34 protein-coding genes and 1 pseudogene (1 of these 35 cut by a window edge) are annotated in these 57671 nt (G+C 72.1%); 23 read left to right on the top strand and 12 right to left on the bottom strand.

The window, feature by feature from the left end; translation table 11 throughout:
• Both WMF12_RS39605 and WMF12_RS39600 read left to right on the top strand, forming a co-directional pair.
• Window positions 1-791 carry the 3' portion of a trypsin-like peptidase domain-containing protein gene (locus tag WMF12_RS39605; RefSeq protein WP_437853571.1) on the top strand. The gene continues 379 nt to the left of window position 1, outside the view, so only the last 791 of its 1170 coding nucleotides appear in the window; its start codon lies off the left edge, out of view; its stop codon occupies window positions 789-791.
• Between the two features lie 66 nt (window positions 792-857).
• The gene (locus tag WMF12_RS39600; protein ID WP_437853569.1) at window positions 858-1130 is read left to right on the top strand and encodes a hypothetical protein; all 273 of its coding nucleotides are present in this window, start codon (window positions 858-860) and stop codon (window positions 1128-1130) included.
• Here WMF12_RS39600 and WMF12_RS39595 read toward each other — a convergent pair.
• Window positions 1103-1918 carry a hypothetical protein gene (locus tag WMF12_RS39595; RefSeq protein WP_437853568.1) on the bottom strand — a complete coding sequence of 272 codons (816 nt, stop codon included), beginning with the start codon at window positions 1916-1918 and terminating at the stop codon, window positions 1103-1105. The two genes, WMF12_RS39600 and WMF12_RS39595, sit on opposite strands and share 28 nt — an antisense overlap.
• A gap of 570 nt (window positions 1919-2488) precedes the next feature.
• Window positions 2489-3291: pseudogene (locus WMF12_RS39590) on the bottom strand (IS5 family transposase).
• Window positions 3292-3468: 177 nt separating this feature from the next.
• Between WMF12_RS39590 and WMF12_RS39585 the strand changes: the two are divergent.
• The 5 genes from WMF12_RS39585 (at window position 3469) to WMF12_RS39565 (ending at window position 9223) form a co-directional block, all read left to right on the top strand.
• Window positions 3469-3783 (top strand): hypothetical protein, encoded by a 315-nt coding sequence (locus WMF12_RS39585; protein WP_437853566.1) that lies wholly within the window; start codon window positions 3469-3471, stop codon window positions 3781-3783.
• 653 nt (window positions 3784-4436) lie between these two features.
• Window positions 4437-4712, top strand: coding sequence for a hypothetical protein (locus tag WMF12_RS39580; protein WP_437325399.1), 276 nt, complete (start codon window positions 4437-4439; stop codon window positions 4710-4712).
• A gap of 556 nt (window positions 4713-5268) precedes the next feature.
• The gene (locus tag WMF12_RS39575) at window positions 5269-7650 is read left to right on the top strand and encodes a 3-hydroxyacyl-CoA dehydrogenase/enoyl-CoA hydratase family protein (RefSeq protein ID WP_437853562.1); all 2382 of its coding nucleotides are present in this window, start codon (window positions 5269-5271) and stop codon (window positions 7648-7650) included.
• Between the two features lie 9 nt (window positions 7651-7659).
• A complete protein-coding gene (locus WMF12_RS39570; RefSeq protein ID WP_437853560.1) occupies window positions 7660-8841 on the top strand; it encodes a thiolase family protein in 1182 nt (393 codons plus the stop codon).
• A gap of 124 nt (window positions 8842-8965) precedes the next feature.
• Window positions 8966-9223 carry a BolA/IbaG family iron-sulfur metabolism protein gene (locus WMF12_RS39565; RefSeq protein ID WP_437277255.1) on the top strand — a complete coding sequence of 86 codons (258 nt, stop codon included), beginning with the start codon at window positions 8966-8968 and terminating at the stop codon, window positions 9221-9223.
• A gap of 28 nt (window positions 9224-9251) precedes the next feature.
• On the opposite strand, the gene WMF12_RS39560 is transcribed toward WMF12_RS39565, so the two are convergent.
• On the bottom strand, window positions 9252-9929 hold the full coding sequence (locus WMF12_RS39560) for a DUF4215 domain-containing protein (RefSeq protein WP_437853559.1): 678 nt from the start codon (window positions 9927-9929) through the stop codon (window positions 9252-9254).
• Window positions 9930-10264: 335 nt separating this feature from the next.
• Between WMF12_RS39560 and WMF12_RS39555 the strand changes: the two genes are divergently transcribed.
• The 5 genes from WMF12_RS39555 (at window position 10265) to WMF12_RS39535 (ending at window position 17592) form a co-directional block, all read left to right on the top strand.
• A complete protein-coding gene (locus WMF12_RS39555; RefSeq protein WP_437853557.1) occupies window positions 10265-12331 on the top strand; it encodes an OmpA family protein in 2067 nt (688 codons plus the stop codon).
• A gap of 59 nt (window positions 12332-12390) precedes the next feature.
• Window positions 12391-12897 carry a hypothetical protein gene (locus WMF12_RS39550; RefSeq protein WP_437853555.1) on the top strand — a complete coding sequence of 169 codons (507 nt, stop codon included), beginning with the start codon at window positions 12391-12393 and terminating at the stop codon, window positions 12895-12897.
• An 81-nt stretch (window positions 12898-12978) separates the two neighbouring features.
• Window positions 12979-14769, top strand: coding sequence for an acyl-CoA mutase large subunit family protein (locus WMF12_RS39545; protein WP_437853553.1), 1791 nt, complete (start codon window positions 12979-12981; stop codon window positions 14767-14769).
• 305 nt (window positions 14770-15074) lie between these two features.
• Window positions 15075-16811, top strand: a complete 1737-nt coding sequence (locus tag WMF12_RS39540) for an ABC transporter substrate-binding protein (RefSeq protein ID WP_437741915.1) — start codon at window positions 15075-15077, stop codon at window positions 16809-16811.
• Between the two features lie 133 nt (window positions 16812-16944).
• A complete protein-coding gene (locus WMF12_RS39535; RefSeq protein WP_437853551.1) occupies window positions 16945-17592 on the top strand; it encodes a hypothetical protein in 648 nt (215 codons plus the stop codon).
• A 43-nt stretch (window positions 17593-17635) separates the two neighbouring features.
• Here WMF12_RS39535 and WMF12_RS39530 read toward each other — a convergent pair whose 3' ends face one another.
• The 3 genes from WMF12_RS39530 to WMF12_RS39520 form a co-directional block, all read right to left on the bottom strand.
• Entirely contained in the window at window positions 17636-18307 is a 672-nt protein-coding gene (locus WMF12_RS39530) for a c-type cytochrome domain-containing protein (protein ID WP_437853549.1), read from the bottom strand.
• A 181-nt stretch (window positions 18308-18488) separates the two neighbouring features.
• Window positions 18489-19718, bottom strand: a complete 1230-nt coding sequence (locus tag WMF12_RS39525) for an AAA family ATPase (RefSeq protein ID WP_437853547.1) — start codon at window positions 19716-19718, stop codon at window positions 18489-18491.
• 65 nt (window positions 19719-19783) lie between these two features.
• The gene (locus tag WMF12_RS39520; RefSeq protein ID WP_437741911.1) at window positions 19784-20722 is read right to left on the bottom strand and encodes an FKBP-type peptidyl-prolyl cis-trans isomerase; all 939 of its coding nucleotides are present in this window, start codon (window positions 20720-20722) and stop codon (window positions 19784-19786) included.
• A 190-nt stretch (window positions 20723-20912) separates the two neighbouring features.
• Here WMF12_RS39520 and ppdK point away from each other — a divergent pair, with 190 nt between their 5' ends.
• From ppdK to WMF12_RS39500, 4 genes are all read left to right on the top strand, one after another.
• Entirely contained in the window at window positions 20913-23687 is a 2775-nt protein-coding gene (gene ppdK, locus WMF12_RS39515; RefSeq protein ID WP_437853545.1) for a pyruvate, phosphate dikinase, read from the top strand.
• 202 nt (window positions 23688-23889) lie between these two features.
• A complete protein-coding gene (locus tag WMF12_RS39510; protein WP_437853543.1) occupies window positions 23890-25437 on the top strand; it encodes a hypothetical protein in 1548 nt (515 codons plus the stop codon).
• An 87-nt stretch (window positions 25438-25524) separates the two neighbouring features.
• Window positions 25525-26256: a PspA/IM30 family protein gene (locus tag WMF12_RS39505; RefSeq protein ID WP_437526597.1), complete on the top strand. Its 732-nt coding sequence runs from the start codon at window positions 25525-25527 to the stop codon at window positions 26254-26256.
• A gap of 281 nt (window positions 26257-26537) precedes the next feature.
• Window positions 26538-27239: a hypothetical protein gene (locus WMF12_RS39500; RefSeq protein ID WP_437853541.1), complete on the top strand. Its 702-nt coding sequence runs from the start codon at window positions 26538-26540 to the stop codon at window positions 27237-27239.
• 45 nt (window positions 27240-27284) lie between these two features.
• Here the strand turns inward: WMF12_RS39500 and WMF12_RS39495 are convergent, their stop codons facing one another.
• The 3 genes from WMF12_RS39495 to WMF12_RS39485 all read right to left on the bottom strand — a co-directional run bounded on the left by WMF12_RS39495 (window position 27285) and on the right by WMF12_RS39485 (window position 38488).
• Window positions 27285-29306: an ATP-binding protein gene (locus WMF12_RS39495; RefSeq protein ID WP_437853539.1), complete on the bottom strand. Its 2022-nt coding sequence runs from the start codon at window positions 29304-29306 to the stop codon at window positions 27285-27287.
• The gene (locus tag WMF12_RS39490; protein ID WP_437853537.1) at window positions 29303-35578 is read right to left on the bottom strand and encodes an AAA family ATPase; all 6276 of its coding nucleotides are present in this window, start codon (window positions 35576-35578) and stop codon (window positions 29303-29305) included. The genes WMF12_RS39495 and WMF12_RS39490 overlap by 4 nt, the downstream gene beginning before the upstream one ends.
• A gap of 462 nt (window positions 35579-36040) precedes the next feature.
• A complete protein-coding gene (locus tag WMF12_RS39485) occupies window positions 36041-38488 on the bottom strand; it encodes a hypothetical protein (protein WP_437853535.1) in 2448 nt (815 codons plus the stop codon).
• 558 nt (window positions 38489-39046) lie between these two features.
• Between WMF12_RS39485 and WMF12_RS39480 the strand changes: the two genes are divergently transcribed.
• From WMF12_RS39480 to WMF12_RS39470, 3 genes are all read left to right on the top strand, one after another.
• Window positions 39047-40822: a S53 family peptidase gene (locus WMF12_RS39480; protein WP_437853533.1), complete on the top strand. Its 1776-nt coding sequence runs from the start codon at window positions 39047-39049 to the stop codon at window positions 40820-40822.
• A 67-nt stretch (window positions 40823-40889) separates the two neighbouring features.
• A complete protein-coding gene (locus WMF12_RS39475) occupies window positions 40890-44342 on the top strand; it encodes a poly-gamma-glutamate biosynthesis protein PgsC/CapC (RefSeq protein ID WP_437853531.1) in 3453 nt (1150 codons plus the stop codon).
• On the top strand, window positions 44339-47080 hold the full coding sequence (locus WMF12_RS39470) for a hypothetical protein (RefSeq protein WP_437853529.1): 2742 nt from the start codon (window positions 44339-44341) through the stop codon (window positions 47078-47080). Before WMF12_RS39475 ends, WMF12_RS39470 begins: the two co-directional genes overlap by 4 nt.
• Before the next feature lie 149 nt (window positions 47081-47229).
• On the opposite strand, the gene WMF12_RS39465 is transcribed toward WMF12_RS39470, so the two are convergent.
• The 3 genes from WMF12_RS39465 to WMF12_RS39455 are packed head-to-tail and all read right to left on the bottom strand — an operon-like array spanning window position 47230 to window position 49219.
• Window positions 47230-47970, bottom strand: a complete 741-nt coding sequence (locus WMF12_RS39465; protein ID WP_437853528.1) for a hypothetical protein — start codon at window positions 47968-47970, stop codon at window positions 47230-47232.
• Window positions 47967-48758 (bottom strand): hypothetical protein, encoded by a 792-nt coding sequence (locus tag WMF12_RS39460; RefSeq protein WP_437853526.1) that lies wholly within the window; start codon window positions 48756-48758, stop codon window positions 47967-47969. The genes WMF12_RS39465 and WMF12_RS39460 overlap by 4 nt, the downstream gene beginning before the upstream one ends.
• Window positions 48755-49219 (bottom strand): hypothetical protein, encoded by a 465-nt coding sequence (locus tag WMF12_RS39455; protein ID WP_437853524.1) that lies wholly within the window; start codon window positions 49217-49219, stop codon window positions 48755-48757. Before WMF12_RS39455 ends, WMF12_RS39460 begins: the two co-directional genes overlap by 4 nt.
• A 192-nt stretch (window positions 49220-49411) precedes the next feature.
• Between WMF12_RS39455 and WMF12_RS39450 the strand changes: the two genes are divergently transcribed.
• From WMF12_RS39450 to WMF12_RS39435, 4 genes are all read left to right on the top strand, one after another.
• Window positions 49412-49558 carry a hypothetical protein gene (locus WMF12_RS39450; RefSeq protein WP_437853522.1) on the top strand — a complete coding sequence of 49 codons (147 nt, stop codon included), beginning with the start codon at window positions 49412-49414 and terminating at the stop codon, window positions 49556-49558.
• 350 nt (window positions 49559-49908) lie between these two features.
• Entirely contained in the window at window positions 49909-50997 is a 1089-nt protein-coding gene (locus WMF12_RS39445) for a PEGA domain-containing protein (RefSeq protein WP_437853520.1), read from the top strand.
• A gap of 50 nt (window positions 50998-51047) precedes the next feature.
• Window positions 51048-51872: a formylglycine-generating enzyme family protein gene (locus WMF12_RS39440; protein WP_437853518.1), complete on the top strand. Its 825-nt coding sequence runs from the start codon at window positions 51048-51050 to the stop codon at window positions 51870-51872.
• Between the two features lie 253 nt (window positions 51873-52125).
• The gene (locus tag WMF12_RS39435) at window positions 52126-57519 is read left to right on the top strand and encodes a hypothetical protein (RefSeq protein WP_437853516.1); all 5394 of its coding nucleotides are present in this window, start codon (window positions 52126-52128) and stop codon (window positions 57517-57519) included.
• Window positions 57520-57671: the final 152 nt, after the last annotated feature.

Below are 57671 nucleotides of genomic sequence, written 5' to 3'. Positions count from 1 at the left end.
TCGCGCGGGTCTGCCACGTGGCGCGCAAGGTCGACGGGCAGCTCCCGGCGTTCGAGCTCGACGTGGCGGCGCCCCTCGGCGCGCCGGTGCTCGATCCCGAGGGGCGGGTGATCGGCGTGGTCGCGGCGCTGTCCGGCGCGGCCGGGGAGCTCGCGGGTCACTGCGTGGTGGTCCCGGCGGGCGCGTTCCAGCCGCTGCTCGCCCTGGGGGATCGGCCGCTCTCGGAGCTCAGGGATCGGGCGCCTGTGTACCGCTGCCCGGCGTGCGAGGAGCCGTTCGACGTCGAGTGCGACCGGTGCTTGGGCTGCGGCCGCCTGCTGCCGCACGCGTACCCGCCGTGCCCGGCGCGCGCGGGCGTCGAGCGTTTGATCCGGCAGGGCCTGTCGACGCTCGGGCTCATCGCCAACCGGGTGCGTGTCGGTCCGAGGGCGTGGCGCATCGCGCAGCGGCCGTACCCCACGGCGGAGGCGGCGACGCAGGTGGACATCGAGATCGACGAGGCGGGCCGCCTGCTGACGCTGCGCGCGCCGGTCGTGGGGCTGCCTGCGGCGAACCACGAACCGTTCTACCGGTTCCTGCTCACGATGAACGACCAGACGACGGGGGAGTTCCGCGTGTCGCTCACGGGCGACGAGGTGTCGGCGTCGTGCGTGGCGTCGCTGGAGGGCTGCGCGGACCACGACGTGGCGCTGCTCATCGATGGGCTCGTGCAGATGGCCGACGAGTACCGGAGGACGCTGGCGGAGACGTTCGACGCGGCGCCGAGGTTCGAGTCGGCGGCGGGGCGCTGAGGGGAGAGCCCTCGGCCTTAACCAAGCGCGTTCAGGGCTCCCGCCCGCCTTCCAGCAGTCACCGTCGTGAACGTGGTCGTGGTCGTGAACGTGGTCGTGGTCGTGGTCGTGGTCGTCCACGGCTCGGTCGTGAACGTGAACGTCCCGCTCCGGCGTTCCGCTGCCCTCCGCGATGGGCGGAACGTTCACGTCTACGAACGTGTCGTCGACGACCACGACCACGACCACGACCACGACCACGTTCACGTTGGTGACCGCTGGGGGATGGAGGGGGCAGGCTTGGAGCCCTCAGTGCGACCGACCGCGCTTGGTCAACACCGATGGGGGAGGCCTCGGTGAGCTGACCGGTCCGCGACGCGGTACCAGGGTGCGCGGGCGTTGGTTTGTGAGCCAGGTTGCTCGATGTCGGTCTCGTGGGTCTCTTCGCCCGGCGAGATCGGCTGGGATGGCGTGGCCGTGGGCTTGCCCGGCTTGGGCGGCGCGGCGGTGGGCTTGCGTTGGCGCACCTTGCGGCTCGCGAGGCCGAGGCGGATTAGGTTACGGCGCTTCTTGATGACGGCGCGAGCCGTGGTCGACCACTCGTCGAACCAGGCGCGCAGCTTCACGAGCGCTTCGCGCCGGCGCGCGGTCTCCGGGAGCTCGGCCTGCTCGGGCAGAGGGGATGTCGGGCCGAGCGCGACGTCGACGAGCCCCTGGAGGCGCTTGCGCTCAGCCTTGTCGAGGCTGCGAGTCGCGAGGAAAGCGACTGCCTTCTTGTCGCTCTGCTTCGTTCCGGCGCGGCCCGGGTCGGTGCCATTCTCGAGGGCATCGAGCCTCGCGAGGAAGGTGGCCACTCCCTGGACGGCGGCGGTGCCGGTGGAGGGCGCGAGGTCCTTGAAGACATAAGCGTTCACATCGGGGAAACGCCGGCGGAGCGCGGCGCCATGACGGGTGAAGTTGGGCTCGTCCCACTGATCGAGCTCCCCCGTCGCGGCGCGCTGCGCCCTGGCATCGTCGGTATCGGGCGGTGCGCCGATCTTGCAGGGAGCGGCGAGGACATCGAGGAGCAGAGTGCGGCCCTCCACGATACCGTCATCGGTCATCCCCGCCCCGGCCATCGACGTGCGAATCGCGGCGACAGCGCCCAACCCCGTCAAGAACTTGGTGACGCGCTCCGGCGTGGTCTCGAGGACTTCGTCCGAATAATCCATGCTGAGTTCCTCCCTGCCGACCGGGGGATCCGGAAGGCGGCAATGAGAGCAGAAGCTACAATGGTTGTTTCGACGGTTGGAAGAGGATTGTTGCGCGGGCGGGCGTGAGAGACCGTTTTTTTTTGCTCTATCGGTCCGGTGCGATCGGCGCTCCGTGTGCCTGGCGGCCTTGGGGGCAATCGCGGACTCCGTCGGACGCGCGGGCGGACGCCCGGGAAAACCCTCACGGCGCGAAGCACGCGCGGCGTTCTGCCATGGGGGAGCTCGGCGATGGTTAGTGCGTTGAGGACGGATGAATGGCGTTCGGGGGTGCCCTACACGGCCGAACGATGCCCCACCGCTTTGGTGTGGACGCTTGCAGCAGGCGGACGTGCGGGCGCGCGAACCGGAGCCCGGCCGATACGCGCAGCAGCGGGTTGCCCGGAGCGACAGGACGGCGACCGCGCTGCTCGGCGGCGTCGCTCTGCGGAGGCAGGCGCTCCTGGCGATGCAGGGCGATAAGAGCACCTAACGAAAGCCAGTTTGGACGTAACTGAGACAGATCAGGCAGACGGAGAGCTTGAGGAACCCACGGTGAATGTCGGCTCGCCGCTCGTAGCGTACGGTCAGGCGCCGGAAGCGACGCAGCCATGCGATCGTCCGTTCGACGACCCATCGATAACGGCCGAGCTTCTCCGAGAACTCGATACCCTTGCGAGCAATGCGGGGTACGATGTGGCGCAGATGGCAAGCCAAGCGCAGGGCCGGGTCGTCGTATGCCTTGTCAGCGTGCAGCTTCTTGGGGCGGCGCCACGGTCGGCCGCAAGGACGCGCGAGCGGCGGCACCGCGTCCACCATGGGGGTGAACATCTTCGATGTCATGGACGTTGACCGGCGTCATCTCGACGGCGAGCGGGATGCCACTCTGATCGACCAAGAGGTGATATTTCGAGCCCGCCCGGGCACGATCTGTGGGGTTCGTGCCGGTCTCTTGGCCCCCTTTTTGCCGGAACCAAGGAGGCATCCAGCGTAGCACGATTCCAGTTGATTTTGTCGGCCCCGCCGAGTTCATCAAGCAATGCCTCGTGGAGCCGACCCCACACCCCAGCCTGCTGCCAATCGCGCAATCTGCGCCAGCACGTCATTCCGCTGCAGCCGAGCTCTTGCGGTAGATGTTCCCAAGGGATCCCTGTCTTGAGCACAAATACGATCCCCGTCAGGGCGGTACGATCAGGCGTACGCGGCCGGCCTCCCTGCGGCTTCGGCTCCGTTTTCGGCAATAGAGGTTCGACTCGCTCCCAGAGCTCGTCCGGCACCAACAGCCTGCCCACCCTGTATTCTGCAGCACGTCCCTCATCGCTCAAGCGAGCGGACAAACGAGCGGCGTCAGCGGGGTAATGTCAGGCGCTGTTGGCCCTGGGGATGCAGGCCCCCCTACGTGCTGCCGCGTAAATACGCCGGCCCGAACTTCGACGAAGAGCTGAACACCAAGATTGAGTGAGAGCAAGATGGCCAAGGTCAAATTCGTGGAGCTCCACCTCGTCAGGGCGCACCAGGTGGTCGTCCCGCTGGCTCGCTTCGTCCTCGGGTCGGAGGGCCCCCCCGTGCAGATCGTGAAGCTCCACCCGAATTGCATGAACGCGGTGGGCGACATCCTCGAGCAAGGGCTGCCTAGCTACGAGCGCGTCTACAACCTCGAGGATGGGCTCGATTTCCTGAAGGCCTTGCGGCGAACCTATCACTCCCTTCGGTACTACGCGACCGAGGTCGCCGAGATGGACGAAGAGGAGGCGCTCCGTGGCTGCGAGGACGGCGAGGGGTAACGCGCGCGGGCCCACCGCGTCCGCCTCAACGCATGATCGACGCCTGAGCCCGGCGGCTGCGGGCGCTCGTCCCTGTGGGATGCTTGTCGTGAGGAGGGGACGATGGCGACGGACATGGCGACGACACAGGTGAGCGAGGCGCCGCGGCAGGCGTGGGTCCGCTGGCAGCGCGAGCATGCGGACATGGGCCTGACGGCAGCGCAAGTGGGCGCGGCGGTGGGCCGCACCGACCGGGCCATGTTGTTACTGAGCACCGTCGTTGATGCCGATGTAACGACCTGTCTCTCTCGCTGGCGAACCTCATCGGAGCTCACTCGCCGTCGTTCTTCACGGAGTCGGTGCGCGCGGCGCCTCGCATGCGCCGGCCCAGCGCCCACGCCGCGCCCACTTTCCGCGCCGCTATCGCAACGCCGTCCGAGCGCAGCGCGGACCCGGGGAGGCACGGTAGCCTCGCCCGCTACGCACACCACCTGAAGGAAGTCAACCCACATGCCCACACGCCGCCGCCGTCCGCAGGCGGCGTCGCGCAGGTCCGTCCCGCGCCGCCGCGCCGCCGTCCTCCGCGCCGCCGTCCGGAACCCTCGCCGAGCGGCGCGTGATAGCTTCACCCGCGCCCGCACGAGGCCGTGCGGGCACCCGTCATCGAGGAGACCATGAAGCGAGAGAAGCGACTGACCAAGCGCGAGCGGAAGGCGCTCGCGCCCGCGCGCCCGGCGCAGCCCCACGAGCACAAGCACATCCACTGCGTCGCCTGCGGCAAGCACCTCGATCCGGAGGAGTTCCTGGCGCAAGGGTCGGCGACCTGGATCCAGTGCCTGCACAAGTCGCGCTTCGCCACCTGCATCGAGTGCGTCGAGATCTCGAAGCGCCTCCTCGCCGAGCACGACCGCACCGGACAGCCAGTTCAGTCCGCTCAGGCATGGCACTGAGCGACCGACACCAGCCGACGCGCCTGCGCGGCCTCACCTGAGCACGCCTGCGCGGCCCACGGACGGCCTCGCCTGAGCACGCCCGCATCGCAGGCGGGCGCCCTGGACAGGTCGTCTCAGAAACCAACTCCCCGTCTCCCCCGCTCTCCCGGAAACGGAAACGCACCGAGGACGGCCAATCGCTGGAACGCACGGGTCGTCGGTAGTCCAGAGGACGCTGCCGCGTCCGCTCCGGATGCGCCGTCCCTCATCCGGATGCGCCACCCCTCATTCCGGTGCGCCGCCCCTCATCGCAGCTGCCGCTCGCACCACACACACGCGCTGGCCCGTGCGGTGTCCCACGTGCGCCGCCTCTCATTGCAGCTGTCGCTCGGTGTCGCACACCCGCGCTGGTCCGCCCGGCGTCCCGCGGCGCCTCGCCGATCAGCGCGCGCCCTCGACGGCGACGCGTAACCTTGCTCGCTCTCCCGCGCGGCCGTCCACCCCGGATACGCTTGCGCTCGGGGCCCTTTCCGTCAATGGTTTGCGCCCCATTCATCTCTCTCGGAGGATCTGCATGACGAAACCAATCCGCCGCGCGGGCGTCATCGGCGCGGGCGTCATGGGCAGCGGCATCGCCGCCCACTTCGCGAACGCCGGCATCGAGGTCCTGCTCCTCGATATCGTGCCCCCGAACCTCACCGACGCCGAAAAGAAGGACCCGGCCGCCCGCAGCAGGTTCGCCGCAGGCGGGCTCGAGAAGGCCCTCAAGGCCAGGCCCGCCGCGTTCTTCCACCCGTCGAACGCCCGCCTCGTGCGCACCGGCAACACCGAAGACCACTTCGCCGAGCTCGCCCAATGCGATCTCGTTATCGAGGCGATCATCGAGAAGATCGAGCCGAAGCGCGCCCTCTTCGCGCGGCTCGAAGAGGTCTTGCGGCCTGACGCGATCGTGGCGTCGAATACGTCCGGGCTGCGCATCGAGGAGATGATGCAAGGGCGCTCCGCGGACTTCCGCAAGCGATTCCTCGTCATGCACTTCTTCAACCCGGTCCGGTACATGAAGCTCCTCGAGCTCGTCCTCGGGCCCGACACCGATCCCGCCGTCGTCGCCCGCGTGCGGAAGCTCGGCGAGGACGTGCTCGGAAAGGGCCTCGTCTTCGGCAAGGACACCCCGAACTTCGTCGGCAATCGCATCGGCACCCACGCGATGCTGACCGCCATCCACCTCATGGTCGAGGAAGGCCTCGCGCCGGAGGACGTCGACGCCATCACCGGCGTCGCCATGGCCCACCCGAAGAGCGCGAGCTTCAGGACAGGCGATATCGTCGGGCTCGACACCTTCGCCCACGTCGCCGACAACTGTTACTCGGCGCTCGAGCGCGACGAGGACCGCGAGGTCTTCAAGATGCCCGCCTACGTCAGGAAGATGATCGAGGCGAAGCTGCTCGGAGACAAGACCAAGGGCGGCTCCTACCGCAAGGGCAAGGAAGGCCTGGAGACGTTCGACCCGGTGAAGCTCGAGTACCGCCCGCACGGCGGCGACGAGGCCATCAAGAAGGCCACGAGGTCGTGCGAGAAGATCGAGGATCCCGCCGCGCGCGTGAAGAAGCTCGCCAGCGACCCCGGCAAGGCGGGGCAGTTCGCCTGGAAGGTGCTCTCCCGCTCGCTCGCGTACACGGCGCGGCGCGTCGGCGAGATCGCCGACAGCATCGTGGCGATCGATGACGCCATGCGCTGGGGGTACAACTGGGAGCTCGGGCCGTTCCAGACCTGGGACGCGCTCGGCTTCGCCGAGACCGTCGAGCGCATGCAGAAGGACGGCATCAAGCTGCCCGAGTCGATCCTCCGCATGAAGCAGAGCGGCGCGACGTCGTTCTACCGCGCCGACGGGGCGGTGTTCGATCTGCTCAAGGGGGAGTACGTCGCCCAGAAGGTCGATCCGCGCAACGTGACGCTGGCCGGCGCGCGCGCGACCGCGAGGGGCGCGAAGGCCGTGCTCGCCAACGACGGCGCCGAGGCCTGGGATCTCGGCGACGGCGTGCTCGGCGTCACCTTCAAGACCAAGGCGAACAGCCTCGATCCGGACTCGATCGGGATGCTCTCGCTCGCCGCCGAGAAGGCCGAGCAGGACTTCCGCGCGCTCGTGGTCGTGAACCAGGGCGAGCACTTCTGCGTCGGCGCCAACCTGTTCCTCGTGGCCATGGCCGCGGGCAACAAGGACTGGGACGCGATCCGCAAGATGGTGAAGGCGTACCAGGACGCGACCCAGCGGCTGAAGTACGCGAGCGTGCCGGTCGTGGCCGCGCCCTACGGGATGACCCTCGGCGGCGGCCTCGAGCTCTGCTTCGCCTGCGACGCGGTGCAGGCCGCGGCCGAGACGTACGCGGGGCTCGTCGAGGTCGGCGTCGGCCTGATCCCGGGCGGCGCGGGGACGCTCAACATGCTCTGGCGCGCGCTGGAAGGGATCCCCGAGGGCGTGACGGTGCCGACGTACGACATCGTGACGCAGGTCTTCAAGAACATCGCCCTCGCCAAGGTCGCGACCAGCGCGGACGAGGCGAAGGCGCTCGGATTCTTCCGCAAGACGGACGGCGTCTCGTTCGACAGGGCCCGCCAGCTGTACGAGGCGAAGGCGCGCGCGATCGGGCTGGCCGAGGCCGGGTACCACGCGCCCGTGCCGCGCGCCTACAAGCTGCCGGGCGAGAGCGGGATCGCGACGCTGCAGATGATGATCGACACGCTCGTCGCCGGCGGCCACGCCAGCGAGCACGACGCGAAGATCGCGCGCAAGCTCGCCGAGGTGCTCTGCGGCGGCGCTGGCGGCGGGGCGCGCGAGGTGACCGAGGACGAGATCCTCGAGCTCGAGCGCGAGGCGTTCGTCAGCCTGTGCGGCGAGCCCAAGAGCGCCGAGCGAATGCAGTACATGCTGATGAACAACAAGCCCCTCCGGAACTAGGTGAACGCCATGGTCGACGTCGTAATTGCAGAGGCCGTCCGCTCGGCCGTTGGCCGGGCCCACAAAGGGTCGCTCGCGCTGAAGCGCCCCGACGAGCTCGCCGGCGAGGTCGTCGCCGCGCTGCTCCAGCGCGTCCCCCAGGTGAAGCCGGAGGACGTCGAGGACCTCGTCCTCGGCTGCGCCATGCCGGAAGGCGAGCAGGGGCTCAACATCGCGCGCGTCGTCTCGCTCCTCGGCGGGATGGCGCAGGAAGGGTCCGCGATCACCATCAACCGCTTCTGCTCGAGCGGGCTCCAGGCGATCGCGAGCGCGGCGGGCAGCATCGCGATGGGATCGCTCGACATCGCCATCGCCGGCGGCGTCGAGTCGATGACGATGGTGCCGATGACCGGCAACAAGCTGAGCGCGTCGCCGGAGGCGATGGAGCGGTGTCCGACGGTGTACACGCCGATGGGCATCACCGCGGAGAACGTGGCGAACCGCTTCCAGGTGAGCCGCGCCGACCAGGACGCGTTCGCGCTGAAGAGCCACCAGAAGGCGGCGGCGGCGCGCGCGGCCGGGCGCTTCGAGGACGAGATCGTCACCGTGAAGGGGGTGCGCTTCGAGAACGGCAAGCGCGCGACCTTCGATTTCCGCTCCGACGAGCTGATCCGCAAGGAGACGACGGCGGAGGCGCTCGCGGGGCTGAAGCCGGCGTTCTCGGCGAAGGGGAGCGTCACGCCGGGCAACAGCTCGCCGCTGTCGGACGGCGCCGCCGCGGCGCTCGTGATGAGCAAGGCGAAGGCGGACGCGCTCGGGGTGAAGCCGCTCGGGTACTTCCGGGCGTTCGTGACCGTCGGCGTCGACCCCGCCATCATGGGCATCGGCCCGGTGCCCGCGGTGCGCAAGCTGCTCGCGAGGACGGGGCTGAAGATGGCCGACATCGACCTCTTCGAGGTCAACGAGGCGTTCGCCTCGCAGGCCGTCTACGTGCAGCGGACGCTCGAGATCCCCGAGGAGAAGCTCAACGTGAACGGCGGCGCGATCGCGCTCGGCCACCCGCTCGGGTGCACCGGCGCGAAGCTCACCGCGACCGCGCTCTACGAGCTGCGCCGGCGCGGCGGCCGGTACGCCGTCGTGACGATGTGCATCGGCGGCGGCATGGGCGCGGCCGGCCTCATCGAGCTGGCCGGCGCGACCGCGCGCGCCTGACCCCACCGCGCCGATCCCGCCTCTCCCGTCCCGTCGCGTCGATCCCGTCGACAGCGCGCCCCGCCGCGGCCCGAGCCTCGCGCTCCGGCTTTCCCGCGGCGGGGCGATGGCCTATAGAGCGCCCATGCCGAGCCACTTGACGACCTTTCAGGGGTCGATCCCCGAGGCCCTGAAGCGGGCCATCGAAGAGAAGATTGAGGGCTCCACCGCCGAGGTGACCGGCGGCGGGGGCCACTTCAACCTGGTCGTGACCTCGCCGGTGTTCGCCGGCAAGAGCATGCTGGAGAGCCAGCGGCTGGTCTACGGGGCGATCGCCCACCTCATGGCCGGCGACCAGGCGCCCGTCCACGCGATCGACAGCCTAAAAACCCGGACACCCTGAGCGGGGGCGCCCCCGCTCAGGGCGTGGATCAGCGGTGGGGGGCGGGGCGTCGGTCGCCCTCGTCGTGGCAGGTGCTGCTGCAGCCGTCGCCGTCGGTGGTGTTGCCGTCGTCGCACTCCTCCGGGCCCGCCTCGATGCTGTCGCCGCAGATGGGGGCGCAGGCGCTGGGCTCGCCGGTGCACTGGTAGCCGTGATCGACGTCGCAATCGGGGCTGCAGCCGTCGCCGTCGACGGTGTTGCCGTCGTCGCAGCCCTCGTTGCCGATGAGCAGGCCGTCGCCGCAGAGCGGGCCGCAGGCGCTGGGCTCGCCGTTGCACTCGTAGCCCGCCTCGAGCACGCAGACGGCGTTGCAGCCGTCCTCGTTCCGGACGTTGCCGTCGTCGCAGGCCTCGGCGCCCCGCACCAGGCGGTCGCCGCACATCGTCGAGCAGATGCTCGGCGCGCCGGCGCAGGTGTAGCCGGGCTCGACGGCGCAGCCCGCGTCGCAGCCGTCTCCTGCCGCGGTGCCGCCGTCGTCGCAGGCCTCGGCGCCGCCCACCGCGCCGTCGCCGCACACCCCGCCCCCGGCGCCGCCGTTGCCTGCGCCGCCCTGGCCGCCGTCGCCCGCGCCGCCCTGGCCGCCGCCGCCTGCGCCGCCCTGGCCGCCGCCGCCTGCGCCGCCCTCGCCCGTGGCCCCGCCGGAGCCCGCCGTCGTCGTGCTCGACACGGCGCGGACAACTTCGCCCTACCCGGACGTCCCGGCGTTCGGCCGCGCGGCCCGCCGGCGCCCATCAGCGCGCATCAACTCATGATTCCGGCGGATCGCGGGCCCTCGCCCGGGAGCGGCGGGCGCGCGCCGCTCCCGGGCTGAGCGCCCGGCGCCGGGCGCGCGGCGGGTCGCGTGGCAGGCCGCGTGGCAGGTCCAACCAGGCGCCGCGATCGCTCGCGCCGCGAGCTGGCCGCGTCGTCTGTTTGACACCGGAATTCGCGCGGTGGTACGTGGCGCCGGGCGCCCCACGCGCTCGCCCGATAGCGACCTCACACGACCCCGAGGACCCTCCCATGACGCCTCGTTCCCCGTTGCTCCCCGCCGAACCGCTCCCAGGCGCTCCTGGGGCGAACGACGCCCGGCTCCCGGCCCAGGCGCGCCCCGGCCGAGCCTCCCGCCTGGGCGCCGGGCTGCTCTCCTTCGTCCTCGGCGCCGCGATGACCGCCGCCACCGCGGGCGACGCCGCGGCCCAGACGCGCACGGGAGACGGCGCCAACGGCGACGGCATGGACCTGCACCTGTTCCGGCCGGCGGTCGACTCCAAGGGGCTCTTCTCCGTCAACGGGGCGGACATCCTCGGCGCGAACGACATCAGCCTGGGGCTCGTGCTCGATTACGGGCACAACATCCTGCCGCTCACCGAGAACGACCGGGGAACGGAGGTGATGCTCAATCACGCGTTCCAGGGGACGTTCCAGTTCGATTACGGCATCGCCAACTTCCTGGTCGTCGGGCTCTCGGTCCCGGTGGTGCTCAACGGGGGCAAGCCGGTCGACGACATCGGCCCGGGCGGCAGCGCCAACTACAACGACGACTCGCTCGACGCGCAGGCGCTCGGCAACCTGGCCGTCCACGCGAAGGCGCGCATTCTCCGCCCCGATCAGGACGTGATCGGGCTCGCGGTGATCGCCCAGGCCGGGATCGGCGTCGGCGGGAGCCAGGACTTCGCGTCGGATCCGGGGTTCTTCTTCTGGCCGCAGCTCGTCCTTGAGAAGCGGCTCGGCACGACCAACCCGTTCCGGATCGCGGCGAACGTCGGCTACCGCGGCCACGCCGGGAAGAACCCGGTGTTCGGCCTGCGCCAGGACGGCGCGACCTTCCAGCTCGAGCACGGGGACCTCGAGTACTCCGACCTGATCACCGCCGGGGCCGGCATGAGCTACCGCGTCCTCACGCCGCTCGACCTCGTGGTCGAGACCTACCTGACCCAGCAGGTCGGCGGCGGCGACAGCGCCGAGCAGAAGCTGTCGGCCGAGGCGATCGGGGGCATCAAGCTCTTCATCGAGCGGAACAGCTTCCTCATGCTCGGCTTCGGGGTCGGGTACACGCCCGGGTTCCAGGCCGCGGCGCAGCGCGGGACCATCGGGTTCGTCTTCGAGCCGTCGATCGGCGATCGGGACGGCGATGGCATCAAGGACGATCAGGACGACTGCCCCGACGAGCCCGAGGACTACGACGGCTTCCAGGACACGAAGGCGGACTCGCCCCCCGGGAAGTACGGCTGCCCGGATCCGGACAACGACGAGGACGGCATCCTCGACGTCGACGACCGCTGCCCGAACAACCCGGAGGACCGCGACGGCGACGAGGACGACGACGGCTGCCCGGAGGGGAGCGACGGCGATCGCGACGGCGACGGCATCCTCGACTCGCGCGACAAGTGCCCGGACGACCCGGAGGACCGCGACGGCTTCCAGGACAAGGACGGCTGCCCGGATCCGGACAACGACAAGGACGGCATCCCCGACAAGTCCGACCAGTGCCCGAACGACCCCGAGGACAGGGACGACTTCGAGGACGAGGACGGTTGCCCGGAGCCCGACAACGACAGGGACGGCATCCCGGACGTGGCCGACAAGTGCCCGAACGATCCGGAGACGTTCAACGGCCTCGAGGACGAGGACGGGTGCCCGGACAAGGGCAGCGTCGTGATCGAGGAGAACAACATCGTCATCCTCGAGAAGATCCAGTTCGCGACCGGCAGCGCCGAGATCCTCCCGGAGTCGTTCGGCATCGTGCAGGCGGTGGCCGAGACGCTGAAGCACCACCCGGAGTTCACGATGATCGAGGTGCAGGGGCACGCCGACGAGCGCTCGGCCGACGCGTACAACCTCAAGCTGACCCAGGCCCGCGCGGACGCGGTCGCCGCGGCGCTCGCGCAGCGCGGCGTCAACAAGAACAGCGTTCGCTCGATGGGCTACGGCGAGTACTGCCCGATCGATCCGGCCCACAACGCGGCCGCCTGGGAGAAGAACCGGCGCGTCGAGTTCAAGGTCGTGCGAACCGACAAGGGGCCGACCAACGTGGAGCTCGGCTGCGCCCTGGCCCGCTCCAAGGGCGTCAACCCGCCGCCGCCCTGAGCGGAACTGCGGCGCCGCCGATCTGGACAGGACCGGTCGGGCCGGGAGAAAGTGAGCCCATGAAGGCCCGCGCCAGGCGCTCCGCCGCCACCTCGCTCGCCGTTGCGGTGCTCGCCGTGGCGGCGAGCGGCTGCATCAACACCGACGCGGCCGTGTTCGTCGAGCCGTCCATCGTGTCGCCCGGGGTGACCGTCTTCTCGCACGTGCTCGGGACCGGCATGACCGGGAGCTTCGCGCTGCAGCTCCACCTTGGCGCGCGGGCCAGCGGGCCCAGCCGCGTCGCGGTGCGCACCTTCGCGATCACGAGCGCCGATCAGAAGACCTCGATCATCGAGCCGCTCCCCGTCGAGACCATGGCGGCGCTGCCGGTCGAGGTCGCTCCGGACAGCGACGTCTTCGTGCCGTTCAACGTCGATACCGGCCCTCAGGGCGGGATGCTCCCGGCCGACGTCGCGGCGGCGCTCTGCGCCCCGGAGGGGATCCGCATCACGGGCGCGATCGAGGACTCGCTGGAGGACGGGGCGACGCCGGTCGCCTCCGCGGTGCTCCACCCGGTCTGCCAGTGATGCGGCGCACGCCCGCCGCCCCGGCGCGTTCGCTGGTATTGCCTGGCGTCGCCGCGCGCGCGCCGCGCTAAAATGCCGGCCATGGCGCCTCGAGAGATCACCCCCCCTCCGGAGACCGCGGCGGACCGCGCGGTCGGGTCACCGGAAAACGCCGACGCGCTCCGTTCCACGAACGGCGGGGGCGGAGAGGGGCTCGCGCTCGACGAGGCAGGGCTCGCGGCGCTCCGGCGCGCGGTGGCCGCGTGGCGCGCGGGCCCGGTCGCCGAGGCGTCGGCGCGCTTCCCGCCGCGGAGCGAGCGCTTCACCACGTGGAGCGGCATCGACGTCCCCGACCTCGCGACCCCGGCCGACGCGCCGGTCGACCACGCGGCGGATCTCGGGCTGCCCGGGGAGTACCCGTTCACCCGGGGCGTCCAGCCGACGATGTACCGCGGCAGGCTCTGGACCATGCGGATGTTCGCGGGCTTCGGCACGCCGGAGCAGACGAACGCGCGGTTCAAGTACCTGCTCGCAGAGGGCCAGACGGGCCTGTCGACCGCCTTCGATTTCCCGACCCTCATGGGCTACGACTCCGATTCTCCGCGATCGCTCGGCGAGGTGGGGATGTGCGGTGTCGCGGTCGACACGCTCCGCGACATGGAGGTGCTCTTCGACGGCATCCCGCTCGACCAGGTGACGACGTCGATGACCATCAACGGCCCCGCCGCCGTGCTGCTCGCGTTCTATATCGCGCTCGCCGACAAGCGCGGGATCCCGCGGAGCCGCATCGGCGGCACCGTGCAGAACGACTGCCTCAAGGAGTTCATCGCCCAGCACGCCTGGCTCGTCCCGCCGCGCCCGGCGATGCGCGTCGTGACCGACATGATCGAGTTCTGCGCGCGCGAGGTGCCGCGGTGGAACTCGGTGTCGATCAGCGGCTACCACATCCGCGAGGCGGGCTCGACCGCCGCGCAGGAGCTCGCGTTCACGCTCGCGGACGGGCTCGCCTACGTCGAGAGCTGCGTCGCGCGCGGCCTCGACGTCGACACCTTCGCGCCACGCCTGTCGTTTTTCTTCGACGTCCACAGCGACTTCTTCGAGGAGATCGCGAAGTTCCGCGCCGCGCGCCGCATGTGGGCGCGGTTCCTCAAGGTGCGGTACGGGGCGAAGAAGGCCGAGAGCATGAAGCTCCGGACGCACGCGCAGACGGCCGGCGTGTCGCTGACGGCGCAGCAGCCGTACAACAACGTGGTCCGCGTCTCGCTCCAGGCGCTCGCCGCCGTGCTCGGCGGCACCCAGTCGCTCCACACGAACTCGCTCGACGAGACGTACGCGCTCCCGACCGAGGAGAGCGTGACCATCGCCCTCCGGACCCAGCAGATCATCGCCCACGAGAGCGGGGTCGCGAACACCATCGATCCGCTCGGCGGGAGCTATTATGTGGAGTGGCTCACGGACCGCCTGGAAAAGGAGGCCCTCGAGTACATCCAGCGGATCGACGAGATGGGCGGGATGGTGGCCGCCATCGAGAAGGGGTATCCGCAGCGCGAGATCGCCGCATCGGCCTACAGGTTTCAGCGAGAGCTGGAATCGAACGAGCGGATCACTGTGGGCGTCAACCGCTACGCCGCCGTGGGCGAGAAGACGATCCCCCTCCTCCGGATCGACGAGGGGGTGCAGCGCGTTCAGTGCGAGAACCTGGCCCGGGTCAAGGCCCAGCGCGATCAGGACCGGGTGCGGCGCGCCCTGGCCGACGTGAGGAGCGCCGCGCGCGGCCGTGACAACCTGATGCCGCCCCTCATCGCGGCGGCCAGCGCGTACGCGACCGAGCAGGAGATCTGCGACGTGCTGCGCGACGTCCTGGGGACCTACAGCGATCCGGCCGAGTTCTGAGCGCGCGGGAACGCGCGGGATGAAAGCGAGCGCGCGCGCGGCTTGCTGCGGTGCGCCGCGGCCCCGGCGTGCGCATCCGATCAGGTCGCGGGCGGCGCGGTGGCCGGGGAATCCCTCGATTCGTCAGGTTGACACTTCTCTACCTCGGCCGGTAGAGTGCGCCGGCGTCAGGTCGCCGCAGTCGCGGCTCATCCGTGGCGCCGCCGTACGGTCTGCTGTTGTCGCTGCGCTGCGGCGCTGCGAGCTGTCGGTCGAGTGAGAGGATCGTCGTGGGCGACCGAGGTCGCCGCGTAGGGAGCAAGCTTATGAAGAGTCGATCCATGTCGCGCCGCATTTTTGCCCTTTCGGCGCTCGTCCTATCCGTCGGCGCCACGGCGGCCTGCGACAACAAGGGGTCCGAGTCCGGTGGCACGGCGCCCGCGGGCTCGGCCGGGGCTGCGGCCGGTCCCGCTGCGAAGGGCGATGCGAAGGGCGGCGCGAAGTTCGTCACCATCTCCAGGGAGCAGCAGGCGTCCTGGGTTCGCAACTTCAACCCCCTTCTCGGCGAGGGGGCCACGCGCTTCCCCACCGTCGCGGGCATCTACGAGCCCATGATCGTGTACAACACGATGAAGGGCGAGTACGTCCCGTGGCTCGCCACGAAGTACGAGTGGAGCGACGCGAACAAGAAGCTCACCTTCACGACCCGCCCCGAAGTCAAGTGGTCTGACGGACAACCCTTCTCGGCGAAGGACGTCGCGTTCACGTTCGGGCTCCTCAAGAAGTTCCCGGCGCTCGATCTCACGGGCGTGTGGAAGCTCGTCGAGTCGGTCGAGGCCAAGAGCGACAGCACGGTCGAGTTCATCTTCAAGGAGGCGTTCGTCCCCGGCCTCACCTACATCGGCCATCAGCCGATCGTGCCGGAGCACAAGTGGAAGGACGTGGCCGACCCGGTCACGTTCACGAACGAGAACCCGGTCGCGACGGGGCCCTTCACCGAGGTGAAGACCTTCCAGAACCAGATCTACGAGCTCGGCAAGAACCCGAACTACTGGCAGAAGGGCAAGCCGGCGGTCGAGGGGCTCCGCTTCCCGGCGTACCCGGGCAACGACCAGGCGAACCTGGCGCTCATCAACGGCGAGGTCGACTGGGCCGGCAACTTCGTGCCCGACATCGACAAGACCTACGTCGCCAAGGACCCGGAGAACAACCACTACTGGTTCCCGCTCGTCGGCGGCACCGTGACGCTCTACCCGAACGCCACGAAGAAGCCGTTCAACGACATCAAGCTGCGCAAGGCCATCAGCATGGCCATCGACCGCGCCCAGATCGCGAAGGTCGCGGTCAACGGCTACACGGTCGGCGCGGACGGGACCGGGCTCGACGACGCCTACGGGCGCTGGCGCAGCGACAAGGCCGCCGCGGCCGGCGACTGGACGACCTTCGACGTGGCCAAGGCGAACGCCCTCCTCGACGAGGCCGGCTACGCCAAGGGCGCCGACGGGATCCGCGCGAAGGACGGCAAGCCGCTGAAGTTCGACATCAACGTCGTGACCGGCTGGTCCGACTGGGTGCGCGCGGTCCAGATCACCACGCAGAGCCTGAAGGCCGTCGGCATCGAGGCCACGCTGAAGACGTACGACTTCAGCGCGTTCTTCGAGGCGCTCCAGAAGGGCACGTTCGACATGTCGATGGGCTGGACCAACACCGAGCCCACGCCGTTCAACTACTACCGCGATCTCATGGCCCCGGAGTTCGTGAAGGCCGTCGGCGAGGTCTCGAACCGCAACTGGCACCGCTTCTCCGCCAAGGAGGCCGAGCCGCTGTTCAAGAAGTTCGCGGCCGCGACGGATCCGGCGGAGCAGAAGAGCATCGTCGAGGAACTGCAGATGATCTACGCCACGCAGGTGCCGGTCATCCCGCTGTTCAAGAACCCGTCCTGGGGCGAGTACAGCACGAAGCGCTTCGTCGGGTGGCCCAGCAAGGAGAACCCGTACGCGAAGCTGTCGCCGAACAACTCGCCGGATTACCTGCTCGTCCTGACCGAGATCAAGCCGAAGTGACGGCTCCTGCGCTGCGCGCCGGGCGTCCGGCGCGCAGCGTGTGTGTTCTCGCCTAGCAGCGTTTCTCTCTCTTTTCTCTCCGACTCAGCACAAACCTTGGCCGCCGGCGGCGCCGGTGCGAAGATCGCGCTGCATGCTCCTCTCGGGCGTCCAGATTGCGCGCTTCGCTGCGCTCCTCTCCGGAGTCTTCCTCGCCGCCTGCGGCGGCAACCAGCACGCTGGCGCCGCGGCGTTCTGGGAGGGCGACACCGTCGATCCCGCCGCGCCGGCGGATCAGGCGGGCGCGAAGAAGAAGGCGCCGCGCAGGGCTTTCGGCGCGCCCGACGATTTCGGCGGCGCCCCGTCGACGCCCGAGGAGCGGGCGCCCTCGTCGTGGGTGGGCGTGCGGCACGATCTCTCGCTCGCGCGCGCCGACTCGCGCAAGGAGCGCTGCAGCTGCCTGGCCGTGGAGGTGGGGGAAGCGCGCGATCCCAGGTTCCAGTGGGCCGCCGGCGCGCCGGAGACCTCGGCCAATACGCTGGCCATCGCGCTGAGCGCGCGCGGGGTGCCCTGCCCGGGCGGCGCTCCCGACGAGGAGAGCCGGCGACCCTCGATCTCGGCGGTCGATCAGGAGGGGAACGATATCGTCATCGAGGTCGAGGAGCTGCCCACAGGACGGCCGCTCGCGACGGGCGCCGTGATCCCGAGGCCCGCTCCGGGCGGGGCGATCTACGTGAAGGGGCGCAGCGCGAAGATCCCGTATGCGCGCGCCGCGGGCGGCGCGCGCTGCAAGGTCTACTGAGCGCCTGCGCTGCAGGGACAGGCGCTGAGCCGGGCCGAGGGGCTCACTGGGGAGCGCCGGCGCAGATCCAGTCGTTGATCTTCTTGATGCTGGCCTCGGGCAGGGCCATGCCCGAGGCCGGGGGCGGCATGCGCGTGTCGTCGCCGCAGAGGCCGGTGCCGCGCACCTTGTTGATGATGTAGCTCTCGCTCGGCTTGCCCGGCACGACGAGCATCTTGCCGGCGCATTCCGTGCTATCCCCGTCGACGAGCTCGCCATGGGCCGCGTTCGCGCGGAGATCGAGGCCGGCGGCCGCGGGGCCGGCGTTGCCGTGGCACCCCGCGCAGTTCGTCGTCAGGATCGGCCGCACGTCAGCGAAGGTCGCGGTGTCCGCGCCGCAGAGGGGGTCGCTGGGAGCGGAGCCGCCTTCGCCGCCGGTGCCAGCGCCGCCGGTGCCGCCACCCTGGCCGCCCGTGCCGACATCCGCGCCGCCGGTGCCGCCTTGGCCGCCGGTACCGACATCCGAGCCGCCGGTGCCGCCGCCCTGGCCGTCGGTCCCGCCGGTGCCGCCGCCCTGGCCCGCGCTGCTGCTGCTGCTGGTGCTGCTGCTGGTCGAGCTGCTGGTGCTGGTGCTGGTGCTGGTGTCGGTCTCGCCACCATCGTCAGAGCAGGCAGCCGCCGAGAACCCGATGGTCAGACAGAGGACCAGTTGAAGTGCAGTTTTCTGAGAAAGCATGTGAGGACCTCTTTGACGCTGTGTTCGCGCGGCGAGCGCCGCGCTGTCGATTCGCGGAGGACCCTAGATGGCCTTGTGCGCAGCCACAACGCATTTCAAGAGAATGAAATTGGTTATCGTTATCGCGAGCCCGCGACACTGCAATGCAATGATAGAGCTGTACAGGGGTTGTTCGCCGCGTCTACGCGGAGAGCGCCTTCGAGGAGAGCAGCTCTCCGGGATCGCGCTCGGCCAGGTCCTCGAAGCGCGGGAGGTCGGCGAGGCGGCGCGTCGTCGTGGCGGAGGTCTCGGGGTCGCGCTGGAACGCGATCGCGCGGCTGAGGCCCTGCTTCGACACCCCCCTGAGCAGCGCGGGCGAGTGCGTCGTCGCCACGATCTGGCAGACGGAGGGCCGCGCCGCCCCCTCGAGGAGCTGCGCGAGCACGGCGGCGCGCTCGGGGTGCAAGCCGGCGTCCGGGTCCTCCACGAGGAGGAGCGACCCCTCCGGCGCGGTGAGCACGCCGGCGATCTTGCCGAGCGCGCGCAGCGCGCCGTCCGGGAGGCTCGGCGCCGGGACGCGGGCGCCGCCCTTCTCGACGAGCACCATCATGACGTCGCCGAGGCCCGTCTCGGCGAACTCGATATCTTCGATCTCGGGCGCGAAGATCGAGCGCACCCAGCCGAGCACATCGGCCTTGTGCTCGGCCTCCTGGCAGAGCCAGCGGAGCACGGCGGAGAGGTTCTGCCCGCCGGCGCCGAGGTTCTCTATCTCGTGCGGCACATAACCCCTCATCCGCGAAGGATCGATGTCGAGCGACAGCGTGCTCCGCATCGCGACCTGGAGCGCGTTGCAGAGCGCGATGACGTCCGCGAGGCTCACGTCCTCGCCGCGCCCGCGGTGGTGCTCTATCTGGCCGAGCAGGCTGCGCCGGGCGGGGTTGCGATCCATGGATGCGATCCGCATCGAGCGGCCCTTCTTCGACGCCGCCTTCATCGCTCCGCCCGAGGCGAACCCCTCCAGCCCCTTCAGCGCCGACGCCGGCGTGTCGAAGAGCGGGCCCCCGGCCGACTTCGCCTCGAGCGACTCGTGCTCGACGATCACGTCAGGCTCGACCTGACACGTGATCTTGTGTGTGAGCTCCTCCTTCCCGATCGCCCATCGGCTCTCGATGGTGAACGATTTGGCGCCCCTGTGCGTGGCCCCTTGCGTGCCGCCGCGCAGGCCCGGCCACACCTCGCGCCTGCCGTCGACGCGACCGCGGAAGATGTCGCACAGGGGTAGATCCAGCCCGACGCCCTGCAGGAAGCGCAGGGCGTCGAGGAAGTTGCTCTTCCCGGAGCCGTTGGCCCCGAGCAGCAGCGTGAAGGGGGACAGCTCCACCGTTTGATCGGCGAAGCTCTTGAAGTTCCTGAGTCGGATCGATGTCAGCATGCCTGGCCGCTCGCAGCCATCATGTGACCAGGCAGTCGGCCGGATGTAAAGCGCCGGCCGACGGTTCAGCGAAAGTCGATGAGCTCGACGTCGAACACCAGCATGCCGGCGGGCGCGCCGGGCCGTGTGGGCTTGTCGCCGTAAGCGAGGTCGGCCGGTATCCAGAATCGCGCCTTCTCGCCTTTCACCATCAGCTGTAAGCCCTCGGTCCACCCCTTGATCACGCCACCCACCGGGAAGGTGGCCGGCTCGTCGCGGACGATGGAGCTGTCGAACATCTTCCCGTCGGTCGTCCAGCCCGTGTAGTGGACGACGGCGCGGCTCGTCGGCTTCGGGTGCTCGGTGCCCGTGCCCTTCTGCAGGACCTGGTAGGCGAGCCCGGAGGCGGTCTTCTTCGCGGTCTTCGGCGCCGCCTTCACGTCCTTCGGCGCGGGCGGCGGCTTCGGCGCGGGGGCGAAGTCGAGCAGCTCGACGTCGAACACCAGCATTCCGGCCGGGGCGCCCGGCTGGGCCGGCGTGTCGCCATAGGCGAGAGCCCCGGGGATCCAGAGGCGGCGCTTCTCGCCCTTGCTCATGAGCTGGAGCGCTTCCGTCCACCCCTTGATCACGCCGCCCACCGGGAAGGTGGCCGGCTCGTTGCGGACGATGGAGCTGTCGAACATCTTCCCGTCCGTGGTCCACCCCGTGTAGTGGACCGTCACCTTGTCGTCCGGGCCGGGATGCGCCGTGTCCTTGCCCGGCGCCAGCACCTTGGACGCGAGGCCCGATGCCGTCTTCTGCGCGTCGGCGGGCGGCGCCGCGACGTCCGGCGGCGCGGGCAGGCCGGCGGGCTCGGGCGGCGGCTGCGGCGAGGCGGCGGGCTCGGGGGTGGGCGCCGGCGGCGGGGCCGGCTTGACCGAGGCGCTCACCGGCGCGTCGGCGATCGCCTGTGAGGCGGGCTTCTGGTCGCACGCGGTGAGGGGGACGGCGAACATCGCAACGAGGACGAGAGAGAAGCGCTTCATGCGCGGCTTCATAGCTCGTCCGCCGTCGAGAGCCGGTATTTTTGTGAGGTGCACGCGTGAGGTGCACGCCGCGGTTCCGACGGCTCTGGATCCGATAGGGGCCGTCGGCGGTCGGCCGTCCGTCGTACCTCCATTCCGCCGTTCGACGGCTCTCGACCTGACTGCGAGGACGGTCTAGCGTGCGCCCGCCATGGGGAGATCGATATATTTCTTCGGCGCAGGGCAGGCGGACGGGGACGCACAGCAGAAGGATCTGCTCGGCGGAAAGGGCGCGGGGCTCGCCGAGATGACCCGCCTCGGCATCCCGGTGCCGCCGGGCTTCACGGTCACCACCGAGGTCTGCAACGCCTATTACGCCTCGGGCAAGGCGCTCCCCGCCGGCGTCGAGGACGAGATCAAGGCGGCGATCGGCCGGCTGGAGTCGCTGCACGGCGCGGAGTTCGGCAGCCCCGAGGCGCCGCTGCTCGTGTCGGTCCGCTCGGGCGCGCGCGCGTCCATGCCGGGAATGATGGATACCATCCTGAACCTCGGCCTGAACGACGAGATCGCGCGGGGGCTCGCGCGGCGCACGGGCAGCGAGCGATTCGCGCTCGACGCCTATCGGCGGTTCATCCTGGCGTATGCCGATATCGTGCTCGGCGTGCCCCGCGACCGCTTCGAGGAGGCGCTCGGCCGCGCGCGCAGGCAGGCCGCCGCGAAGCGCGGCGTCGACGCGACGCGCCTGAACTCCGCCGAGCTCGAGCGCAAGGTGCCCGACTCCCAGCTCGATCCGGAGTCGCTCGCGGCCTTGATCCAGCGCCAGAAGGATATCGTCCTCGGGGCGACGGGCCGCCCGTTCCCCGACGATCCCTACGCGCAGCTCTGGGGGGCGATCGGCGCCGTATTCGATAGCTGGAAGAACCACCGGGCCCAGGTGTACCGGAAGATGCACGATATCCCGGAGGCCTGGGGGACAGCTTGCACCGTCCAGGGGATGGTGTTCGGCAACCTGGGCGACGACTCCGGCACGGGGGTCGCGTTCACGCGCGATCCGTCGACCGGAGAGCGGCGCTTCTATGGCGAGTGGCTCCCCAACGCGCAGGGCGAGGACGTCGTCGCGGGGGTGCGCACGCCGCACCCGCTGTCGAGGATCGGCGCCGGCGAGGGCGGCGGCGGCGGCGTGGACGACGAGAGCTCGCTCGAGGCGCGGATGCCCGCGGCGTACGCGGCGCTCGTCGAGGTGCAGGGCAAGCTCGAGCAGCACTTCCGCGACGTGCAGGACCTGGAGTTCACGATCCAGCAGAACGAGCTCTTCCTGCTCCAGTGCCGCACCGCCAAGCGCACGGGCCGCGCGGCTGTGCGCATCGCGGTCGAGATGGCCAAGGAGGGCCTGATCAGCCAGCGGGAGGCCATCCTGCGGGTGGATCCGGGCTCGATCGATCAGCTGCTGCACCCGAGCATCGACCCGAGCGCGCCGAAGTCGCTGCTCGCGCGCGGCCTGCCGGCGAGCCCCGGGGCGGCGACGGGGCAGGTGGTGTTCAGCGCGGACGAGGCGGAGCGGCGCGCGGGCCAGGGCAGGGCGGTCATCCTCGTGCGGTCCGAGACGTCGCCGGAGGACATCCACGGCATGAAGGCGGCGCGCGGCATCCTGACGGCCCGCGGCGGCATGACGAGCCACGCGGCCGTGGTGGCGCGGGGGATGGGCAAGAGCTGCGTCGCCGGCTGCTCGGCCATCAGCGTGAGCCAGGGCCGGATGGCGGTGACGATCTACGACGATCACGGGCGCGCGACCGGCACGATCACGGTGAAGGACGGCGATCTCATCACGCTCGACGGCGGCACCGGCACGGTCTATCTCGGAGCGGTGCCGACCATCCCGGCGGCGCTGAGCGGCGAGTTCGAGGAGCTCATGGCCTGGGCCGACGCGGTCCGGCGCCTCCGGGTGCGGTCGAACGCCGACACGCCGCACGACGCGAGGACGGCGCGCAACTTCGGCGCCGAGGGCATCGGGCTCTGCCGCACCGAGCACATGTTCTTCGACGAGGAGCGCATCCAGGCGGTGCGCGAGATGATCCTCGCGGACGGCGAGCTCGGGCGGCGGCGCGCGCTCGCGAAGCTGCTCCCGTTCCAGCGCAGCGATTTCGTGGGCGTCTTCCGGGAGATGGCCGGCCTGCCGGTGACGATCCGGCTGCTCGATCCGCCGCTGCACGAGTTCTTGCCGCAGGACGAGGCGCAGCTCCAGCAGCTCTCGAGGGCGACGGGCGTCTCCGCGGAGGATCTCCAGCGCAAGAGCGAGGAGCTCGCCGAGTACAACCCCATGCTCGGCCACCGCGGCTGCCGGCTGGCGATCACGTCGCCGGAGATCTACGAGATGCAGGCGCGCGCCATCCTCGAGGCGGCGTGCGAGGTCGCGGCGGCGGGCATCGAGGTGGAGCCGGAGATCATGATCCCGCTCAGCATGACCCGGCGCGAGCTCGCCCTCACGCGCGAGCTCGTCGAGGGGGTCGCCGAGAAGGTCTTCGCCGAGAAGGGGCGGCGGGTCGACGTCCGGTTCGGGACGATGATCGAGCTCCCGCGCGCCGCGCTCAGGGCCGGCGAGCTGGCCGAGGAGGCCGAGTTCTTCAGCTTCGGCACGAACGATCTCACGCAGACGACGCTGGGCATCTCGCGCGACGACGCGGGCCGGTTCCTCGGCGCGTACGTCGAGGCCGGCATCTTCGCGAAGGATCCGTTCCAGTCGCTGGACGTGCCGGGCGTCGGAGAGCTCGTGGAGATCGGCCGGGATCGTGGGCGCGCGGCGCGGCCCGGGCTGAAGCTCGGTGTCTGCGGCGAGCACGGCGGCGATCCGAGCTCGATTGCGTTCTTCGAGCGGGCGGGGCTCGATTACGTGTCTTGCTCCCCGTTCCGCGTCCCCATCGCCCGCCTCGCCGCGGCGCAGGCGGCGCTCGCGGCCGAGGCCGCGAGGGGTCCGCGCGCGACGGACTGACACCCACCCTCCGGCGACATATGCCCGGACAGGGCGTCGGGACATCCGTTCTCACGAGCGTGCTTTGATTACGCTCGTGCGAGCTTTGGTATCGCGCCAAGTCTGCTAAACCAGGAACCTCGCTGTTCATCGCCGGTGTCTCGCCGGGCGCGCCTGCCTGCCCGAGCCGCTCCACCGCGCGCTGGCGAGACATGGAGGTTTCATGCGTCATCTCGGCGTCTCCTCTGCGCTCCTCGCATTTCTCGGGGCCGCGACATCGGGTGCGTTCGTCGCGGTCGGCTGCCACGCCTCGGGTCCGCGCGTCGAGGTCGGCGCGAGCGGCGGTGCGCCCGGCGACGGCGGAGGCGGCGCGGGCGGCGGCGGCGGCGCGTCCGAGGGCGGCAGCGGCAGCGGTGATTTCGTTCCGGATAACGGCCTTGGCGGGTCTGCCCCTGGCGACGACGACGCCGGCGCCGGCGATGCTGCCGTGAACCCGTGCGGGACCCAGTGCGGTCCCGAGGAGCTCTGCGATCTCAACCACCTCGGCCTCGACGACGACTGCGACGGTCAGGTCGACGAGACGTGCTCCTGCGTCGCGGGGCAGGCGCACGCGTGCTTCATGGGCGATCCGTCGTACCGCGGGGCGGAGGGGTGTTTTCCGGGCACCGAGCTTTGCAACGAGGTGGGCGTCTGGGGGCCCTGCGTCGGCGGCAGCCACGCGACCGAGGCGTGCTTCAGCGAGAACCCCGCGGGGTGCCACGCGCTGAGGGTGCCTCCGTTCGCGAACGTGGATCTGAAGGAGGGGACAGGCACGTTCAGCGTGGACGCCGAGCCTGGCTCGGAGACCTGGAGCGTCGTTTGCCCCGCGGGCATCGACCCGTGTCCGGCGGTCTCCGGGGCGAGCCCGGCGGATGATTACAAGCCGCTCCAGTCGGGGGAGTACAAGGTCATCTACACGAAGCGCCTCGCCGACGGCGCGACCGACTCGTGCGAGTATGCTCTTTACGTCGGCGCGCCCGGCCTCCGGGTCGAGCTCGAGTGGGAGCACGACCTCGGCGGCGAAGGGGTGGATCTCGATCTGCACCTGCACAAGCCGGGCGACACGCGGCCGTGGGCCGTCGCCGGCTCGCCGGACGACTGCGGTTACAACAACTGCACCGTGGACACGCTGGGGTCGGATCCGGAGCTCCGGTGGTTCAGCGACGGCGCGTCGCCGCCGGAGCCGGTGAGCTGGTATGCGGACCCGGAGGAGGCCAAGAACACGTGTTATTACGCCCCTCGCGGCGCCGGGCAGGCGTGGCGCGATCTCGGCCAGGGTTGCTACAACCCGCGGCTCGATATCGACAACATCACGTGCGACCCCGACGTCACGAACCCGGACAGCGATGATTTTTGCGCGCCCGAGAACATCAACGTGGATTTTCCGCCGTTCGGGCAGTGGACGCGGATCGGCGTCCATTACTACTCGGCGCATGGCCGGAACTACGCGGTTCACCCGCGGATCAAGATCTTCTGCAATGGCTCCCTGGGGGCGGATCTCGGCCCGACGGGGTTCTACGACCCGGAGGCGCCCGTCACGTTCGCGCCGGCCGACGGGAGCACCCGGTACTGGCTGGTCGCCGACGTCGCGTTCGTCGACGGGGGGGAGTGCGGGGAGGACACCTGCGTGGTGAGGCCGCTGTACGAGGACGAGACGCTGAAGACGCCGCTGCTGACGACGCGGTCGTCGGTGGAGTCGAGCTTCGGTCCGGCGTACCCGCCGCCGCCCTGATCGCCGGTCTCCCCGGGGCCGCGGGGGCGCCCGCGGCCCCGCGCGCGGGCGCTTTACAGGGGCGGCGGGGCGGTGCACGCTAGCGGCATGGGCATCTTCGACCGGATGGGAAAGGTCATCTCGAGCAACGTCAACGCGCTCCTCGACAAGGCGGAAGATCCGAAAAAGTCGCTGGATCTCATCGTCGAGGAGATGAAGGACCAGGTCCGCGCGGCGCGGAAGGAGCTGGTCGACGCGGTGGCGGCCGAGAAGGTGCTGCGCAAGAAGGTCGACGAGCTCGACGCCGAGGCGGAGAAGTGGGAGAAGCGCGCCGAGCTCGCGCTGAAGGCGAACGACGAGAAGCTCGCGCGCGAGGCACTCGTGCAGAAGAAGCGGGTGGTGGGCGAGCGCGACCGCGCCGAGGCGATGCGCGCGGAGCAGCGCTCCGCGGTGCTCTCGATGAAGACCGAGCTCGAGCGCATGGAGGCCAAGCAGGAGGAGTTCCAGGCGCGGAAGGGCACGCTCGCGGCGCAGATCCAGCAGCAGCGCGCCGGCGGCGGCGCCGAGGGGCTCGGGGCGAGGGGCGGCCAGAGCGCCTTCTCCGAGTTCCGGCGCATGGAGGAGCAGGTCGAGGGGCAGGTGGCGCAGGTCGCGGCGTCGCGCGAGATCGAGGAGGCGATCTCCGGCGGCGGGCTGTCGGCGGCCGAGCTGGAGGCGAAGTTCGCCCAGCTCGAGCACGGCCGCGGCAGCGCCGGCGCCGGCAGCGCGGACAAGCCGGGCGGGTCGGCGGTCGACGACGAGCTCGCCGCGCTGAAGAAGCGGATCCGGATCGGGTCCTGAGGGGCTGAGAAGAGCGGCGGGAGGGCGGGGAGCCGCGGCCGTCCTCGCCGGACGCGCGCCGCGGCGCCGGCGTGGCATCGAGCGCATTCCGCGTCGGCGAGCATCCTTCCTTCGACAGTGACGAAGGCTCCATGACGGAGCGGTGGGGGCGACCTCCCGCATTTCGGAGCGACCGCCGCGGGCGCGTCGCGAGAGTGCGGGTTCAGCCGTACGGGCCGATATTTTTGGCGTACCTGTAGCTCATGTTACGCTACCGCGCGTCACAGAGAGCCGAGGTGCGCATGAAGTGGAGTTCGATCGTCTTTCTTGGGTGCTTGCTGGTTGCCTGCGGGGATGATGAGATCAGCTTTGGTAGCGGCGGCGCGGGCGGGACTGCCGAAGGTGGCGGCGGCGCGGGCACCGGCGGCAAGGCGGAGGGCGGTGGCGGCGCAGGCACGGGCGGCAGCGCCGAAGGCGGCGGCGGCGCGGGCACGGGCGGCAATGCCGAAGGCGGCGGCGGCGCAGGCACGGGTGGCAGCGCCGAAGGCGGAGGTGGCGCGGGCACGGGCGGCAGCGCCGAAGGCGGCGGCGGCGCGGGCACGGGCGGCAATGCGGAAGGCGGCGGCGGCGCGGGCGGCAGCAGCCTCGATACGACGGAGCTCGCGATCGCTTCCGACGAAGCCGCCACGGCGGGCTGCGCGACGTTCGTGGACGGGGCCTGGGGGGTCGGGGAGACCGACTTCATCGACGGTGAGCCCACGAACGACGATTGCGCCCTGGTGCCCGTGCTGGTCGAGGGGACTCCCTACTGGATCACGTCGGGTGAGTTCGAAGGGGACATCGATATCGACGGCCTGGAGCACTCGTTCTCGACCGCGGCGGCGGCGATCGACGAGGGGAGTTATTCGATCGTCCTCCGCAACTTCACGTTCGAGGAGCTCTTCACCGGAACGCTCGACGTGGTTCATGTGACGGACGACGCCGTCAGCCTATCGATCGAATAGAGCCCAAGGCCGGCGTGGAAGGCCCCACCCGGTGACCGACTCCGCCTATGGACAGTGGCTCGCTGCGCTCTCGGTCGAGAGCGGCAGCTCGACGCAGAAGGTCGAGCCCTGGCCGACCTCGCTCGACAGGCGAATTCGTCCGCCGTGCGCCTCGACGATGGTGCGCGTGATGTAGAGGCCGAGCCCGAGCCCCCCATAATTCCGCGACGAGACGCCGCGGCGAAATCGCTCGAAGAGCTGCGTCCGCACCTCGGCCGGGATCCCGAGCCCGTGGTCCGCCACCGAGAGCCGCGCGACCCCGCCTTCCACGGTGATGGTGATCTCGATCGGCGCGCGTTCCCCGAACTTGATGGCGTTGGTCAGGAGGTTGGTCACGACCTGTTCCAGGCGGTACCGGTCCCACCAGCCGGTGATCGGCTGCTCCGCGCGCACGGCGAGCGCGCTGCCCGACTGCGCGAGCTGGTCGCCGAGCTGGGCGACGATCTCGGCGACCAGCTCGCGCAGATCGACGGGCGCCCGGTCCAGCTCGAGCCTCCCCGCCTGGATCCGGGAGACATCGAGGAGCATGTCGACGAGGTTGGAGAGGCGTTTGATCTGGCGGCCGGAGAGGGCGACCGCCGATCGCACGCGCTCGGCGTCCATGCCCCGCGAGAGCCTTTGCCCCAGCGATTGGATGGAGAGCTGCAGGGAGGTGACCGGGGTGCGGAGCTCGTGCGAGGCGATGAGGAGGAACTCGTCCCGCAGGCGGATGGCCTCCTCCGCCGCTGTGCGCGCGTGGCGCTCGTCCAGGAGGAGCCGATCGCGCTGCTGTTCGGCGTGTACGCGCGCGGTGATGTCGCGGAAGCTCCAGACCCGCCCGGCCACGCGATCTCCGAGGCGCTGGGGCTGCGTATACCACTCGAAGATCTGCTCGTTCCGAAGCGGGAACGTATCGAAGGCGCTCGCCTCGGGATCGGCATAGAGGTCACGGACGCTTTGCAGGAACAGCTCGGGCTCGCGGAGCTGGCCGCCGACGAACGCGAGGAGCACATCGGCCGATCCGCCGGCGAGGACATCGGTGGGAATGCGCCACATCTGCGCGAGCCTGTGGTTATGGCGCACGACGCGCCTCGCGCCGTCGACGACCAGGATGCCGTCCGCCGTCGATTCGAGCGTGGCCTCGAGGAGCGAGTAGGAATGGCGCAGCACGTCCTCGGCGTGCTTGCGGCTCGTGATCTCGGTCGAGATACCGCAGACGCCATCAGGTTCGCCGGCGGGGTCGCGGAGTGGGAACTTGAGAGATATGTACGTGCGTACGCCGTCGCGCTCGGGGGCCACCTCGTCGAGCTCCATGGTCCGATCCTGCTGCAGGACGAGCAAGTCGTTGGCGCGATACGCCTCGGCCTGCTCGCGCGGGAAGAGGTCGTGGTCGGTCTTGCCGATGACCTGCTCGCGGCGCATCTGGAAGAGCTCTTCGAACCCGCGGTTGACGAGCATGTAGCGGCCCTCGATGTCCTTCGCGAAGACGACGGCGGCCGTGTTGTCGACGATGGCCTGGAGCAGATGCTGGCTCTCGCGGAGAGCGGCGTTCGAGCTGGCCAGCTCGGCCGTGCGTTCTCGCACCCGCTGCTCCAGCTCTTGATGGACACGCTGCAGCTCCGCGTTCTTCTCTTCGAGCTCCTTGTGCGCCTCGCGCAGGCTCAGGTGCGTCGTGATCCGTGCTATCACCTCTCCGATCTCGAATGGCCTGGTGATGTAATCGACGCCCCCCGCCCTGAACCCCACGAGCTTGTCTGCCGCGTCGGTGAGACAGGTCATGAAGAGCACAGGGATATCTCGAGTTCTTTCCGCCTCTTTCAGGCGCCGGCACGTCTCGAAGCCGTCGATGCCAGGCATCACCACGTCCAGCAGGATCAGGTCGGGTCTCGTGAGGCTGGCCCGCATCAAAGCCTCTTCACCGCCCTGAGCGACGAGCACGCGATGACCTATGCATTCCAGACTGTCCACCAGCACGCCGAGATTGGCGGGCACGTCATCCACGATCAGGATAACGCGGGTGCGCGCGCCGGCTGCCGTGGCGCTGCTCATGGTCGCTGGCCGCCCTCCATGCGCCGCGGCAGCTCCTGCCCCACCATCGCCATCGGCTCGGCCCCCTGCAGGCGCTCCTCGACCAGGTTGAGGATCGCCTGGGACTGGTAGTCCTGCGCGAGGCGATCCAGGTGGTCGGCGAAGGGGCGGTAGCGCTCGCCCAGGGTGATCAGGTAGGCCGCCCGCTTTCGGATGTCGCGCATGTTGCCCTCCAGGGCCAGGGCATGCAGGACTTCCATCTCCTCCCGGGGAGGCGCCACGAGCTCCGCGGCGCCCCCGTCCCCGGCTTGCTCCTCGGCCGGTCTGGCATAGACCCAGGTGAGCCCGAGCTGGGCGCCGATGATCCGCAGCAGGCTCTCCTGGTCGATCGGCTTGCTGAGGAAGGCGTCGGCGCCGGCGGCGACGCTCTCGGCCTGGTCTTCCTCGTTGGCGATCGCGGAGACGACGATGAACGGCAGCCGCGCGAGCCCACGAGCCTGGCGATCGCGACGAATGCAATGGATGGCTTCCAGGCCGCCCATCACCGGCATGACCAGATCCATCACCACCAGATCCGGCGACGCCGCCATCGCCTGCTCGATGGCCTCCTGGCCATTGGCCGCCTCGCATACCTCGAAGCCCCGGCTGCTCAGCAGGTCCAGAAGCACCGCCCGATTGCTCACCACGTCGTCGGCGACCAGCACCTTCCGGCGCGGCCCCTCGTAGCCGATGGCGACCCGCTCGGAAGGCCGAAGGGGCGCTGCGATCTCGGCCACCGGCAGGACCGCGTCGAACCAGAACCGGCTGCCTTCATCGGGCCGGCTCTCCACGTGGATCTCGCTGCCCATGAGGTGCACCAGCTGGCGGCTGATCATGAGCCCGAGGCCGGTACCCGGACGGCGCCGCACATCCCCTACCCGCCCGAAAGGCTGGAAGAGCTTGGCCAGCTGCTCCGGCGTCATTCCGACGCCGGTATCCTCCACCTCGAAGCGCAGGCGCGCCCCGGTCTCGTCCTGGGCCAGCACCTGCACCCCGAAGCGCACCCGCCCCCGATCGGTGAATTTCACCGCGTTGCCCAGGAGGTTGAGCAGCACCTGGCGCAGGCGCTTCTTGTCGGCCAGCACCGCCTGAGGCAGGTGGGGCGTGACCTCGTAGACGAAGTAAAGGCTCTTCTGCTCCGCCCTGACGCGGATGATGTCGGCGACGACCGTCAGGAAGGCCGAGAGATGGATCGGCTCGGGGTAGAGCTCGATCTTGCCCGCCTCGATCTTGGCCAGGTCCAAGAGGTCGTTGATGAGGGTCAAGAGGTGGTGGCCGCTCTGCTCGATGGTCTCCAGCCCCGTCGCCTGGCGGCCGTCGAGCCCCGGGGAGCGCTTGAGGATCTGTGCGTAGCCGAGGATGGCGTTGAGCGGCGTGCGCAGCTCGTGGCTCATGTTCGCCAGGAACTCGGTCTTCGCTCGGCTCGCGGCTTCGGCCGTCTTGCGGGCCTGGCGCTCCGCCTCGGCCTGCTTGCGCTCCGTGATGTCGGTGGAAATGCCGCAGATGGCATAAGGCTGCTTCGCCGCACTGCACAGGGGATATTTGAGAGCGATGTAGGTGTGCAGCCCATCGTCCTGGGGGACCTCTTCCTCGGCTTGTAGCGCCGTTCCGGTGGCCATCACCTCTTGGTCGACGGCGCGGAAGGCATCGGCCCGCTCCCGGGGAAAGACATCGTAGTCGGTTCGGCCGACGATCGCTTGCTCACTGACGTGGAGCAGCTCGGCGTAGCGCCGGTTGATCATCAGGTAACGACCCTCGAGATCTTTGAGGTAGATGACCGCTGTCGAGTTGTCAATGATCGACTGCAGCAGCTCTTTGCTGTCTCGCACGGCCTGCTCCGCTCGCCGGCGTTCGCTGTTCTCCTGGAGCAGGTCGGCGTAGAGCGTGGCATTGGCGATCGAGATGGCGGCCTGGGCCGAGAGCAGCTCCAGCACCGAAAGCCGCTCCGGGGTGAACGCGCCGGCGATGAGGTCGTTTTCCATGTAGAGCAGCCCCACGAGCTCCGCCTGACGCACGATGGGCAGGCAGAGGGCGGACTTGGGGTACCGATAGAGGTGGTCGCTGGCGACAACGGGATTCCGTGCCGTCCCGTCGTCCAGGATCACCTTCTCCCGACTGCGCCGGACGTAGTTGAGGAGGGGGGCCGGCAGGTCCGACGGGGAGGCTTCGGGCTCGTGGGGAATACGCACCTCGATCCGGGGCCCCTCCGCCCTCGCCTCGGCAGCCAGGAGCAGGGTCTCGGCGCGGGCCAGGAGCAGGCAGCCCCGCTGCGCGCCGGCGTTCTTCACCAGGATGCGCATGAGCGCGTCGAGCAGGCGGTCGAGGACGATCTCGCCCGAGATGGCCTGGGAGGCCTTGAGCACCGAGCCGAGGTCGAGCGCGGTGGTGGCGGGCGCGGCGGCCTCCGGACGCGTCGCGCCGCGGAGGATCTCGCCGGGGACGAGGTCGGGGTACGCGCGCTCGAGGCGCCGCATCGCCTCGGTCGCGCCCCATCGGCCGTACGCCCTGTGCGCCTCGGTCAGGTAGGCGCGGGCGATGGTGGTCTTGCCGAGAGCGCGGAAGGAGAGGCCGGCGAGCTCGTTGGCGAGCGCCTCGTCGTGGAGGTAGCCGCCGCGCTGCGCGAGGGCGATCGCCTCGTGGTAGCGATCCGCCGCGGCGTGCGCGTTGCCGCGGGTGCGCTCGATCTCGGCGCCGAGCAGGGCGCTGCGGTGGGCCAGGTTCTCCGGGCAGAGGCCCGCCCAGCGCGAGAGTTTTTCAGCAAAGATCTCCGCGCGTTCGAGGAAGAGCGCGCGCTCGTCCGGGGAGGCCGCGTCCGCCGCCTGCGTGAGCGCGACGCCGGCGTAGAAACGGGACGCGGGGCCGCCGCACCAGGCCGCCAGGTTCGGGAGCTCGATGTCCAGCGAGAGCGCGATGCGCGCCGCTTCCTCGAACACGCCCTGGAAAACGCCGAGGATCACGACGTACATCTGGGCGATGGTGACCGAGACCAGGTTGTCTATCCGGCGGTTCTCCTCGATCACCGCGTCGATGTCGATCCACCCTCCCTTGAGCGCAGCCGGGTGCGCGGTCTCGACCGAGAGCTGGTGTGCGAGCTGCCCGACCGCGCCGACTATCCAGGACATGGCGTTGAACTGGTCGAGCTTGCATATCGGCTGGTAGCTCTGCGCCTCGGCGAGGAGGTCGGAGAGCGGGAGGCCGCGCAGGAGGCTGGTCATGATGCTGGTGCTCGCGCTGTAAAACGCCCAGATGTACTGGCCCGTCTCGAGCCCGGCGTGCATGGCAACGAGCTGCGACTCCTTGCAGGCGGGGTAACCCTCTCTCCAGTGCTGCACGAAGGCGCCCCACATGTTCCAGAGCATCGCCTCGGACTTCTTGTCCGGGTAGCGCTCCGAAAGGCCGATGGCGGCGCGGCCGAAGCGATAGCCGAGCGCGATGTCGCCACGGAGGCAGAGGAACGCCCCGAAGTTGATGCAGCCGTAGATCGCGTGCTTCGACAGCCCATAACGCAGCGTGTTCTCGAGGATCTTCGCGACCGTGATGCCAAGGTTGTTGGGGCTCAAGAACCAGCAGGAAGAGGAGAGCTCCTGGAGCACGTCCTGCATGGCGCGGATCTCCGGATCCGCGAGCGGCGGCAGGTCTGGCAGCGCTTCGAGCGTCTTTTCCCGGACGAGCGCCATCGTCGCACGGATCTGGGCGTCGACCATCGCTTCGTCAGGGAAGGGGGGCAGGTCGATCCCGAACGGACGCAGGGCCGCGAGCCCCTCCGCGAGCGCGGCGGGCAGGTCGTTCTTGAGCACCTGCACGTTCATCTTGAGCCGCCGCACCTCGGTGCGATCGAGCCGGCCCACGGCGCGCTCCAGGCAATCGGACAGGAGCGCGAGGGCGTCGTCGTGCTGGCCCGAGAGCGAGAGCATGAGGGCGGTCTTCCTCGCGTACTCGAGGCGGAGCGGGTACTGCGACGTCCAGGCGTCCTGCGGAAGGCGCAGGAGGCCGAGCTCCAGGTAGCGCAGGGCGGCGCCGAAGGCGGCCGCGTCCTCGGCGCGGCAGGCGGCCTCGAGGCTCATGCGGGCGAGGGACAGGCGCTCCGCGGGGTCCGACACGAGATCGCCTGCGCTGTTCAGGTGGCCGACGACGTCGAAGAGGCTCTGGCTCTCGGAGAGGTCCAGCTTGCCCGCGAGCAGCCGGCCGATAAGGAGGTGGAAGGCGGGCCGGTCCGCCTCCGGGATCATGGCGTAGGCGCCCTCCTGGACCTTGTCATGAGCGAAGCGGTATCCCTCGCGCCCGGCGATCACGAGCCCCTCGCTCACGGCCGGATCGAGGCGGCTGTACGCCTCTTCCGGCGAGCACTCGCTCACCGTGGCGAGCATGGCGAGCTCGAACCGGTTGCCGATCGCCGCCGCGAGCTTCAGGGCCGCCTGGGTCGTCGCCGCGAGCCGCCCGATGGCGCGCACCATGAGGTCGACGACATTGTCCGTGTACGCGAGCGCATCGATCCTGGCGAGATCCCAGCGCCAGCCTGACCCGGCTGCGAACGTGAGCACGCCGTGGTCGTGCAGCGACCGGACGAACTCCTTGACGAAGAACGGGTTGCCGCCGGTCTTCTTCTGGACCGCATCGACGAGCGGCCCGCAGTCGTCGCGCTTGAGGCTGTCCGAGAGCATCTCGAGGAGGTGCGGGCGCGCGAGCGGGGCGAGGACGATGTCGCGCACGACGAGCCCGGCGTGCTCGAGCTCCTCGACGGCCCATACGAACGGGTGCCCCGGCGACACCTCGTTGTCGCGGTAGGCGCCGCAGAAGAAGAGCGCCTCGGGCGAGTCGTCGGCGAGGAGAGAGCGGAGCAGCCCCAGGCTCGCGGGGTCGATCCACTGGAGATCGTCGAGGAACAGGACGAGCGGGTGCGCGCTGCGCGCGAACACCGAGACGAACAGCAAAAAGCACCGGTTCAGGCGGTTCTGCGCCTCGAGCGGCGCGAGCGCCGGCACGGGCGGCTGCGCGCCGACCACGTGGCCGAGCGAGGGGATGACGTCGCAGACGACCTGCGCGTTCGGCCCGAGCGCGTCGAGGATCGCGCTCCGCCAGCGCTCGATGCGCGCCTCGCTCTCGGTGAGGAGCTGCCGCACCAGGCCGTCGAACGCCTGGATCACCGCGCTGTAGGGCGCGTCACGGTTGTACTGGTCGTACTTGCCGCTCGTGAAATAGCCCTTCTGCCGCGCGAGCGGCTTCAAGATCTCCTGCACGAGCGAGGACTTGCCGATGCCGGAGTAGCCGGAGACGAGGACGCTCTCGCGGCTGCCCTCGAGCGCGCGCTCGAACGCGGCGGTCAGCGCCTCGATGTCCTGCTCGCGGCCGTAGAGCTTCTGGTGGATCCGGAACAGGTCCTGGCGATCGCGCTGGCCCGCGGCGAAGGGCTCGATCGTCCCCGTGCCGCGCAGGGCCTCGCGGCAGCGTTCGAGGTCGGCGAGCAGGCCCTCGGCGCTCTGATAGCGGTCCTCGGCGTTCTTCGCGAGCAGCTTGAGCACGACGCCGGAGATGGCCTCGGGGATGGTCGGATCGACGCGGGACGGCGGCGCGGGAGCGAGGGCGAGGTGCGCGTGGATGAGCTCCATCGGGTCCAGGGCCTCGAAGGGGCGCTGACCCGTGAGCATCTGGTAAAGGATGACGCCGAGCGCGTAGAGGTCCGTCCGGTGGTCGACACCGCGGTTCATGCGGCCTGTCTGCTCGGGGGAGACGTAGGGCAGCACGTCGGCGATCACCGCCGGCGCGTAGAGCCGTTCGTGCGCGCGGGTGATCTCGGCGTCGACGCCGAAGCTCGTCATCTTGACCGCGCCGCATGCGCCGACGAGCACGTTGTGCGGGCGCAGATCGCGGTGGATGAGCCCCGCCGCGTGCACGGCGGCGAGGCCTTCGGCGAGCGCGGCCGTGAGATCGAGCGACTCGCAGAGCGGCATTCTGCGCGACGGGCGCGCGGCGAGGACCCGCGCGAGATCGCGGCCCGGGAAGTCCTCGAGAACGACAATCAGGGCGCCGGCGAGCTCCTCGACGCCGCGCAGCGCGACGAGGCGGGGTGAGGCGAGCTGCGCGATGCGCTCGCACTGGTGCTTGAAGCGCGCGATTTCGGCGCGAGTCGCTCTCTCCGCGCGCAGGACTTTCAGCAAGACCGGGACACCGTCGCCCTCGCGGCACGCGCGGAACAAGCTGAAATCAGCGTGTTCCTCGATCTTCTCGAGGAGCGCATACCCTCTTTCGACGATCATCGACAACCTTGCTCGCCTGCCTGTGAAAGGTGGCGCGTTCAACCAGTTATATCTCCGAGGGGGAGGTCGCTCCGAGCCCGACGCGCTGAGCCAGCACCTATTCGATGGCGAGCACGAGCGGCGGAACGAGCTCCCCGGAGCCAGGTGCGGGTCGGCGGACGACACCAACAACAACCACCTGCGCGCCGCCCTGCGGGAGATCGAGTCCGTCGAATCGACCCAGGACGAAAGAGGGTAGCGCGATGCATGTCCGGACATATCCGGACGGCGGTGTACTGATGCGCAATCTGCAGAACCAGGCCAACCAGGGGCGCCAGAGGGCGAGCCGCCGGTCGAGCTCGTGAACCGGGTCGTTCCGGGGATCGATGCGCCCAGCGCCCAGCCAACGAACTCGGGACGCCGTGGCGCCCGGGAACCCGCGCCCGGGGCCGCCCCCGCGCGCGCGTCCCCCGCTCGTCGGCGCTACTTCGGCCCCGCCCTGCCGATCGCGATCACGTTCTGCTGCGCGGCCGGCTTGCCACCCTCGTTCGCGGACACGAACGCGCGCGGGTGCGCCCTGAGGAGCGTCACCGTGAGCGTGATGCCCCAGCCGTCGTTCGTCTTGAGCTCGGCGTGACCGTGGCTGTCCTCGACCGCCAGGATCAGCCGGCCGAGCGGCTCGAGGCCGGCCGGCGCGGAGCCGGGGGCGGTGAGCACGCGCTGGAGCGCCGACTCCGGCAGCCCCAGGCCGAAGCCGACGTCCAGGATCGAGAGCTGCACGCCCTGGGGCGCCTCGCGCACCGACACCACGGGGCCGTGGCCAGGGAGCCCGCGGCCCGCGACGTCGGTGAGGAACGCCTCGAGCACCTGCCCGAGCTCGCCGCGGTGGCCGAGGGCGTGGGTGGCGCCGCGGATGGGCTCGAGCCGCACGGCCCGGCCCGTCGCGCGGGCGGCGCTCGCGACGGCATCGGCCACGACGTCGCCGAGCTGGAAGGCGCAGAGCGGATCGGCGGCGTCACGCACCGCGAGCGGCCGCACGTTGTCGGACACCGGGGCCGCCTGCTGGACGGGGATCAGCGCGGCGACGTAGCCCGCGATCCACGAGGAGCCGTCGGACTCGCGCCGCAGCGGGCGCACCGAGAGCACGGCCGGCTCGGGCGCGCTGACGCTCAGCTCGATGCCGTCGTCGCTCGCCATCACGCTGGAGAGCGACACGGCAGCGTCGCTCGCGGACGTGGCGCCGAGGACGTCGCCCAGCGTGAGCGAGCCGGGCGGGAGCGCCGCGCTGGCGCTCTCCGCAGGCACCGTGACGTCGCGCGCCCGCAGCCACTTCGCGAACTCGGGCGCGACGAAGCGGACGTCGCCGAAGGCGTCGGCGTACAGCAGCCCGACCGGCGCGCTGCGCAGCAGCGACCCGAAGAGCTGGAGGTCGTCGAGCGCGACGCGCGCGCCCTCGACCAGGTCGTCCTCCGGCGAGCGGCCGCCGCGCGCCTCGCCCGCGCCGGCCTGCGCCGTGCGCGCGAGGCGCTTCCTGCGCAGGAGCAGCGCGAGCTCGCGGCCGACGTGCTCGGCCCGCTCCGGCTCGCGCGAGAACGTCTGCTCGGCGACCGGGCCGCAGAAGAACACGTACCCCTCGATCTCGCCGAACGCGATGAGCGGGACCACGACCGCCGGCATGTCCTGCTTCGTCAGGAACCGGCGCGAGAGGCGGATCGCCGGCACGCCCTGCTCGCTGCTGTACGGGGGGCGGCGGACGTCGTTGCGGCGCTCGGCGACGAGGCTCTCGCCGCCGCCCTGCCGATCGTTCCAGAACCGGAGGTGCCAGCTCCCCGCGGGCAGCTCCGCGACGAGCACGAGATCGGCCGGGTGCGCCTGCTCCGCGAGGCGCGCCACGCGCGGCCAGAACTCCTCGTCCGGCAGCGTGTGGACGCCCTGCATGCGGAACAGCGCGGCGCGCTGGATGAGCTCGGCCGCGCGATCGACGGAGCGCTGGACGACGAGCCCGCGCACGATCATGACCCCCGCGAACGCGACCGCGAGGCCGAACAGCGCGCTCGGCAGCGCGATGAGGCTCGCCTCGGCCCGCGCGGCGAGCACGCCCTGCCCCGCCGCGAGCGCGAACACGCCGAGGAACAGCGCGGCCGTGGCGACCAGGCTCCCGTAGCGGCGGCGCGCGATCCACACGAGCCCGCCCGCGAGCAGCACGAACAGCGCCGGCACCCACGCCGGCGCCGAGGCGCGCCTGCCGCCGTCGAGCAGCCCGCCGAGCACCGCGGCGACGCCCCTCGCCGGCGGCAGGGCCGACGTCGCGACCGCCTGGGGCGCAACGCCGCCGGCGCCCACCGCGACCACGGCGACGCGGCCCTCGAGCGCGCTCGCGGGGACCTGGCCGTCCGCCAGATCGCGCAGGCTGACCGCCGGGACGCTCTGCGGCGCCTTCTTGAGCACCCAGGGCGCCGCCGAGACGCCGAGCGCGCCGAGCTCCGGCGCGCGCTCCCCCGCCGCGAGCGGGAAGAAGCCGACGACATCGCCGGCGCTCAGGCGGAGCAGCTCGGGCGGCATCCGGACGACCGGCGCGGCGCCCGCGGCGCTCGTGGCGTTCGCGGCGCTCGTGGCGCCCGCGCGGCTCGCGGCGCCGCCGCAGAACGCGTCGGCCGGGGGGATCAGCAGCGCGCCGCGCGCGCGCCCGCGCTCGAGCAGCCCGGGGAGCGAGCGCTCGCAGAGCCCTTCGCGCAGCGCCTCGGGCGAGGCCGTGACGAGCAGCACCTGCGCGGAAGGCGCGGCGTCGGCGAGCGCGGACGCGGTGAGGCCGCGCGCCACGTAGTCGAGCCGATCGAGCGGCGCCACGGCGGCGATCAGCGCCCCCGCGACGATCGAGAGCACGTCAGGCGTGAGCCACCCGAAGCGCGTCGCCTCCGCCTGCGCGGCCATCGGGCGCGGGATGCGAAAGGGCTTGGGGATCCGCGGACGGTAAGTCTTCGCCATAATCGCTGAAGGCCGCGGCCCTCGAGGGGGCGCGGGACGCCCCGGGCAGCCTGAGCGTCGCATCGTGGTCGAATCAATACAATTGTCCACCCGGGTCCGCCGCGCCAAAAACATCGGCTGTGCGACGAGAAGGTCGCTCCCTAGGGCCCCAGGCGCAGCCGTTGCGCCCGCCTCTATCGTCCTCCGGTGGCCGCGATCTCCGACCTGGCCGTGGCGCCGCGGTGAATCCCGGGCCGCGGCGCCGCGGCGAAGCGGTTCGCGACAGGGTGCGACGTGATGCTCCCAACGCTCCGCCGACGCGCGTTGTGTTGCGGGCGGCGCACGTGTGATGCGACGTAAGCGCGCTGTGACGATTCGGCTGGATCGGCCTGTCGGAAGGGGTTTGAATCCTTGGTGCGTATGCGCCGTGCTTCACCTGTGCTTCGTGCCGCGCCCGTCCTTGGTCTGCTCAGCTTGGTCAGCAGCGTGGCCTTCTCGGCCTCTGGCTGTGGCTGCGAGTCGGGTGTGCAGATCGCAGATTCTTCGGGCAGCGGGGGCGCAGGCGGCGGCGCCAGCAGCGCGACCGGGAGCGGCGGCGGCGGCGCGGCTGGGAGCGGCGGCGGCGGCGCGGCCGGGAGCGGCGGCGGCGGCGCGGCCGGGAGCGGCGGCGGCGGCGCGGCCGGGGGCGGCGGCGGTGGGGCGGGCGGCGCCGGTGGGGAGGAGCTGCCGGACGAGCTGCCCGACTTCACCGAGGAGGAGCGTGAGCCCACCGAGGCCACGGACGGCATCCCGAGCCCGCTGCCGGGCGTGTACACCGACAAGGGCGTGGCCGGGGGCGACGAGGTGGTCCGCGCGCTGATGGGCTTCCCCATCCGCAACTCGGGGCTGCTCGAGCAGCGGATCGCCGAGATCTACGACCCGGCGGGCCCGCAGTTCCGCCAGTACCTCACCCGGGACGAGTGGATCGCGGCGTACGCGCCGCGGGAGCGCGACGTGCACCTCGTGAAGCTCTGGCTCGAGGAGCAGGGGATGCAGGTGAACTTCACGGCCACGAACCGGCTGCTGATCCAGTTCACCGGCACGGTGAGCCAGTTCAACGAGACCTTCGACACGGAGCTCCGGGTCTTCGAGCGGGAGAACCCTCAGGCGGGGAATCCGCCCTTCGACGTCTTCGGCGCCCTCGGCCAGCTCACCGTGCCGACGTGGGTGTCCGATCGCACGACCGGCATCATCACCGCGGATCTCGCGGCGAGCACCCGGCCGCTCCCGGGCGAGGCCGGGGAGATCGAGCCGGATCCGCCGGCCGGCGTGGAGGGGGGGCTGACCCCCGCGCAGATCGCGGGCGCGTACGACGTCGACGATCTCTACGAGCTCGGGTTCACCGGCGAGGGCGTGAAGCTCGGGGTCACGATCGGCGCGACCTTCAAGTACAAGGACCTGCAGTCGTTCTGGCGGGCGCTCGGCGTGGAGCGGGCGAACCCGCTGGTCGTCCAGACGATGGAGCCGGTCTCGACGCGCTATGTGGAGTCGACGCTCGACGTGTCGTGGGCGGGGGGCCTCGCGCCGGGCGCGGACCTCGTGGTCTACCAGGGCCCCGACGCGCGCAACACGTCGATGGTCTACACGTTCAACGAGGCCATCGGCCGCGGCGAGGTGTCGGTCATCACGGACTCGTTCGCGCACCGCGAGGACTCCGAGCCGCCGGCCGTGCGGCTCCAGTACCACCGCTCGGCGCAGATGGCCGCGGCGCTCGGGATCACCGTGGTCGCGGCGACCGGCGACTCGGCGCAGACCGACACGCCCTCGGCGAGCCCGTACGTGACCGGGGTCGGCGGGACGTCGCTCTCGCTCGACGAGGACGGCGAGGTCGAGGACGAGCGCGCCTGGTCCGGCTCCGGCTCCGGCCCGACGCTCTCGTTTCCGATCCCCTCCTGGCAGGTCGGGGTCGTCGAGGGATCCGGCGGCAAGCGGGCGGTCGCGGACGTCGCCATGCACGCCGCGACCTCGCCGAGGCCGTACTGGGTCTACTACCTCGGCGAGTGGCGGACGTACGGCGGGACGTCGTTCTCGGCGCCCGCGTTCGCGGGGCTCATCGCCGTGGTGAACAGCTACCGCGCCGCGCAGGGCCTGCCGCGCGCCGGGTTCCTCAACTCGATCTTCTACACGACCCCCGCGGTGCAGGCGACGTTCCGCGACGTCGTGCGCGGCGAGACGGAGTTCTTTGCCGCGGGGCCCGGCTGGGACTACCCGACGGGCTGGGGCGCGCCGAGCGCGATCGGCCTGGCCACCACGCTGCCGTAGCGCGCCCGCGCCGGCAACCGCGCCGGGCGTCGGCGCGCGCCGACCCGCCCCGCCGCCGTCCCGCCGCATGCTCGAGAACCTGCCGCTCTTTCCCCCGAACGGGCTCGATCGGAGCCTCCACACCGCGGTCCTGATCGGCCTCGTCTTCGGGACGTTCTTCACCGAGACGCTCGGCTGGACGTACGCGGGGCTCGTCGTGCCCGGCTACCTCGCGACGGTGTTCTTCGCGGCCCCGGTCACCGCGGTGTTCATCGTCGCGGAGTCGATCGTGACGTACCTGTTCGTCGCGCTGATCGGCCGCTGGATCACCCGGACGGGCGCGTGGTCCACGGCGTTCGGGCGCGAGCGGTTCTACCTGTTCATCGTCGGCGCGGTGATCGTGCGGCTCTTCGTCGAGGGCTTCGTCGTGCCCGAGGTCTCGGCGCGCTACGACTTCGTGCACTCGCGGGAGCTCTACAGCATCGGGCTCGTGCTGGTGCCGCTCATCGCGAACGCCTTCTGGAACAGCGGTCTCCTGCGCGCGGCGCCGCGGCTCGCGCTCGTCACGGCGCTGACGGCGCTCGTGCTCGGCGTGCTGCTCCGGACGACGAACCTCTCGGTCTCGCGCTTCCAGGTGCTCAACGAGAGCCTGTCGCTCGAGTTCCTCGAGCTGCCGAAGGCCCACATCATCCTGGTCATCGGCGCGCTGCTCGGCGCGCGCAACAACGTCCGCTACGGGTGGGACTACAACGGCATCCTCGTGCCCGGCCTGCTCGCGGTGGCGTGGTACGAGCCGACGAAGCTGCTCACGACGACGATCGAGGCGCTGGTCGTCTTCTACCTCTCGCGCTGGATCACCTCGGTCCGCCCGTTCTCGCGGATGCTGCTCGTGGGGCCGCGGCGGATGATCTTCGTGTACCTGCTCGGCTTTTTCGTGAAGATGGCGATCGGCTTCGCCATGGTGCGGTACGCGCCGGGGCTGCAGATGGTCGACTACTTCGGCTTCGGTTACCTGCTCCCGAGCCTGCTCGCCGTGAAGATGTGGAACAAGGAGCACGTCGGCATCGTGATCATGCCGACGATCCAGGTGTCGCTCACCGCGTTCCTCGTCGGCAACGGCGTCGGCTACGCGCTCGTGGCGCTCGGCTGGGGCGGCGCGCCGCCGCCGCCCGCGGCCGCGGCGAGGCCGCTGCCGCGCATCGAGAGCGCCGCGCTGTCGCTCGTGCTGGCGGACACGGCGCCGCGGCCCGGCCCGCGCCCGAGGGCGGCCGCGATCGCCGCCGACATCGAGTCGCGGCGGATCGCCCACCGGCTCGCGCGCGGCGTGCTGCGCGACGGGCGGCCGGCGGACGAGCTGCTCGGCGCGGCGGAGCGCGCGCGGGTGTCGGTGGCGCGGGAGGGCGACGGCGAGCGGCCGTGGTACGTGCTGAGCCCGCGGTTCGACGATCCGGACGACACGCCGAGCGCGCCGCGGGCGGCGATCCGCAAGCGCGTCGGCCGGAGCCCGACGTCCGCGCCCGAGTGGCTGGTGCTGGCCGCGCCCACCGAGCTCGGCTCGGCGCTGCCGGCGGTGGCGCTCCGGGTCGCGGAGCTGCTCGACGCGGCGGGGGTCGTGCTCCTGTCGCGCCACGGGGCGATCCGGCGCCACGACGAGGCGTTCGTGGCCGCGATGATCGACGCCCTGGAGAGCCCCCAGGTGCTCCTCGTCGAGCCGGGCGGCGGCGACGGGCCGGAGCTCAGCGTGGTCGGCTCGCCGGCGGGGCTGCCCGTTGTGTCGATCGGCCTGGGGCTCGGCGCCGAGACGGCGATGACGTTCCGCCCGGCGGCGGAGCCGCCCACGCCCCTCGGCGACGCGCCGCGCTTGCACGTGCCGCGCGAGGTCGCCGAGGCGGTCGGCGCGCGCTCGCTCGGCGCGCCGGAGGCCGTGCGCTGGACCGGGACGCTGGAGGAGGAGCTCGCGAAGCGGATGGTGTCCTTGACGGAGGTCCAGCCGGGCCGCTTCCGCCCGCCGTCGCTCGAGGAGCTCAGGCTGTTCGACGCCGTGGTGGCGCCGCGGCTGATCGCGGCGGCGACGCGCCCCGGCGGCGCGTCCGGCGCGGCGCCGCCGACCGCGTGGGAGCGGGCGATCCTCGGGCGCCTCGGCTTCCGCGAGGTGCGCATCGGCGGCACCGACGCGGCGCCGGCGGCGTGGGGCATCGCGGAGCCCGGGCCGGCCGAGGGAGGCCCGGAGCGGCGCGGGAACCCGGCGTGGCTCGTGCTGGCGCATGCGTCGGCGTTGCCGCCAGCGGCGTCGACGAGCGCCATCTTGCCCGCGGCGCCCTCGACGGAGGCGGTCAGGTCGCCGCTGACGGGCGCGATGCTCGTCGAGGTGCCCGCGCCGCGGTGGCAGATCGGGGCGTTCGGCGCGGGGCTCGCGCTCGCCGACGCGCTCTCGGCGCAGTCGCTGCTGCTCGCCGGGGCGGTGCCCACGGCGGAGCCGAGCGGGGCCGCCGACGTGCGGCGCGCCGAGGGGCTGCGCAGCTACTTCCAGCGGGCGCACGAGGTCTGGGTCGGGGACGGCGGCAACGCGCTGTCGGTGCAGGCGATCGAGGCGGATCGGACCTACGAGCGGGACGCGGTGATCTCGTTCGGGTACGAGGTCGTGCGGCCGGGGCACGTGCCGACGTTCGCGGGGCCGCTGCTGGAGACGCTGCGCGATCTCGAGCTGCGCGTGGGGATCTTCGACGGCACGCGCGAGCAGGTGCCGTTCAGCGGCGCGACGGACATGGCGATGGCCTACGCGAAGCGGTTCGCCGAGGGGCGGTTCGCGATCGTGTACCTGGGCAGCGCGATCCGGCGCTTCTTCGAGCTCCGGCGCTTCGTCGAGCCGGGGCAGGGGGAGACGCGCCTCGAGGCGCGGCTCGCGCGGCTCGGCGTGACGCCCGAGCCGATCGACGTGGCCGCGCGCGCTCAGGCGCTCGCGTCGTGCGCGGGGAGCGCCGGCGCAGGAGCGAGCGGGGACGAGCTCTGCCCGACCCGGGGTGTGACCGAAGCGTGCGATCTCTCCGCTGCGATGGAGCCCTTCCGGCGCTACACGACCGAGCGGAACCCGTATTACCTGAGGGCGCACTTCTCGGCGCAGGCGACGCCGACGGCCGGGCCGGCGAAGGCGGACGCGCCGCGGGCAGCGGTGGCGGACGCGACGCGGGCCGGGTCGGACGCGTCGCGGGCAGCGGTGGCGGTTGTGCCTCGGGCGGGGGTGGCGGCCGCGGCGCGCGCCGCGGCGGCGGCCGCGCTGCGTGGGAGCGCGCCGGCCGCGCCGCGGCGCGAGGCGCAGTGCCATGTGGAGATCGGGCGCGACGTGATCACGGGGCGCCCGTGGGTCATCGCGGCGCGGCCGGGGGAGGCGCAGCTGCTGCCGATCGACGGCGCGCTCGTCGCGGTGCCGGGCGCGGCCGTGCCCGGCGGTTCGCGGCTGCGGCGCGCGGTCACCGTCGGCACGAGCGCGCTCCGGGTCGATGCGGCCGGGCCCGGGGCGGCGCCGCAGCGGGGGGCCCCGTGACCGCCCCGGCGAAGCGCCGCGAGCCGGCGGGTCGCGAGGCGCCCGCGCCGCCGCGCTCCCACGCGGCGCGGCCGCCGTCGCGGGCGCGCCTGGCGACGGCGGGGTTCCGCGCCCGCGACGGCGCGCCGCGCAGGGCGCTGAACCCGCGGTGGCTGATCGCGATGGCGCTGCTCGGGGTGACGGCGTTCGCGCTCTCGCAGCTGTCGAGCGCGCCGCCGCTGGGCAGCGCGCTGCCGGCCGAGGACGAGATCCTCGCCTACCACATCGAGCCGGAGCGGGACCTCGTGATCAAGGTCCCGGCCGAGATCGACGCGGTGGAGGTGACGACCTGGGGGAGCGTGAGGGTCGACGCCTGCGACTCGGCGCGGCGCTACCCGTACGGGTTCGTCGCGGCGTTCGTGAACGAGCGCGGGGAGGAGGTCGCGCGGCACGCGATCGATCTGGAGAGCCGGGTCAGCTGCGATCCGGATCGTCCGCTCGGCGAGGGCGAGTACGCGGCGCGGCTCGCGAGCGGCGGGGGCGCGGTGACGGACCCGCGCTCGACGCTGCTCATCACGCACGACGTGCTCCCGCAGGGCGGGCAGGTGCGGCTCCGGGCGAAGCCCGCGGTGGGGAGCGACGGCGGCGACGGCGCGCGTGTGCCGAGCGAGCTGACGATCCTGTCCCGGCTGGAGGGGCGCTATCAGCGCAGCGAGGCGTCGCGCGCCGTCTACGAGCAGAGCCTCGACGCGGAGGAGCGGCGGCAGCTCGGGCTCCGGGCGTCGGCGCTCGGCTTCGCCGACCTGCCGGAGCCGGCGCGGAAGGAGCTGCTCCGGGGCTGGGCGCGGCGGCTCGAGGCGGGGGGCCGCGAGGGGATCGACTACGACATGTCGCGCCTGCTCTTGCGGCGGTTCCGGATGCCGTACCCGCGCGCCGAGGGGCGCGGCGCGTCCGAGTTCGTGATCGGCGAGCGCCGCGCGGCCGCGCTGAACTTCCGCGGCCCGCTGTCGCTCGACATCGAGGGCCCGCCGGGCCGCACGGTGCGGGTCGCCGACGGCGCGAGCGAGTCCGCGAGCGTCGAGCTCGGCCCGCTCGGGAGGGCCACGGTGCGGCTCCTGCGGGAGGACATCCGGACGGTGGTGATCGACGGCGTCGGCCCGGATTTCGGCGTGCGGTTCGGCGCGCCGGAGGCGCAGGCGATGCAGCAGATCGGCGAGATCGTCCACCCGGCGATGCCGTCGCCCGCGGGCGCGGGCGGCCCCGGCGCCGCGCCGGGCGCGCTCCCGCCGGGGGCCGCCGCGGAGCCGTCCGCGGCGCGAGCGGAGGCGGCTCCGGCGCGGCTGCAGACGCCGCCGGACGTGCGGATCGTGCGCTACCTGGCGCTGGATCCGAGCGACCCGGTGATCGCGCGGATGGCGCCCGGTCAAGAGCTCCTCGGGCTGCTGATCCGGACCGAGATCGACGCGAGCGGGGGCGCGAACCAGGGCGACGCGACGGTGGTGGCGCGGTGGGGTCCTGGGCCCTCCGAGCGGGCCGAGCTCAAGGTGACGCTCCCGCGATCGCGGTTCGAGTGGTGGAACGAGGGGTTCGACGCGTCCGAGCCGCGGCTCGCGATCCTCCGGCCGCCGGCGGGGGTGGAGCGGATCGAGATCACGGGCGACGCGAGGACGCGCCTGCGGCTGCGCGCGATCGAGCCGGGCGTGAACGAGACGCTGTACCGGCTGCCGTACCGGGTCACGCTGGCCGAGGACGAGACGTGGCGCTACGCGCCGTTCGACGTGAGCACGTGGACGGACGTCCGGGCGTTCAACCTCGACGATCTGGAGCGGAAGGAGCGCTTCTCGGATCTGCGCGAGCAGGTGCGGATCGAGCGGGCGGGGGAGGGCGCGAGGTCGAACGCGGATCGGCCGGAGCGGGTGCTCGTCCCGGAGCACGCGCCGGTGCGCCGGCGGCTGCTGATGCCGGCGTGGCAGTCGGCGGGGGAGCCGTCGCCGGGCGACGCGTGGACGCCGCTGCTCGTGGCGAAGGACGTGCGGGTGGACGGGGCGGGGGCGCGGGCCGGGCGGCTGTCGGTGATCTACCGGGCCGCGCGCGCGTCGCTGGGCAAGGAGGTGGCGGTGCGCGTGGACGGCGAGGTGGCGCTGAAGGAGCCGATCGTGGCGCTGTCGGGGTCGCTGCGGGTGGCGGCGCCGGCGGGCGCGCGGCGGGTCGAGGTCGAGGGGCTGGGCGAGACGGGGGTGGCGTACACGGACGCGCCGCCGGCGAACGGCGGGGCGATCGTGCGCCGGCGCGACGTGTTCGAGCTGACGCGCGGCCGGCCGATGACGTACGAGTTCGAGCAGGAGGCGGGCGAGACGCTGCACCTGGTGCTGTTCGTGGTGACGCCCGGGGAGAACGCGGACTACCGGATCCGGTACCGGCTCGAGGGCGCGAAGCCGGCGTCGCGAGAGGCGGCGTTCTTCCGGCGGGTGACGATCCCGGACGGCGTGCTGGCGGGCCGCGGCGGCGACCTGACGCGCGCGACGCTGTGGGAGGCGGCGACGGAGAAGCGCGGCACGGACGGGGTGGGGCGCGCGGTGATCCGGCTGGGCGACGACCTGGCGCCGGGGGAGCGCGCGGTGCGGCTGTCGCTGCTGGGGGCGCAGCCGGGCGACACGGGGGAGCCGGCGAAGGCGGTCTGGGTCGGGGCGGTGCTGGTCGGGCAGAAGGCGCCGGGGCGGGACGACGGGCCGAGGCTGTGGGTGGAGGATGATCCGTGAGGACGGTCCGGGTGAAGCGTGGCGCCGGGGCTCGGCAAGGGATTCCAGTACCGTCGGGACCGATGTGGAGAAGGCGCGCAGCCGACCTTCTTGACCGAGGCCAGGTGGAAGGCAATCGAGCCAGCCCGAGGAGCACTTCCTTCCCCGAGTTATTCCAGGGCCCGACGAACCTGATCGCGCCGTCGCCGATTGTCCTCGTCGTCGGGTAAAAGGAGCGAGAAGTTTTCGCCGTCGATCACGAGAAGTAACCCGTGGTCGGGAACCTCCTCGAACGCCGACTCATAGCTGTGGATCGCCTCCTCCCGATCGGTGGAATGAAAGAACACTCGCGTTCCGATCATGACGACGAACTCGCCAGGGAACTTGCTCGCTTCCTCATACTGGCGCCGGATCAAACGCTGCCGTGCTTGTGACGGCGAGTCATTGACATGAGCCGACGACCGCTGGGCCGCCTCTATGTCCTCTTCAGCCGTATCGTCAGGGTCGCTTTCCAGGTTCCATAGAGGTGGACTGATGAAGCTCGACAGGTTGGGCGCGGCTCTGGCCAGCAGATCCAGGGATCTCGGCGAGAGGACAAGGACGGTGGACCCTTCGCGCGAGAGGCGGCTCCTCAACAGATCGAGGCGCTTCCACTCGTCACCCGAGAGCGCCTCCAGCCCGGAGACGACGAGCAGCGCGCCTCCGCCCGCACGCAGACGCCTCGCGAGCGCGGACGCATCCGGGGGAGCGTCCAGGTGCTGCCCCCTGGAACGGTGAGCGATGCGTCGCGCCAGGGACAGCGGATCTCCCTCGGCGACGACGACTGCCCGGATTCCGCCAGGAGCGAGCTCCGCGTCGTTCCTGCGGCACAGCTCGTCAAGACGAATCGACGGGATTCCGACAGCGCTCATGCCGCCCCCTGGCGATTGGCCATCTGCTCGAGGAGAGGTTCCAGTGTGGGTTGAACGACGAACCGCGCGCTGCCGTTCCGATACTCCAGCACGCGGCGGGTCATGAGGAGCACCATGTCGTCGTCCGACGTCGGGACGAAGGTCCCCGTCTGCCGTACGCGCTGCAGGACCTCGATCTCGGCGGGCTTGAGCCCGAAGATCAGCTGACGCCCGAAGGCGTCAGCGATCACGTCGATGTGCTCTTCCTCGACACGATCCGCGCCGCGCATATACGCCTCCTCTCCCGCCGAACGCGCCAGAGAAATGAGATCGCGGAGTACGCCGCCGGAGCGCTCGGCGAGCTTTCGACACACGGGTTCGGGGAGCAACTCCGACGGCGCTCGCCTTTGAAGGATGTCGACCAGGAAGGCGCGCCCTTGCTCGTCCTGCTGAACATCGACCGCGTGCTGCGGGTAGAAGTGCTGAAAGTAGTCGGTGACCGTGCGGTGCGGACCGAACATGGATCGGAGCGGCCCCACAAGGACGAGACCGATGCCGGCCTTCTGGATGGCGCGGACGTCCTGCTCGACCACGGTCGCGAACGCCGCCGGGTCCGGCAGCCGGTCGAGTGAGTCGAACAGGAGCACGAGGTATGGGAAGCGCCTGCGGAGGCCGCTGCGGATCTGAGCGAGCCGCTTAGCCTTGTCCTCCACAGACGAATCGAGCGGCTTCTCCGGCGAGGACAGGAGCGGCTTCTCTTCAAATGATGTCGTAGTAGCCGCGCTCCGGCTCATCATCATCGGGCTCACCGATGATCATCGGGCTCACCGGGGTCGTCGAAGGGGATCCATACGTGACGATCATGACCGTAGGCCCAGCGCCGGAACTGCTCGCCGGCCTCAAGCGCCACCTTGTCATCCCCGGGTTCCAGGTGCCGGCGGGCAGCAAGCCCGGCAGCGATGATCAGCGTTCCAGGTACCATGCCCTGGAGATCATGAATGAGGCTCAGGTCGATGTACTCGGCGCGCGTATCCGCGAGTTGATTCAAGCGGTCGCACGCGATCAGGAGCTGCGTGGTCTTGCCCGAGCCGATGCCACCGACAATCAGGTGCGACGAGGTGGGGTCGATCTCCAGCCGCGCGGCGACCTCGTCGGCCGTGGACCGCCCCGGTCGCGGTACGTAGAGGTCGTCGCGGACCGCGCCGCGCGGATCTCCGGCGGGGTTGAACCGCGCCATGTACTCACGAAATTTTTCGAGCCGCGTGGTCACCTGGGGAGTATGGCAGCTTGCTCCCGAGTACGTCCACATGCGTGGCGCGTGAGCCCGCGAGGGGCACGGACGCGGACGTGCTCCCCTGTACGCTGCCTTGGCGCATGCCACGGCCGCACCACCGCCTGCAAGCACGCCGATGGAGACCAGCGCCACCCCCGCCGCCGCGTTCGACCGTGACGATCTCCTGACGTGCTTCCCATCCGCGCCGACCGGCCGAGGTGGTCGCTGCTGGGGCCGCAGGCGGGCGATACGGGTGAGCCGGCGAAGGCGGTCTGGGTGGGGGCGGTGCTGGTCGGGCAGAAGGCGCCACGGCGGGACGACGGGCCGCGGCGGTGAGTAGAGGACGATCCATGATGTGGAGCCGGGGTGGAGCGCCGGATCGGTTTGGAGGGCAGAGCGTCGTCGAAGCGCCTCGTACGTGGCGCGCCGCTGAACTATGCTCCTCGTGAGCGTTTATGTCGCGGATCGACTCGATGGGTCGCTGTCATCTTCACGAGCGGCTTGCCGCACCGCGCGCCGCACAGCCACGTGGGGAGCTACGTCGGGCGGTGCGGATGGCATCGGAAGGGGCTCTCCTCGTCAAGCCGAACCATGCGCTTGCTCACTGACGGGTTGGTCGTGTCGCCCTTTTTGTTGTAGGGTCTCCCCGCGCGCCCCCGCGGCTCGCTGCAGCGGAACGAGCACACATGGCGGAAACGACGACGAGCCCGCTCGGGAAATGCCTTGTTGCGGTGCCCATCCTTCGCCTCGCCGACACCCGTCGTGGCGCCAGCCGCGCGCGAGGCGCGCGCGCCTTCGCCGGCCTCGCGTCTGCGGTCGCGGTCGCGCTCGGTGGCGCGGCGGCGCACGCGCAGGAGCCCGCGCGCGACCCGGTGGCCGCGGAGGCGCTCTTCAAGGCCGCGCGCGCGCTCGTCGACAAGGGGGACGACGCGGCGGGGTGCCCGAAGTTCGAGGCGAGCCTCGCGCTCAACCCCTCGGCGAGCACCCAGATCAACATCGCGCGTTGCCGCGAGCGCGAGGGCAAGCTCGCGACGGCCTGGCACGATTACCATCGGGCCCTCGTCCTGAACCGCGAGACGGCCGGGGAGCAGCGGCGACGAAGCCTGGAGGAGGTCGCGAACAAGGGGATCGCGGCCCTCGAGCCGCGCGTGCCGAAGCTCGTGATCGTGGTCAAGGGCGCGCCCGCCGGCATGGAGGTGCTGCGCGACGGCACGGCGCTCCCGGCGGCCGCGCTCGGAGAGCCCCTGCCGGTCGATCCTGGCCCGCACGAGATCCGCGCGAGCGCCCCCGGGCACGAGGCAGAGACCCGCTCGATCACGCTCGCGGAGGGCGAGACGACGACGGTCGAGCTCACGCTGCGACCCGCGGCTGCGGCCGCGGCCAGCGCCGCGACGCCGCCCACCAAGGCGAACGAAGCGCGAGGCGGGGGCACCCCGACCTGGGCCTGGATCTCCGGAGCCGCCGGGATCGCCCTCGCCGGCGCGTCGGTCGGGTTCCTGATCGACGACCTCTCCGCGATCAGCGCATTGCGCGAGAACTGCCGCGATGTCGCCGGCGGGACGTACTGCGACCCCGGCTATGATTTCGCGGCCGACAATGCGCGCAAGAACCGCGATTTCGGCCTCTTCGTCGGCCTCGGCGCCACGGGCCTCGTCGCGGTGGGGGCGGCGGTCTATGGGATCGTCCGGTCGGGCGGCGAAGAGGCGCCGGCGGCCGTCGCGCTCCCGTGGATCGCGCCGTCCGGCGCTGGCGCCAGCATCTCCGGGAGCTTCTGATGCGAACGGGCGAGACAAGACGCGTGGTGTTCTTCAGGGCTCTCTCAGCGATGGCGATCCCGCTGGTCGCGGCGGGCGCGTGCATCCCTGACGTGGAGCCCACGGAGGGCGTGGTGGTCGGCGGCCAGTTCAACCGCCTGAACGACGCGCGTTATCCGGCCACCGTGGCCGACTTCCAGCTCGATCGCTTCGAGGCGACGGTGGGCCGGTTCCGGCAGTTCGTCGCGGGGTACCCGGCGACCAGGCCGAAGGCGGGGGCGGGCGCTCATCCGCTCATCGAGGGCAGCGGCTGGGACCCGGCGTGGGATGCGAGCTTGCCCGCGGGGCAGGACGAGCTGCGGGCCTCGCTGCAATGCGACGCCAACTTCCGGACGTGGACCGATGAGCCCGCCGGCAATGAGGCGGCGCCGATCAACTGCGTGAGCTGGTATCTCGCGTTCGCGTTCTGTGCATGGGACGAGGGCCGGCTGCCCACGGAGGCGGAGTGGAACTACGCCGCGGTCGGGGGGAACGAGCACCGCGCCTATCCGTGGGGAGACGAGGCCCCGAGCCAGGATCTGGCGGTGTTCGGCTGCGACTCCACGACGACGGTGTGCCCGATCCCGTCCGTCGGGTCGAAATCCCCTGCGGGCGACGGGAAATGGGGACAAGCCGACCTGGCGGGCAGCTTGTTCGAGTGGGTCCTCGATTATCACGCCGATCTGACGGGGACGTGCACCAACTGCGCGGCGCTGACCGACGGAGGCTTCGGGAGGGGCTCCCGCGGAGGGGCGTTCTCCCACACCGAGGAGACGCTCAGTCCGACGTACCGTATCGGCGAGCTGCCGGAGAGGACGCTGTCTTTCTACGGTTTCCGCTGCGCGCGGGACGAGTAGGGGCGGCGACACGACGGTGGCGCCGAGGCCTGTGGTGCCGTCGACTCGATGGCTTTCAGGAACCGTTTCCGGTGCGCCGGAGCGGTAGGACCGGTCGGCCGGGAGCGTTTCCGGTGTCCTGCGGGCGGTCGGACGGGTGCCCGGGAACGCAGGCCCCCTCGCCGATCGCGTGCTTGCGCTCGAACCCGGAAATCGGGTAGCCCGGTAGGTCACGGCGCGGGGCGTAAGTGGGCATGGTGCAAGGGTAATCGCCGTGGATCTCGACGCCTTCCCCGGGGCCGCCGCCCGCCGCGCGCTGCTCGCCGCGGCGCTCGTGCTCGCCTTCGGCGTCGCCCACGGTGTCCCGGGGGCACGCGAAGCCGCCGCCGCTGAGCCGCTCGCCTGGGTGGCGCCCGAGAGCGTCCGCGTCGTGCCGTGGAGCAACGGCCCGCAGCAGGGCGCTCCCGCTCCGGACGCGGCGCGCGCCGCGCCCGTCGCAGCCGACCCCGCCGGGCCCGTCGCGCTCGCCGCGGGGCAGCTGCTCCTCGTGCCCGTGGAGCCAGGCGACCGGCTGGAAGTGCGCGGCGACGTCGCGGGGATCGGCCTCGGCTCCGGCCTCGGGAGCGTGCCCGATGTGATCACCTGGATGCCGCTGCCTCCCGTCAGGGCCGGCGCGCGTGACTTCGCGGCGCCGACGTGGTCGAGCGCGCGCTTCGTCGTTGTGCGCGCGGCCGCCACGCGCGGCGCCGGGGGCACGCCGGTCGCCGTGCGGGTCGCCGCACGGGAGCGCGCGCCGCTGGCCTGGTACCGCCTCGACGAGGACGTCGCCGCATGGCTCGGCGGCCGCGCGCCCGCGCCGGCCACCGCGCCAGGCGAGGCGGGCGCGCTGCTCCGCTGGGTCGACGCCGCGCGCGCGGCGCTCTCCGCCCCGGCCGCGGCGGGCGCGCCCTCCGCGCGCCTCGACCCGGCCGCCGCGCGCCTCGCCCCGGCCGCGGCCGCATGGCTCACCGCGCGCTATCTCGAGGAGTCGCTGCTCCTCCGGCCGCTCGTCGAGCCGTACTTCGTGGCGCGCGGCGTCGAGCTGCACGGAGGCCGCGAAAGCCCCGATCTCCCGGCCGTCGAGCGCGCCACGCCATGGCGCTCGCTCGGCGCCGGGGCGCGGCTCGAGCTCCGCGCGCCCGGCGCGGACGTGCTGCGCATCGCCCTCCGGGCGCGCACCTACGGGACCACGCGCGTCGTGGTGCGCGCTGGCGGCGCCGTCGTCCGGGAGCTCGTCGTTCGCACCGGGTCGCGCCTCGCGGACGCCGCGCGCTGGAGCGAGCCGCGGTGGATCCGGGTGCCGCTGCCGGTCGATGCGCGCGCGGTGACCGTCGACGTCGTCGAGGGGGAGCTCGCCGTCGCCGCCGGCGGCTACCAGCAACGCGCCGGCGTCGCCGAGCTCCTCGCGCCGCAGCGCGACCGCGCCGCCCTGCTCGATCGCGCGGCGCGGCGCGATCAGGCCGGCGACGGCGATCGCGCGCCGGTCCACGCCGAGGCGCCGCGGCTCCTCGCCGCCGCAGACCGGGCCGCCGCGCCGGACGCCGCGAAGGCCGCGCTCGACCTCGCCGCGCGGCCGGCCGTGCCGCCGCCGCTCCGGGCGCTCCTCCTCGCCGAGTCGGTGCGGTGGGCGCCCTCCTCCGGCGCGGCGTTCGCGCGCGCGGCGCAAGCCTACACGGCGGCGCAGGCGTCGGTCGCGGCGCAAGGTGATGCGGCGGCGCAGGGCCGCGCGGCGGCGGGCGCCACGTCGCTCCAGCGCGCCATCCTCGCGCGGCTCGCCGCCGCGCACGCGGAGCCGGGCCCCGCGGACGCGCCCTGGTCCGGGCCCGCTCAGCCCGGGGCCGCGGCGCCGCGTGAGCCCGCCGGAGGCCGCGCGCACCCGGACGACGTCGCGGCCGTGTCCGCGCTGGGCGCGGCGATGTCGCCGCCGCGCGATGGCCGCCGGCCAGCGGGGGCGCCGCTCGCGGAGCGTTACGCGCTCGGCCATGGCGACGTCGAGAGCGCGGCGCCGCTCGCGCGCATCGCCTGGGCGCGCGAGGCCCCGTGGGACGCGCTCGACATCCCCGATGGCGTGGCCGCGTGGAGCGCGATCGCGCCGCCTCGCGACGCGCTGCCGCCGGCGGGAGGCGGCACACCGGGGCGCGCCGCCGCGGACGGCCTCTGCGAGGTGGACGCGGAGTCCGGGCTCCGCTGGACGCTCCTCGACGCCGCGCGCGCGCAGATCGACGTCGAAGCGCCGCCGGGGGCCCACGCGCGGGTGCTCCTGCGGAGCGCCTCGAGCCAGGTGGTCCCCGAGTCGCCGGTGCTCATCGACGGCGCGCCGGCCGCGGTGCACGGCGGCGCCGGGCTCACGTCGGTCGTCGCCGTGGCGCCCGGGGCGCGCACGTTCCAGCGGCCGGCGGGCGCTCCGCCGGTGCTCGCGCGCATCCCGCGCAGCGGGCGCGCGCCGTGCGCGTCGCTGCGCGAGATCGTGCAGTGGGCCTGGGTCGACGGCTCCGCGACCTTCGCGCTCCCCGACCCGGAGCGCGCCACGTTGGCCCGCGTCGTCATCGCGCCGCCCGCCGTGGCGGGCGAGGCGGCGCTGGCATCCGGAGCGCAGGGCGCCGCTGCGCCGGCGTCCGGAGCGCAAGGCGCCGCTGCGCCGGCGCCCGGAGCAGCGGCGCTGGCGCCCGGAGCGCGAGGCGCCCCGCCCCCGGCGGACGGCCCCGCGCGCGTGCTCCGCGTGCGCGCTGGCGCCGCCGTCCACGAGGCCTGGGTGCGCGCCGGCGCCACGGGCTCGATCGAGGTCCCGGTCCCCGCCGGCGCGCACGAGCTGCGCGTCGAGACCGATGCGCCGACGCTGCTCCGCGCCTCGGTGCGCCTGCACCCCGCCGCGCCCGGCGCCCCGCGCGCCGTCACGCCGGTGCGCCCGCCGGACGGCGCGCCCGTCGACGGTACGCTCGAGCAGATCCGGGGCGCCACGCGCGCCCTCCGCGCCGCGCCCTCACCTGCCCGCGGCGCGCTCCACGCGCAGCGCGCCGCGGCGCTCGAAGCCCTCGGCTTCCCGGCGCTCGCCGCGCTCGACCGCCCCGCCGAGGAGGATCCCTGGGACGCGGCGCATCTGCCCGGCGCGTCGACCGCGGGCGCGCCGCCGAGCACCGTCTTCTCCCTGCCGCCGGGCAGCCCGGTGGCGGTCCCGCTCGGCCTGCCCGCGCGCGTACCGCCGCTCCCGCTGCCCGACGACCGCGCGCCCCTCGCGGCCGCGCGCGGCGCGCGCGCCAGCGGCGACCCGCGGCGCGGCGTCGCGCTGCTCGCGGGACCCGCGGGCGACAGCTCGGGCGCGGACGCGCTGCTGCTCGGCCTCCTCGCCGAGCGCTCCAGCGAGGCGCAGCTCGCCGCCGACGCCTTCACCCGGATCGGGCTCGCCCACCGGTCCGCCGCGGCGCTCGCCCGGGCCGCGAACCTGGCCACCGACGTGGCTTCCGCCGCCCCGGCGCCCGATCGACGGCTCACGCTGCGCGCCCTCGTGCTCGCCGAGCTCGCCGTCCAGGAGGCCGCCCGCGAGGCCGCCGCCGGCCAGCAAGGCGCCGCGCCCGCAGCCTCGGGGAGCGCCGCGCAGGGCCCGGCCGTGGCTCCTCCCGCCGGCGTCGCGCCGCCGCCTGTCCAGCTCCCGCCGGCCGCCCTCGCGCGGCTGGCCCCGGTGACCGGCTGGGCCGTGCCGCCGCGCGCCGACGCCACGGCCGGCACGGCCACGCTCGAGATCCGGGCCAGGGCCGATCGCGATCTGCCGCTCCGCGTGCGGGCGCGGCGCGCGCTCGTCGATGCGCCGGAGGCGTCGCTCCTCATCACCGACGGCGCGCGCGCCGAGTTCCGGCTCGACCGCGCCGCGCCGGGCGCGATCGTGCTCGACGGCGTCTGCCGGGCGCTCGACCGCGAGGAGACCCCCTGCGCGTTCTCGATCGCGCTCGACGGCGAGCCGGTCGCGTGCTCCGCGGCGTCCGCGCCGATGGCCGACCGCTGCGTCGTGCAGGTGCCGCGGGGCAGCCACCGCATCGAGGCGCGGCCTCCGGCGGACCGGAGCGTCCTCGGCTGGATCCGCGCGACCGCGGCCGGCGCGGCGCAGCCCTTCTCGGGCCGCGTCCTGTCGACCTGGAACGACATCGACCCCGCGCGCCCCCTCGAGCTCGCGTTCGTCGGCCCGACCGTGGTGCGCATCCGCGCCCGCGCCGCCTACGAGTGCGCGTCGCCCCGCGCGCGCGCCGCGCCCGCGGACGGCGGGGATCCGGCTTGCCATCCCGAGGTCGCCGCGGCCGCGCCCTCCGGCCAGCTGCGCTTCTCGGTGGCGCCGCTCGACGGTGTCGGCGGCGACGCCGGCGGCGGCGCGGTGGAGGAGGGGACCCTCGCGCTCGACGCCTCCGAGGACCGCGCCGCGCGCCGCCTGGGCGTCACGCGCGAGCCGTTCTTCTGGCTCGGCGGTGAGGTCGAGTCCCGCGTCGCCGTCCTCCCCGAGGGCCCGCATGTGCTGCGCGTCGCCTCGCCCGGCGGCCGGGCGCTGCTCCGCGTCGAGCTCGCCGTCGCGAACGGCGCGCCCCGCCCCCGCGTGCCGCCGCCCGCGCCGCCGCCGCTGCCCGCGCCGATCGCGCCCGCGGACGAGCTGCTTCGTCCGGCGCCCCCGGTGGGAGAGGACCCGGACCCGGGGCCGCTCTCCGTCGGCGGCTACGCGCGCCTCGTCGACAGCGAGCTCGCCGAGGAGGACTCCCGTCTTCCGGTCCGCTTCCTCGAGCTCGGCCTCGACGTGCACCGCGAGCTGATCGAGCGGCGCGCCTGGATCGCGGCCGCGGGGTTCGGCCGCCTGCGCGACGGGCCGGAGAGCTTCGGCGCGGAGGCGCGCTTCGACCTGAGCTCGAGCGGCTGGGTTCCCGGCGGTTCGCTGAGCGGCCGCGTCGTGTTCCAGCCGGACGCCAGCGACGCCATGGGCGCCAGGGCGAGCGCGAGCGCGTTCTGGTCCATCCCGCTCGGCGAGCTCACGCTCTCGCCGTGGGCGGGCTTCACGTGGCTCGCGGTCGACGAGTCGCTGCGCGGCTTCATCGGCGCCGACAAGGACGTCTACACGCCGTACGGCGCCGAGCACGACACGCAGGCCTCGCTCGGGGCGCGCCTGCGGTACCGGCCGTTCGTCGACGCGCTCGTCACGGCGGGCACGTCGCTGCGCCTGAGCCCGGTGCCGTCGGCGCTCGACCGCATCGACGCGACGCTCGACCTCGACCTGCTCCCCGGCCGGGGGCTGTGGCCGTGGATCCAGCTCGGCTGGCTCGCGAGCTACCGGCCGGTGAACGAGACGCGCGACGAGGCCTTCCTGCGCGACGCGTTCACCGCGGGCCTCACGTTCTGGAGCTGGCTCGCGCGCGGGCACCGCGTCTCGCTCGGCGCGGAAGGGACGTTCCTGTTCGACGTCCCGAGCCCGGCCGAGGCCTCGCCGCGCGCCTCGCCGCGCGTCTCGGGGTTGGTCTTCCTCCGCTACGACTACACCGCCCGCCGCGGCCTCCGCGACTTCCCGCCGGCGTCGACGCCGTTCCGCGACCGGCAGGAGGAGGGGAGTGGGCGCATCGAGCGCGAGCGGCCCGCCGTCGAGCCCTCGTGGGAAGAGCCGTGAAGTAGGCTGCCCTGCCGGCGCGGGCGCGCGCCCTCTCGCCGGAGGACACGTGCGCCGCGTCCCCCGCAGATTGACCGGCTCGTAGTGCAGGCCGCCACAGGCACCTGCAGCGGGAGGAAGCGGGCCGCAAATCTGTGCGATCGTGCGGCATC

Origin of the sequence: Sorangium sp. So ce363 (genome assembly GCF_051520435.1) — a bacterium.
Classification (GTDB): domain Bacteria; phylum Myxococcota_A; class Polyangia; order Polyangiales; family Polyangiaceae; genus Sorangium; species Sorangium cellulosum_B.
This window is presented reverse-complemented; position numbering and strand designations above follow the sequence as displayed.

What these genes read in the sequence shown, in the direction of transcription:
- WMF12_RS39585 (WP_437853566.1), top strand. Translation starts at nt 3,469, where the DNA reads ATGGCCAAGGTCAAATTCGTGGAGCTCCACCTCGTCAGGGCGCACCAG.
- WMF12_RS39580 (WP_437325399.1), top strand. Translation starts at nt 4,437, where the DNA reads ATGAAGCGAGAGAAGCGACTGACCAAGCGCGAGCGGAAGGCGCTCGCG.
- WMF12_RS39575 (WP_437853562.1), top strand. Translation starts at nt 5,269, where the DNA reads ATGACGAAACCAATCCGCCGCGCGGGCGTCATCGGCGCGGGCGTCATG.
- WMF12_RS39570 (WP_437853560.1), top strand. Translation starts at nt 7,660, where the DNA reads ATGGTCGACGTCGTAATTGCAGAGGCCGTCCGCTCGGCCGTTGGCCGG.
- WMF12_RS39565 (WP_437277255.1), top strand. Translation starts at nt 8,966, where the DNA reads ATGCCGAGCCACTTGACGACCTTTCAGGGGTCGATCCCCGAGGCCCTG.
- WMF12_RS39555 (WP_437853557.1), top strand. Translation starts at nt 10,265, where the DNA reads ATGACGCCTCGTTCCCCGTTGCTCCCCGCCGAACCGCTCCCAGGCGCT.
- WMF12_RS39550 (WP_437853555.1), top strand. Translation starts at nt 12,391, where the DNA reads ATGAAGGCCCGCGCCAGGCGCTCCGCCGCCACCTCGCTCGCCGTTGCG.
- WMF12_RS39545 (WP_437853553.1), top strand. Translation starts at nt 12,979, where the DNA reads ATGGCGCCTCGAGAGATCACCCCCCCTCCGGAGACCGCGGCGGACCGC.
- WMF12_RS39540 (WP_437741915.1), top strand. Translation starts at nt 15,075, where the DNA reads ATGAAGAGTCGATCCATGTCGCGCCGCATTTTTGCCCTTTCGGCGCTC.
- WMF12_RS39535 (WP_437853551.1), top strand. Translation starts at nt 16,945, where the DNA reads ATGCTCCTCTCGGGCGTCCAGATTGCGCGCTTCGCTGCGCTCCTCTCC.
- WMF12_RS39530 (WP_437853549.1), bottom strand. Translation starts at nt 18,307, where the DNA reads ATGCTTTCTCAGAAAACTGCACTTCAACTGGTCCTCTGTCTGACCATC.
- WMF12_RS39525 (WP_437853547.1), bottom strand. Translation starts at nt 19,718, where the DNA reads ATGCTGACATCGATCCGACTCAGGAACTTCAAGAGCTTCGCCGATCAA.
- WMF12_RS39520 (WP_437741911.1), bottom strand. Translation starts at nt 20,722, where the DNA reads ATGAAGCGCTTCTCTCTCGTCCTCGTTGCGATGTTCGCCGTCCCCCTC.
- ppdK (WP_437853545.1), top strand. Translation starts at nt 20,913, where the DNA reads ATGGGGAGATCGATATATTTCTTCGGCGCAGGGCAGGCGGACGGGGAC.
- WMF12_RS39510 (WP_437853543.1), top strand. Translation starts at nt 23,890, where the DNA reads ATGCGTCATCTCGGCGTCTCCTCTGCGCTCCTCGCATTTCTCGGGGCC.
- WMF12_RS39505 (WP_437526597.1), top strand. Translation starts at nt 25,525, where the DNA reads ATGGGCATCTTCGACCGGATGGGAAAGGTCATCTCGAGCAACGTCAAC.
- WMF12_RS39500 (WP_437853541.1), top strand. Translation starts at nt 26,538, where the DNA reads ATGAAGTGGAGTTCGATCGTCTTTCTTGGGTGCTTGCTGGTTGCCTGC.
- WMF12_RS39495 (WP_437853539.1), bottom strand. Translation starts at nt 29,306, where the DNA reads ATGAGCAGCGCCACGGCAGCCGGCGCGCGCACCCGCGTTATCCTGATC.
- WMF12_RS39490 (WP_437853537.1), bottom strand. Translation starts at nt 35,578, where the DNA reads ATGATCGTCGAAAGAGGGTATGCGCTCCTCGAGAAGATCGAGGAACAC.
- WMF12_RS39485 (WP_437853535.1), bottom strand. Translation starts at nt 38,488, where the DNA reads ATGGCCGCGCAGGCGGAGGCGACGCGCTTCGGGTGGCTCACGCCTGAC.
- WMF12_RS39475 (WP_437853531.1), top strand. Translation starts at nt 40,890, where the DNA reads ATGCTCGAGAACCTGCCGCTCTTTCCCCCGAACGGGCTCGATCGGAGC.
- WMF12_RS39465 (WP_437853528.1), bottom strand. Translation starts at nt 47,970, where the DNA reads ATGAGCGCTGTCGGAATCCCGTCGATTCGTCTTGACGAGCTGTGCCGC.
- WMF12_RS39445 (WP_437853520.1), top strand. Translation starts at nt 49,909, where the DNA reads ATGGCGGAAACGACGACGAGCCCGCTCGGGAAATGCCTTGTTGCGGTG.
- WMF12_RS39440 (WP_437853518.1), top strand. Translation starts at nt 51,048, where the DNA reads ATGGCGATCCCGCTGGTCGCGGCGGGCGCGTGCATCCCTGACGTGGAG.